We start from the raw sequence: 41,386 nt of genomic DNA, 5'->3' as shown, positions 1-41,386 counted from the left end.
ACGCGCTGTTCAAGATCGAGATTCCGGACGAGGTGCAGCTCAAGGTCATCCACCGCGGCGTCGGTGCGATCACCGAGAGCGACGTCAACCTGGCGTCGGCGTCCTCGGACCAGACCGCCACGATCATCGGCTTCAATGTCCGGGCCAGCAACAAGGTCAAGGAGATGGCCGACCGCGCCGGCGTGGAGATCCGCTACTACAGCGTCATCTACCAGGCCATCGAGGAGATCGAGGCAGCCCTCAAGGGCCTGCTCAAGCCGGAGTTCGAGGAGGTCGAGCAGGGCACGGCGGAGATCCGCGAGGTGTTCCGCTCGTCCAAGATCGGTCTCATCGCCGGCTGTATGGTCCGCTCGGGCCTCATCCGCCGCAACGCCAAGGCGCGCATCCTGCGCGAGGGCACCGTGGTGGCGGACAACGTCACGATCAGCTCGCTGAAGCGGTTCAAGGACGACGCCACCGAGGTCCGCGAGGGCTTCGAGTGTGGTCTGACCTTGAGCGGTTTCGGGTCGCCGCAGCCGGGCGACGTGATCGAGACGTTCGAGATGCGTGAGAAGCCGCGGGCGTAACAACAACCCCGGCAGACGGCCCCCGGCGCTTCGGCGCCGGGGGCCGTCGTCTTTCCCGCCGGACCCGGCTGGGAGGATGACGACCATGTCCCGGTACGCCCTGCTCCTCGCGCCCTCCGCCAACCGCGTCTACGCCGACCAGGCCGGCCGCCTCTCCCGGGCGGAGCTGGCTGCCTTCCGGCCTGTGCTCTCGTCCGAGGTGGCGGAGATCGACGCCACCCGGATCGGCGGCGTGGAGTATCTGACCTTCACCGCGGACCTCCAGCCCCGGGACGTCGCCTACCTGTCGAACATGTCGGCGGCCTACGCCCTGTTCGAGCGGGCCGGTGACGACCTGCTGCGGCCGCTGGAGATGACCCCGCTGGCCCGGTACGACAGCGACCTGATCACCATCCCGAAGTACGCCGGCAAGACCAACGAGCAGTTCACCAAGCTCCTGCTCAACCTCACCCTGCTGGGGTCCGCCTCGGCCCGCCGGATGCTCGACGGCCACCTGATCGTCGGCGACTTCCTGGCCGGCCGTGGCACCACCCTCAACCAGGCGCTGATGTACGGCTACGACGCCGTCGGCGTGGAGCTCGACGGCAAGGACGTCGAGGCGTACAAGCTGTTCCTGCAGACCTGGCTCAAGCGCAAGCGCCTCAAGCACACCGCCGAGCTGAACCCGGTCCGCCGGCAGGGCCGCAAGGCCGCCCGCCGGATGGAGATCACGATGGCGGCGAGCAAGGAGGACCACAAGGCCGGCGCTGTGCAGAAGGTCACGATGCTCAACGCCGACACCACCCAGCTCGACGGCCTGCTCCGGGCCAACTGCGTGGACGTGCTGGTCGTCGACCTGCCGTACGGGGTCGCGCACGCCAGCTACGAGGACGAGGGCGGCATGTCCCGGCGCCCGCTGGACCTGCTGGAGCGCGCGGTGCCGCAGTGGGTCAACCTGCTGCGCCCCGGTGGCGCCATCGGCCTGTCCTGGAACTCCAAGGTCGCCCGGCGTGAGCTGGCCGAGGACATCCTGGTCGCCAACGGTCTGGCGCTGGTCCCGTACGAGGAGCTGAGCCACCGGGTCGACCAGGGCATCGAGCGTGACGTCGTGGTGGCCCGGAAATCCGGCTGAGCTTCGCGGGCGGCGCGAGTATCCTCGCTCGTTGATGTATATCGAGACTGCACTCTTCGACCTGCTGCTGCCCGGCGACTCGCGTTCGCTCAAGCACAAACGTTCCTACCTGCGGCCGATCATCGCGATGCTGCGCAAATACGAGGTCAGCGTCGCCGAGGTCGGCGACCACGACCTGCACGGGCGGGCCCAGATCGGGGTCGCCGTGGTGGCCGCCGAGCCGGCCCAGGCGCGCGCGGTGATCGACACGTGCGAGCACCAGATGGCCGGCCGGCCCGAGATCGAACTGCTCTCGGTGAGGCGCCGGCTACACGGCGACGAGGACTGAGCCCGCATGATCGGTCCTGTTCGCGGCCCGGCTGGGTGACGGACCGACGGGGCGTTCGGGCCACAGCGGTCATGGGTAGGCTTCAGACGTTGGGCGGGGCTGCTTCGCCCCGGAGGCACGGTTGTCGGAGGTGGGCGATATGTCGGACCCGGCCAAGACGCGTCGGCACGCGGAGCGGATCCGCGAGCTGGTGGCATCGCTGGTGCGAGAGATCAAGGATCCCCGGCTCGGCATGGTGACGGTGACGGACGCCCGGATCACGGGTGATCTGCGCGACGCCCACGTCTACTACACCGTGCTCGGTGATCAGACCGAACAGGCCGCGACCGCTGCGGCGCTGGACAGCGCCAAGGGCATGCTGCGCACCAGGGTCGGTCACGCCCTGGGCCTGCGGCACTCGCCGAGCCTGACGTTCGTCCTGGACAACGTCCTGGACAACGTCAAGGAGATCGACGATCTGCTGGAGGCGGCCCGGCACCGCGACGCCGAGGTGCAGCGGCTGGCCGCCGGCAAGCAATATGCCGGCGACCCGGACCCGTACAAGGCCGACGACGATGACGACGACGGCGACGAAGCCGACGAGCGGGTCGGTGCCCGCGAGGACCAGGGGTGACCGAGGCGGTCACCGTCTCGGAGGGAGTGCCCGCGACAGCCGGCCTCGCGGCGGCCGCTGCGACGATTCGTGCGCTCGCGACCGGCCGGGTGCTGTTGATCTGTCACGTCAACCCGGACGGCGACGCGCTGGGCAGCATGCTCGGCTTCGGGCTGGGACTGCGCCGGCTCGGCGTGGCCGGGCTGCAGGCCACGTTCCCCGGCCCGTTCGAGATCCCCGAGCCGTTCGCCGAGCTGCCCGGCCTCGACCTGCTGGTCGCCGAGGAGCAGGCGGAGGCGGACCCGGATCTGGTGATCGTCTTCGACGTGGCCGCCGTGTCCCGGCTCGGGGAGCTGGCCGACCGGCTGTCCCGGGCCCGGGCCACGATCGCCCTGGACCACCACGCGTCCAACACCGGCTTCGCGGGCATCAACCTGGTCGACGCCGGCGCGGCCGCCACCTCGGTGGTCGCCGAGGAGCTGCTGCGCGAGCTCGGCGTGCCGCTGGACGCGGAGATCGCCGAGTGCCTGTACGTGGCGCTGGCCACGGACACCGGCTCGTTCCGCTTCGACATGACCACGCCGCGGGTGCACGAGATGGCCGCCCGGCTGATCGCCACCGGCCTGCGCCCGGGGGAGATCTCCCGGCGGGTCTTCGACAGCCGCCCGTTCGGCGCCATGAAGCTCTCCGCCGACGTGCTGAGCCGGGCGCAGCTCGATCCCACGGCGGCGGCCGGGCACGGCATGGTGTGGACCTACGCGACGCTCGACGACCTGGAGCGGCACGGGCAGCGGCCGTACGTCCTGGACGCGCTCATCGACCCGGTCCGGTGCGTGGCCGAGGTGGACGTCTCCGTGGTGGTCAAGCAGCTCGCCGAGCGCGAGTGGGCGGTGTCGCTGCGCAGCAAGGGCGCGGTCGACATGAGCGCGGTCGCGGTCGCCCTGGGCGGCGGCGGGCACCGGCTGGCCGCGGGATTCACCGGCTACGGCACCCCCGGGGAGGTCGTCTCGGCGGTCCGCGACGAGCTGGAGAATCACCTTATTCCCTAGTAACTGCTGCAAAAGGCCGGCCTGCGGGCCGGCCTTTTGTCGTTGATCCGCGTCCCGCTCTGCGGGATCCGAGGGGCATCCAGCGAGACTGAACGATAGTTTGAGTTAACGGTGATTTGGTTTCTGCACGGGCGCTACCACCGACCGCCGCAGCAGCCTCGAGCCACCCGGGTCCACCATCCCGGGCTGTGTCGCCCCGCCACCCGTCCGGCGATCCCGGACCGGCCCTCTGCGACACGCCGCTCGATCGATCAGTGGGTGCCGCTGCACCCGTCCCGCCGTGGAAGGACCACGATCATGGCTGCCAAGCCCAAGCCCCAGCCGTCCGACGACGCCCGCGAGCAGGCCCGCCGCGCGCTGCAGACGTCGATGGACACGCGCCAGTAAGTAAGTAGTCCGGGCGCATTGCGCCCCTTACGGCTCGGCGGGCATCATGACCACCTATGAGCCTGCCCGCAGCCCGCTGACCAAGGCACCCTCACGCGCCGCATCGCCGCCCTGGCCCTGCCCGCGCTGGTCGTCCTGGCCGCCGAGCCGTTGTACGTCCTGGTCGACACCGCGGTGGTGGGCCACCTCGGCCAGGTGCCGCTCGCGGCGGTCGCCGTCGGCGGCACGGTGATGTCGGTGGCCGTCTGGTTCGGCACGCTGATGGCGTACGGCACAACCGGCCGGGCGGCCCGCCGCTTCGGCGCGGGTGACCGCGCCGCGGCCGTCGCCGAGGGCGTCCAGGCAACCTGGCTGGCGCTGGCCACCGGCGCGCTGCTGGTCGTGCTCGCCCAGCTCTTCGCCACGCCGCTCACCCGCGCCCTCGCCGCCGACCCGGCAGCCGCCGAGGCCGCCGCGGGCTGGCTGCGCATCGCCTCCCTCGGCATCCCCGGCCTGCTGCTCGCCGCGGCCGGCAACGGCTGGATGCGCGGGGTGCAGGAGACCCGGCGCCCGCTGTGCTACGTCCTCGGCGCGAACGTGCTCTCCGCGGTGCTGTGCCCGCTGCTCGTCTACCCGGCCGGCTGGGGCCTGACCGGCTCGGCGGTGGCCAACGTCATCGCCCAGTCGCTGTCCGGCGGCCTCTTCCTCTGGGCGGTGATCCGCGAACGGGCACCGCTGCGCCCCAGCCCGGCGGTCATCGCCGACCAGCTCTTCCTCGGCCGTGACCTGCTGATCCGTGGCGCGGCGTTCCAGGCCTGCTGGCTCTCGGCGACCGCGGTGGCGGCCCGGTTCGGGGTCGCGGCGGTCGGCGCCCACCAGATCGGCCTGCAACTCTGGTTCTTTTGCGCGCTGGCCCTGGACGCGGTGGCGATCGCGGCCCAGTCACTGGTCGGCGCGGCCCTGGGCGCCGGCGACGCCACCGCGGCACGCGAGGTGGCCCGACGGGTCACGGCGGTCGGCGCGGTGGCCGGGGTGGGCTTCGCGGCCCTGGCGGCGGCGGGCGCCGGGGTGGTGCCAGGCTGGTTCACAAGCGACCAGGCGGTCCACGAGCAGGCGGCGATCGTCTGGCCGTGGTTCGTGGGCATGCTGCCGTTCGCCGGAGTGGTCTACGCCCTGGACGGCGTCCTGATCGGCGCGGGCGATGTCGGCTACTTGCGCACGATGACGCTGGCCGCGGCGCTGCTCGGCTTCCTCCCGGCGATCTGGCTGGCGTACGGGTTGGGTTGGGGTTTGTCGGGGGTGTGGTTCGGCCTGGCCTTGTTCACGTTGATTCGGCTGGTGTTCCTGCTGGTGCGGTGGCGCGGGGCGGGCTGGGCCGTGCTCGGCGCGACCCGGTAGACCGGTTCTTGCCGCTGCTCCTGCTTGCCGCTGCTCCTGCTTGTGCCGTGGCACATCACCGGCCCACGCCGGGCGGCCGAGACTCAGCCGGAGCATCCTTGTCCGAAATGCCCGGCATAACGCCCACGACCCGGGCGTTTGGCGGCGCAGCACGTAAGGACTTGCGGAAGTTTCATCGGCGCCCTTGCCTGCCAAGATTCAGCAAACCGCGTCATGGGGGCTGGAAACAGCCTGTTGCGCGCAGACGGTCCTGGCCGACCTTGAAGCGCTGGGGTGAGTCAGTCGGGTTGGCTGGTCAAGGCCCCGAGCGACGTGGTGAAGGACGTGAGTAGCCGGGCGAAGGCCGCGGTGTCCTCGGCCGGCCAGTTCGCCATCGCGCGGGCGAAGACCTGCTGCCGGGAGTGATGTGCGGCGGCGAGGTGGGCCTGGCCCTCGCCGGTGAGGGCGAGCAGCGTGCGCCTGCCGTCGCTCTGGTCGGCCTGCCGGACCACGAGGCCCTGGTCGACCGCCCGTCCGACGAGCCGGCTGGCCCGCGGCTGGTCGACACCCGTAGCGGCGCCCACCTCGCCGACCGTCGCGGGGCGGCCGATTTCCTCCAGCGCGTCCAGCACGCCGAAGACCGTCTGATCGCCCGGTGGGGTGAGCCGGCTCAACGCCCGGCGGCTCTGGCTGCGCCGGATGGTGATCATCGCTCGCTCGATCGCGGCCAGGGGTTCGTTCCACTCCATGCATGTTAATGTACAACTAGATGTAATTTGACATGCGATGGAGGTGGGTCATGCGCCCGATGGGCTTCTGGATCAAAGAGATCGACCGCCGCATCGAGGCTGACTTCGGCCGGCTCCTCGCCGACGAGGGGCTGACCAGGCGGCACTGGCAGATCCTGACCACCCTGGCCCGGGGAGCCACCACACGCGCGGACCTCGACGCGGCGCTCGCCCCTTTCGACACGACGGTCCGCCCGCAGCTCGACGAAGTGATCCGTCGCGGCTGGGCGGCCGAGCTCCCCGATGAGCCGGCCGTGGTGGCGGTCCGGCTCACCGCGGATGGACGCGTCGCGCACGATCGGGTCGCCGGGCGCGTGCGTGCCTTCCGCGCCCGGGTCACCGACGGCCTGTCCGAGCAGGACTACGTCACCCTGGTAACGCTGCTGCAGCGGGTGGCCGGCAACCTAACCCCGGCCTGATCCCGGCCTGGCCACGTGGGCTGATCCCGGGTTGGTCGCGTGCGCTGACTCCGGGTTGGCCGTGCGGGTTGATCCCGGCCTGGCCGCGCGGGTTGATCCCGGCGTGACCGCGGGTCGTCCCGGGGCGGGCCCGCGGGGAGCTCGCCTGGGCCGGTCTGGTTGGGTGAGCACGTGAACGTGGATGGGCTCATCGTTGTGGACAAGCCGGCCGGGATGACCTCCCACGACGTGGTCGCCCGGATCAGGAGGCTGGCCAAGACCCGCCGGGTCGGCCATGGTGGCACCCTCGATCCGATGGCCACCGGCGTGCTCATCATCGGGGTCAACCGTGCCACCCGGCTGCTCACCTACGTGATCGGGTCCGGCAAGAGCTACACCGCGACCATCCGGCTGGGGCAGACCACCATCACCGACGACGCCGAGGGTGAGGTTACCGCCACCGTTTCCACCGGTGGCGTCACCGATGATGCGGTTCGGGCCGGGCTCGCCGCCCAGACGGGTGAGATCGAGCAGGTGCCGAGCGCCGTCAGTGCCATCAAGGTCGACGGCCAGCGTGCCTACAAGCGGGTTCGTGACGGCGAGGAGGTCGAGCTCGCCGCCCGCAAGGTCACCGTCTCGCGCCTCGAGGTGCTCGCCGTCCGGCGGCCGGCCGATGCCGACTTCGTCGATGTGGACATCGACGTCACCTGCTCCAGCGGCACCTACATCCGGGCCATCGCGCGGGACCTGGGCCGTACCCTCGGTGTCGGCGGGCATCTGACCGCGCTGCGCCGGACCGCGGTCGGTGAGCTCACCCTGGCCGAGGCCGCCACGCTCGCGGAGCTGGAGGAACGCGCGCCCGACGTGATCTCGCTGCCGATGGCCGCGGCCGCTCGGCGGGCCTTCCCGCAGCGCGAGGCCGACGCCGAGGAGACCCGGGTGCTCAGCCACGGCGGGCCGCTCGCGCCGGTCGGCATCGAGGGCCCGTACGCGGTCTTCAACGCCGACGGTGACGTGCTCGCTATCGTCTCCGAGCGGGACGGCAAGGCTCGCGCCGAGATCGTCCTGGCGCCCGCCTGACGGCTGCTATCGGCGCCGGGCCAGGTGGTCCGCGACCGTGGCGACCAGGTCCGCCGCCGCGTACGGCTTGTCCAGGAAGCCGTCGCAGCCCGCCTCCAGCGCCGCCGCGCGGTCCTCGGGGAGCACGCTCGCGGTCACCGCGATGACCGACGGGCGGTAGCGGCCCGGGGTGACCGTGCCCGCCGCCAGGTCGCTCGCCAGGCTGAGCCCGTTGCCGTCCGGCAGGTTCATGTCGAGCAGGACGAGGTCGATGTCCTCGCTGCCCAGCCGTTCGCGCGCGGTCGCCAGGGTCGACGCGTCCACCACCTCGGCCTCGCGGACGGTCGCGATCTGGGCGCGGGCGAGCACCGCCTTGACCAGGGTCCGGTTCAGCTCCTCGTCCTCGACCAGCAGGATGCGTGGGTTCTCGGCCGTCACGGCTACTCCTTATTGTCCTTCGCAGCGGTTCCGGACCCGCCGAGCAGCGGTGCCAGGGTCTCCCAGCCGGCCCCGCCGGCCATCGCGGTCGCGACCACGCCGCCGGCCATCGCCGTGGCGACCAGCGGGGCGGCGTCGCCGGGCTGGCGTTTCACCCCGGCCGCCGTGGTCAGGCCCAGGACCGGGGTGTGCCGGGTGGCCGGGTCCTGCTCGATGGCGGCCAGCAGGCTGAAGCCGTCTACTTCCGGCGACTGCATGTCGCAGACGATCAGGTCGAAGTGGCTCTCGCGGCTCAGGGTCAGGCCGTCGCGGCCGTCGGCGCAGGCCACCACGTCGGCGCCGCCCGCGCGCAGGCCGTCCTCGATCGCCTGCCGGATCTCGTCGTCGTGGTCGACGACCAGCACCCGGGGCACGGGCCGGTGTGCGATCTTGCGGGCCAGCGCACCGACCAGCGCGGCCTGGTCGACCGGCTTGACGAAGTAGTCGTCCGCGCCCAGCGCCAGGCCGGCCTGGCGTTCGTCGATGATCGTGGCGAAGAAGACCGGGATGTCGGCGAGCCGGCGATCGGCCTTGAGCCGGCGGATGACCTCGAAGCCGTCGATGCCGGGCAGGGCGACGTCGAGCACGATCGCGTCGGGCGGGTAGGCGCCGGCCGCGGTCAGGCCCGCCTCGCCGGTTCCGGCCACGTCGACGTGGTAACCCGCGCCGATGAGCTGGGTGGTGAGCAACTCCGCGGACTGCGGGTCGTCCTCGATCAGCAGCACCCGGGCGCCCGCGGCGGGCCCCTGGTCGAGCTGCAGGAGCGGCGCGGCCGGCAGCCGTACGGTGAAGGCACTGCCCTTGCCCAGGGTCGAGACCAGGGCGATCTCGCCGCCGTGCGCCTCGACCAGCCGCTTGGTCAGCGCGAGCCCGAGGCCGGTGCCCGCCCGGTGCCGGTCCGGGTCGCCGACCTGCTGGAACTCTTCGAAGACCCGTTCCAGGTCCGCCTCGGCGATCCCCACGCCGGTGTCGGCGACGGTCAGCTCGACGACGTCGTCGGCCGGGATGGCCGAGACGGCGATCTCGCCGCCCTCGGGGGTGAACTTGATCGCGTTGGAGAGCAGGTTCTCCACGATCTGCCGGAACCGGACCCGGTCGGCCAGCGCGGTCGTCTCCGGCAGCGCCGTCGTGACGGTGAGGTGCTTGGTGGTCAGCAGCGGCGACAGGCCGGTCAGCAGCTCGGTCACCGCGGTGTCGACCCGCAGCGGCGCGAGCCGCAGGTCCAGCCGGCCGGCCTCGACCTTGGCCAGGTCGAGGATGTCGTTGATCAGGCCGAGCAGGTGCCGGCCGCTGGTGTGGATGTGGTCGACCCATTCGGCGGGGACCCGGCGCCGGTCGCCGTCGGGGTCCTCCAGCCGCATCAGGTCGCTGAAGCCGATGATCGCGTTGAGCGGCGTGCGCAGCTCGTGGCTCATGTTCGCCAGGAACGAGCTCTTCGCCTGGCTGGCCCGGGTCAGCGCCTCGACGGAGGTGCTGAGCTCGGCGGCCATCCGGCGGTGCGCGGAGGTGACCGCCTGGCGTTCGGCCAGGATGCCGGCCTGGCCGCCGAGCGCGGCCAGCAGCCGCAGGTCGTCGTCGCTGAACAGGCTGCGGTGGCGGTTGAACAGCAGCACCGCGCCCTCGGCGTCCGGCGGCACCGGCATGCTCAGCACGGTCACGAAGTCGTCGCCGAGGTCGTCGCCGTAGTGCACGACCAGCGCCGTGTCGCTGTCGCGCAGCCGGGCGGGCTGGCCGGCCCGGATCAGCGCGGTGACGTCGGCGAAGCCGAGCTCGTCGGGGATCCGCACCGGGGGACCGGCGTAGGCGGCCGGGGCCAGCATGCCGTCGGCACACGGCATGAGCACCGTGACCGCGTCGGTGCCGGTCTGCACCCGCATGATGTCGGCGTAGATCTGCCAGACCTGCTCGGCGGACTCGGCCGGCGCGCGCAGCAGCCGCTCGGTGACGGACTGGGCGGCCGAGGCGGAGAAGATCCGGCGCAGCGCGCGGGGCGGCACGAAGGCGACCAGGTAGCCGAACCCGCTGACCAGCGCCAGCACCCGGTTCGCGGTGTCGAACGCGGGGCTGGTGTCCGGCATCGAGCCGATGCCGATCAGCACGATCATCAGGCCGAAGGCGACGGTGGCGCCGGACGCGATCATCAGCCGGGCGCGGTTCGCGCCGGTCCGGGTGCGGGCCTTGCCGAACAGCAGCGCCGCGGCGATGAGCTCGGTGGCCAGGAAGGCGGTCACCGCGGTGAGCAACTGGGCCGGGAGCAGCGGGCGCGGCGCGAAGGCGAGCCAGCCGGCGACCGCGGTGAGCACGAGCAGGACCGTCCGCTGCAGCCAGGCCGGCACCGAGCGCAGCCGGGCGGCGAGCCGGACGGTGAGATACGGCTGGGCGAGCAACGCCGTCAACGAGACCACGCTGACCCACCCGGGCAGGGACTCACCGTTGATCCGCCGGGTGATGTCGACGCAGAACAGCACGGTGCAGGGCGCGAACACCAGCGTGACGTCGCGCTGCAACGGGTCGCGGCGGCGCAGGAAGCCGAGGAGGGCGCGGAGGAAGAGCACGGCGAAGGTGAACTCGGCCGCGAGGAGGACGAGAGGGCTCCAGTCAGCGCGCATATCGGGACTAACTGTAGCGTTTCAGGCAGTCGTGCAGACCGATACGCTTAGCCCGGGACTCTCAGAGAGGTAAGTGGGATGCAGCGGTGGCGCGGGTACGAGTCCGTACCGGGCGGGTTCGGCCGGTCGGTGGTGACCATCGGTGTCTTCGACGGCGTGCACCGCGGCCACCAGGCGATCATCGGGCACACGGTGAAGCGCGCCCGCGATCTCGGGCTGCAGTCGGTCGTCGTGACCTTCGACCCGCATCCCGCCGAGGTGGTCCGGCCCGGCTCGCACCCGGCCGTGCTGAGCGAGCCGGTGCGCAAGGCCGAGCTGATCGAGCAACTCGGCGTCGACGCCCTCTGCGTGGTGCCGTTCACGCCGGCGTTCTCCCAGCTCAGCGCGGAGGCCTTCGTGCACGACGTGCTGGTCGACGCGCTGCACGCCGCGGTCGTCGTGGAGGGGGACAACTTCCGCTTCGGCCACCGGGCGGCCGGCGACCTGGCCATGCTCACCCGGCTGGGGCGCGCCTTCGGCTTCACGGTCGAGGAGGCGCCGCTGGTGGCGGAGGAGGGGCTGGTCTTCTCGTCCACATACATTCGCAGTTGTGTCGACGCCGGGGACGTCTCGGCCGCGGCCGCCGCTCTCGGCCGGCCGCACCGGCTGGCCGGCGTGGTCGTCCGCGGCGACCAGCGCGGCCGGGAGTTGGGCTTCCCCACCGCCAACCTGATGTGCCACCGGTATGCGGCCATCCCGGCCGACGGTGTCTACGCGGCGTGGCTGGTGCGGGGCGGCAAGCACGGCGGTCCGCGGCCGGCCGCGGTGTCGGTCGGCACCAACCCCACCTTCTCCGGCCGCGAGCGCCGCGTCGAGGCCTACGTGCTGGACTTCGCCGGCGACCTGTACGGCGAGCGGGTCAGCCTGGACTTCGTCGCCCACCTGCGCGAACAGCGCGTCTATACCGGGATCGAGCCGCTCGTCGCGCAGATCCGCGAGGACGTCGAGCAGACCCGGAGCGTGCTCGGCCAGCCCTCGACCTGACGGAGCCTTCAGTCCGGTCAAGGGCGGTGGCGGGGCGGTTGGACCGGGGGCTGATAAGCTTGCCGTGACGTCGGCTATTCCGACGACCGGACTCGCCTGCCTGCCCGACGCCGCGGGCCGCGAGCTCGCCCCCTTCCGGGTGAGACACCGTATGAAATCGGCAACACAGAATCACGGAGAACATGGCGCTCGACCAAGAGACCAAGACCAAGATCATGACCGAGTACGCGACCCTCGAGGGTGACACCGGGTCGCCCGAGGTGCAGGTCGCGATGCTCACCAAGCGGATCGCCGACCTGACCGAGCACCTGAAGGTGCACAAGCACGACCACCACAGCCGTCGTGGTCTGCTGCTGCTGGTCGGCCGTCGCCGCCGCCTGCTGAACTACGTCCACAAGAAGGACATCGCGCGCTACCGGACGCTGATCGAGCGTCTCGGCCTGCGCCGCTGACTTGATGGGGGAGCGGCCGCCTTGGTCGCTCCCCCGAGCTTTACCCCACGGACCCGCGCGGCACCAGGCCACCGGCCCCGGTCCTCGGTAGTGGTTCCCGAGCAGATGATCTCGGGCACTTCGATCGAAGACCGGCCAGCCTCTTCCGCGCTGTGTGAACCCGCCGGGTCCTCGACGAAGGAGTACCGCACTACATGTCTGAGCAGAAAGCTCTCGGCACCGAATCTCGTACCGCCGTCATCGACAACGGATCCTTCGGGACCCGCGAGGTGACCTTCTCCACCGGCAAGCTGGCCCGCCAGGCCGCCGGCTCGGTCATCGTCCAGCTGGGCGAGACCACCGTGCTCTCCGCGACCACCGCCGGCAAGACGCCGAAGGAGCACTTCGACTTCTTCCCGCTGACGGTCGACGTCGAGGAGCGGATGTACGCCGTGGGCCGCATCCCCGGCTCGTTCTTCCGGCGGGAGGGCCGTCCCAGCGAGGACGCCATCCTCACCTGCCGCCTGATCGACCGGCCGCTGCGCCCGTCGTTCACCAAGGGCCTGCGCAACGAGGTCCAGGTCGTCGAGACCATCCTCGCGCTCGACCCGCAGCACCCGTACGACGTCGTCGCCATGAACGGCGCCTCGATGTCCACCAAGCTCTCCGGCCTGCCGTTCAGCGGCCCGGTCGGCTCCACCCGCGTCGCGCACGTCGAGGGCCAGTGGGTCGCGTTCCCGACCCTGGAGGAGCTCGAGCGGGCCACCTTCGACATGGTCGTCGCCGGCCGCGTGCTCGCCGACGGTGACGTCGCGATCATGATGGTCGAGGCCGAGGCCACCCCGCACGCGATCAAGCTGATCCAGGCCGGCGCCGTCGCGCCGACCGAGGAGGTCGTCGCCAGCGGCCTCGAGGCCGCCAAGCCGGCCATCCGCGAGCTGTGCCGCGCGCAGAGCGAGCTGGCCGAGGTCGCCGCCAAGCCGGTGCAGGAGTTCCCGGTCTTCCTGGACTACCAGGACGACGTCTACGCGGCCGTCTCCACCGCCGCCAGCGGTGAGCTCGCCGAGGCGCTGAAGATCGTCCAGAAGGCGGACCGCGAGGAGGCCCTGGACCGCGTCAAGGCCAAGGTGCTCGAGGCCGTCGGCCCGCAGTTCGAGGGCCGCGAAAAGGAGCTCAGCGCCGCGTTCCGCTCGGTCACCAAGTCCGAGGTGCGCAACCGCGTGCTGCGGGACCAGGTCCGGATGGACGGCCGCGGCCCGCGCGACATCCGGCCGCTGTCCGCCGAGGTCGGCATCCTGCCCCGGGTGCACGGCTCGGCGCTGTTCGAGCGCGGCGAGACCCAGATCCTGGGCGTCACCACGCTGAACATGCTCCGCCTCGAGCAGTCGCTGGACACCCTCGCTCCCGAGAAGTCCAAGCGCTACATGCACAACTACAACTTCCCGCCGTACTCGACAGGTGAGACCGGCCGGGTGGGTTCGCCGAAGCGTCGCGAGATCGGTCACGGCGCGCTCGCCGAGCGGGCCCTGGTGCCGGTGCTGCCGACGCGCGAGGAGTTCCCGTACGCGATCCGCCAGGTCTCCGAGGCGCTGAGCTCCAACGGCTCCACCTCGATGGGCTCGGTCTGCGCCTCGACGCTGGCCCTGCTCAGCGCCGGTGTGCCGCTGAAGGCGCACGTGGCCGGCATCGCCATGGGCCTCATCTCCGACGAGGTCGACGGCAAGACCCAGTACGTGACGCTGACCGACATCCTCGGCGCCGAGGACGCGTTCGGTGACATGGACTTCAAGGTCGCCGGCACGCCGGAGTTCGTCACCGCGCTGCAGCTCGACACCAAGCTCGACGGCATCCCGTCGGACGTGCTGGCCGCCGCCCTGCAGCAGGCGCACGACGCCCGCGCGACGATCCTCGCGGTCATGGACGAGGCCATCAACAGCCCGGCCGAGATGAGCGAGTACGCCCCGCGCGTCACCAGCGTCAAGATCCCGGTCGACAAGATCGGCATGGTCATCGGCCCGAAGGGCCAGACGATCAACGCGATCCAGGACGAGACCGGCGCCGACATCTCCATCGAGGACGACGGCACGATCTACGTCGGCGCGACCAACGGCCCGGCGGCCGAGGCCGCGGTGGAGCGGATCAACGCCATCGCCAACCCGACGATGCCGAAGGCCGGCGACAAGTTCCTCGGCACGGTGGTGAAGACGGCCGCGTTCGGCGCGTTCATCTCGCTGCTGCCCGGCCGCGACGGCCTGCTGCACATCTCCAAGGTGGGCGACGGCAAGCGCGTCGACAAGGTCGAGGACTTCCTCAACGTCGGCGACAAGGTCGAGGTCTCGATCGCGGACATCGACAACCGGGGCAAGATCTACCTCGACAAGGTCCGCCCCGAGGGTGCCGAGGCTCCCGCGGAGGCGCCCGCCGCCGGTGGCGAGGGCTCCGAGGGCCGCCCGCCGCGCGAGGACCGTGGTCCCCGTGGCGAGGGTGGCGGCGAGCCCCGTCGGCGTCGCCAGCGCCCCAGCGGCGACCGCAACTGATCCACGCATGACAGCGAGCAACCGCGGGCCGGCCGAGAGGCCGGCCCGCGTTGTCACCCGGACCCTGCAGGACGGCGTACGCAAAACCGTCCTGCCCAGCGGTCTGCGCATCATCACCGAGGCGATCCCCACCACCCGCAGCGCCGCTCTCGGCGTCTGGGTGGGGGTCGGCTCCCGTGACGAGACCCCGGCGATGTCGGGCGCCTCGCACTTCCTTGAGCACCTGCTCTTCAAGGGCACCGAGAAGCGGACCGCGCTGGAGATCTCCGCGCAGATCGAGGCGGTCGGCGGCGAGACCAACGCCTTCACCACGAAGGAATACACCTGCTACTACGCGCGGGTGCTGGACGCCGACCTGCCGCTCGCCGTCGACGTGCTCTGTGACGCGGTCGCGGGCTCGATCCTCGACCCGGCGGACGTGGAGACCGAGCGTGGCGTGATCCTCGAAGAGATCGCCATGCACGACGACGAGCCCGGCGACGAGGTGCACGACGTCTTCACCGAGGCGATCTTCGGCGACCGGTCGCCGCTGGGCCGGCTGATCTCGGGCACCGAGGAGACCATCTCCCCGATGACCCGGACCCAGATCAACCGTTTCTACCGCACCCGGTACAAGGCTCCGCACATCGTCGTCACGGCGGCCGGCAACCTGGAGCACGCCACGGTCGTCAAGCTGGTCCGTGCCGCGCTGGCCGGCAGCCCGCTCGACGGCGACCAGGCGGCGCCCGCAGCGAAGCGCGGCTCGACCGGCGGCAGCCGGCCGCGCAAGCCGGTGACGCTGATCCGGCACCGCGACACCGAGCAGGCGCACATCGTGCTCGGCTGCGCGGGCATCAACCGGGCCGACGAGCGCCGGTTCGCGCTCGGCGTGCTCAACAACGTGCTCGGCGGCGGCATGTCCAGCCGGCTCTTCCAGGAGATCCGGGAGAAGCGCGGGCTGGCCTACTCGGTCTACTCGTACGGCAGCCAGTACGCCGACGCCGGCCTCTTCGGGGTCTACGCCGGCTGCGCGCCGGGCAAGGCCGAGGAGGTGCTCGCCCTGATCCGGGCGGAGCTCGCCGCGGTCGCCGCCGACGGCATCACCGTCGAGGAGCTGGCCCGCGGCAAGGGCATGGTCAAGGGCGCGTACGTGCTCGGCCTGGAGGACACCGGCTCGCGGATGAGCCGGCTGGCCAAATCCGAGCTGCTGCACGGCGACCTGCTGGCCGTCGACGAGTTGCTGGCCGAGGTCGACGCCGTCACCCTCGACCAGGTGAACGCGATCGCCGCCGAGTTGCTGTCGAAGCCGATGTCACTCGCGGTGGTCGGGCCCTTCGACGAGTCCGCGTTTTCCGTGCCCCGCTAACCTGGGACCCCGTGACCATCCTCAGCCCTCCGCCCGTACAAGAAGAAGCGACGACGGACCGGCGCAAGCGCCGGATCGTCGGCATGCTGATCTGGGGGGTGCTGTTCGCTGTCGGCACGTACTTCATCGGCGTGCCGACCAGCGACCCGCTGATCGCCTTCGGCTGGCTCTGGCTGGCCACCATCGCCTGGCGCAGCTACCTGCCCTGGCGGCAGCACCTGCTGTTCCTGCGCGACTGGCTGCCGATCGCGCTGCTGCTGGTGGTCTACAACATCTCCCGCGGGTATGCCGACGACCTGTTCGACCCGCACGTCACCGAGCTGATCCACGCCGACGAGTGGATGTTCGGCTGGTTCACCGGCGGCGAGGTCCCGACCACCTGGCTGCAGCAGCACCTTTACCAGCCGGGCGTGGTGCAGTGGTGGGAGGTCGTGGTCACCCTGGTCTATGTCTCCCACTTCCTGACCGTGCCGACGGTCGCGGTGATCCTCTGGGTCCGGTCCCGCGCGCAGTGGGCCCGGTTCATCCGGCGCTGGTTCACGCTGTGCGTGTTCGGCCTGATCACGTACTTCGTCTACCCGGCCGCCCCGCCGTGGTGGGCCTACCAGCACGGCTTCCTGTCCGAGCACGTGGAGCGCATTTCCACGAACGGGTGGGATGCGATCGGCCTGCACGGCGCCGGCAACACCCTGAACGCGCTGCAGGTCGAGGCGTCCAACCCGGTGGCCGCGATGCCGTCGCTGCACACCGCCTGGGCCATGATGGCCGTCGCGTTCTTCTTGCCGGTGGTCCGCCGCCGCTGGTGGCCGCTGCTGCTCGCGTATCCGCTGGCGATGACGTTCACGCTGGTCTACACCGGCGAGCACTACGTCATCGACGTGCTGGTCGGCTGGGCGTACGTGGCCGCGGTGTTCCTGGTCGTGGGGCTCGGCGAACGCTGGTGGAGCAACCGGGTTAAATTGTCGGCGTGACAAACGAGCAGGAACCGATCCGCGTCGGCGTTCTCGGTGCCCGGGGACGCATGGGCCTCGAGGTGTGCAAGGCGGTCGACGCCGCCGCCGACCTCGAACTCGTGGCGATGGTCGACCAGGGCGACTGGTTGTTCAACGCCGCCGACGCGGGCGCCCAGGTGCTCGTCGACTTCACCACCCCCGACGTGGTGATGGACAACCTGCACTGGGCCGTCGACCAGGGGATCAACGTGGTCGTCGGCACGAGCGGCTTCACCGAGCAGCGCCTCGACCGGGTGCGCGGCTGGCTGTCGCACAAGCCCGAGGTCGGCGTGCTGATCGCCCCGAACTTCGGCATCGGCGCGGTGATGATGATGCAGTTCGCGGCGCGGGCGGCCCGCTACTTCGAGTCCGCCGAGATCATCGAGCAGCACCACCCGCGCAAGCTGGACGCCCCGAGCGGCACGGCCACCCACACGGCGAAGCTGATCGCCGCGGCGCGCGCCGAGGCCGGCCTCGGCGCGATGCCGGACGCGACCAAGGAAGAGGTCGGCGGCGCGCGCGGCGCGGACATCGACGGCGTGCGGGTGCACGCGGTGCGGGCCGCGGGCCTGGTCGCCCACCAGGAGGTCCTTTTCGGTACGCACGGCGAGACGCTGACGATCAGGCATGACAGCCTGGACCGCGCGTCCTTCATGCCGGGTGTGCTGCTGGGGGTCCGCTCGATCGTGACCCGCCCGGGCCTCACGATCGGCCTCGACCCGCTCCTCGACTGACAGGCCCAGGCCCGGCTTCGTCCCGGGCCTGGGTTTCGCGGCTAGCCCGCCGTGGGCGGTTGCGGGTCGATGGCGACGTGCAGGCGGAGCTGGGGGACCAGCATGTCGTCGACGTCCAGGGCGCGGCCGGCGCCGTCGGGCTCCCAACCGGTCGACACCAGGAATTTCTTCATCGCCTCGTCCGCGTCGTAGGCCCACGCCACGGCCGCCTTGAACGCGTCCTCGCGCCACAGGTCGACGGTCGCCGCGAGCAACCGGCTGCCGTGCCCGCGCCGGCCCCAGCGCGGCTCGACCAGCAGGTCGGTGACCGCCGCGACATCGTCGGGCAGCGGCGGCTCCTCGGGCGCCAGCGCCTGCTCGTCGGCCGGCCCGGAGGCGGCGAAGCCGACCACATGGGACGCCGACTCGGCCTGTTCGACGGCGATCAGGACGCGGTGCCGCGCCGACGGGGCGGAGCCGATCGCCTCGGACCAGCCGCGGGCCAGGTAGGCCTCGTCGAGGTTCGCGAGGACGTGCGCCGGGAACATCCGCCGATATGCGGTCCGCCAGGTCGTCAGCTGGATGCGGGCGATCTCGCCGGCGTCCTCGGGACGGGCCGGACGGACGAAGCCGAGTGCCATGTCCGGCAGCTTACAGACGCGTCATGTAGCGCACTTCGGGCAGTTCCACCGTGCTGCCGTGCGGACTGAAGAGATGACGTTCGCCGTCGGGCCGAAGTCCGGAACGCTCGTAGAAACGACGGGACCGGAGGTTGTCCTCCAGCACCCAGAGCCGCATCGCCGGGTAGCCGGCCGCCGTCAGCCCGGCCCGCGCGGCGGCGAACAGCTTGCGGCCGGTCCCGGCACCCCACCGATCCGGATCGACATAGATCGCATAGAGCTCGCCGATCCCCGGGTTGTGCCCCGCGCCACGGTCCACCCGGTACGGCCCGAAGGATGCGAAGCCGACGATCACGTCGCCGTCCGCCGCCACCAGCGTCTGCGACCCGGGCGGGCCGGTCCGGTCGCGCCGGCGCCGCGCGAAGTCGGCCGGATCGAGCCCGGCCAGGTAGTCGGCCGCGATGATGCCGGCATAGCCGGCCTGCCAGGCACGCACCTGGACGGCGGCCACCGCGTCGATGTCGGTGTCGTTGAGCGGGCGGATGTCGACCATGGGGCGACTTTGTCATACCCCTCGTCTAGCGTCCTGATCTGTGGCCGTCCCTGATTCCCTCTCCGTCGCCCAGGCGCGGCGCATCACGCTCGCCGCGCAGGGCTTCACCGACCCGCGGCCGGGCGGCGCCACAGACATGCGGCACCTGCGCCGCGTGCTGCGCCGCCTGCACCTGATCCAGATGGATTCGGTAAACGTCCTGCAGCGGGCCCACTTCATGCCGCTCTACAGCCGGCTCGGCCCCTATCCGACCGCGCTGCTCGGCCGGGCCGCTTACCGCAAGCCCCGGCTGCTGTTCGAGTTCTGGGGTCACGAGGCGTCGCTGATCGACGTCGAGCTCCAGCCGCTGTTCCGCTGGCGGATGGCCCGCGCCCAGGATTACGCCTGGGGTGGCATGCGGCGCATCGTGGCCGAGCAGCCCGAGCTGGTCGCCTGGGTGCTCGACGAGGTCCGCGACCGCGGCCCGCTCACCGCCGCCGAGATCGAGCACGACGTCCCGCGCCGCAAGGACCACTGGGGGTGGAACTGGTCCGTGGTCAAGCAGGCCCTCGAGTGGCTGTTCTACAGCGGCGAGGTGACCGCCGCCGAGCGCACGACCTCCTTCGCCCGGCGTTACGACCTGCCCGAGCGCGTCCTGCCGCGGCAGGTGATCGAGGCGCCGACCCCGTCGCCGCAGGATTCCTTCCGGGCGCTGGTCGAGCTGTCCGCCCGCACGCTGGGCGTGGCGGCCGAGCCGGAGCTGCGCGACTATTTCCGGCTGCCGGTGGCCGGCTTCAAGCAGGCCCTGGCCGAGCTGATCGAGGACAAGGTCCTGCTCCCGGTCACCGTGCGCGGCTGGAAGGGCCCGACCTACCTGCACCATCAGGCCCGGCTGCCGCGCCGGGTGCAGGCCGCGACGCTGGTCAGCCCGTTCGATCCGCTGATCTGGGAGCGGGCCCGCACCGAGCGGCTCTTCGACCTCAACTACCGGATCGAGATCTACGTCCCCGCGGCCCAGCGGCTTTATGGCTACTACGTGCTGCCGTTCCTGCTCGGTGACCGGTTCGCGGCCCGGCTCGACCTCAAGGCCGACCGCAAGACCGGGGTGCTGCAGATCCCGGCCGCCTGGATCGAGCCGGCCGCGGACGAGGAGGAGACGGCGGCCGCGCTGGTCCCCGAGCTGCACCGGCTGGCGGGCTGGCTGGGCCTGCACACGGTCGCGGCGCCGCAGGGCGGAGACCTGGCGGGCCCCCTCACGGCCGCGCTGAAGCTTGCCTCCGCAGGTGTACCGTGACGGCCATGAGCAGCGCGACCGACCCCGTCGCGGTCCACCCGCACCCCGACGGCCCGCCGGTCCCCGGCCAGCCGCAGTCCGGCCGGCCCAGGCCCGACGGCCAGCCGCAGTCCGGCCAGCCGGGGTATGGGCCGCCGCAGTACGGCTCGCCGCACTACGAGCCGCCCCAGCCGGACAGGGTGACGCGGTTCATCCAGCGCAAGTGGCGCGAGTCGCCGATCTGGGTGGCCCCCGCCGCGATGCTGGTCTGCATGGCCGGCGCGGTCGGCTACACGCTGGCGACCAGCCCCACCGAGGCGAACGCGGGCGCGGCGCCGAGCTGCCTGCTCAAATACACCACCGGCTTCATCTGCCCAGGCTGCGGCGGCACCCGCGCGGCGTGGTATCTGCTGCACGGCGACATCCCGGCGGCGGCCCGTCACCATGCGCTGTTCGTCTTCGTCGTCCCGTTCCTGCTCTACATGTACTTCGCCTGGGCCGGCCGCCGGCTCTTCGGCTGGCGGCTTCCGCAGCTCGACCTGAGCCCGGGTGTGATCGGCGGCTTCATCGCCGCCTGGGGCGTCTTCAGCCTGCTGCGCAACCTGCCGTGGGCGCCGTTCACCGCCTTCTACGTCTAGGAACACCCCCTGGCCGGGAGCCCGGGCCCACCGGCGACGGGGAATCCTCTCCGGCCGTCCGATAAGTTGTCGGTATGACGCACGACCACCCGCGGCCCTTCGGCCGGCTGCTCTCGGCCATGGCGACCCCGTTCACCTCGGACGGCTCGCTCGATGTCGACGGCGCGGCCAGGCTCGCCGCGTGGCTGGTGGACGAGCAGGGGCACGACGGCCTGGTGATCAGCGGCACCGGCGGTGAGTCGCCGACCACCACCGACGCGGAGAAGGACGCCCTGCTCCGCGCCGTGGTCGAGGCGGTGGGCGACCGGGCCAGGATCGTCGCGGGCGTGGGCACCAACAACACGGCCCACACGGTGGAGTTGTCCCGGGCGGCGGAGAAGGCGGGCGCACATGGCCTGCTGGTCGTGACGCCGTATTACAACAAGCCGCCGCAGGCGGGCCTGGTCAGGCACTTCACCGCGGTCGCCGACGCCGTCGGCCTGCCGGTGATGCTCTACGACATCCCGCACCGCGCCGGCGTGCCGATCGCCACCGAGACCCTGGTGCGCCTCGCCGAGCATCAGAACATCGTCGCCGTCAAGGACGCCAAGGGCGACTTCGCCGGGAGCGCCGACGTGCTGCGCCGCACCGGCCTCGCCTACTACTCCGGTGAGGACGCCGCCATCCTGCCGCTGCTGTCGATCGGCGCGGTCGGCGTGGTCGGCACCTCCACCCACTTCATCGGCCCGCAGACCAAGGCCATGATCGAGGCGTACGAGCGCGGCGACACCGCCGGGGCGCTCGCGCTGCATCGCCAGTTGCTGCCGTTGTTCACCGGCATCTTCCGGACCCAGGGCACCATCCTCGTGAAGGCCGGCCTGCGCGCCCTCGGGCTGCCCGCCGGGCCCGTGCGTTCGCCGCTGGTCGATGCCACCGAGGCCGAAACGAACCAACTGCTAGAGGACGCCGCCGCGGCGGGACAGCACCTCGGCACCAATTAGAGAGGCCTCGCATTTGAGCCAGGCACACGTCGAACTGGAACCACCACCCCCGCTGCCGGAGGGCGCCCTGCGCGTCATCCCGCTCGGAGGTCTCGGGGCCATCGGCCGCAACATGACGATTTTCGAGTTCGACGGCAAGTTGCTGGTCGTCGACTGCGGAGTGCTCTTCCCGGACGTCGAGCAACCCGGCGTCGACCTGATCCTGCCCGACTTCGACCCGATCCGGGACCGGCTGGAGGACGTCCAGGCGATCGTGCTCACCCACGGTCACGAGGACCACATCGGCGCGGTGCCGTACCTGCTCGCGCTCAAGCCGGACATTCCGCTCGTCGGCTCCGAGTTCACCCTGGCGCTGGTCGAGGCGAAGCTGGCCGAGCGCCGGCTGGACCCGTACACGCTGACGGTGCGTGAGGGGCAGACGGAGCGGCTGGGGCCGTTCGAGTGCGAGTTCTTCGCCGTCAACCACTCGATCCCGGACGCGCTGGCCGTGGCCGTGCGGACGCCGGCCGGGCTGGTGCTGCACACCGGCGACTTCAAGATGGACCAGGTCCCGCTGGACGGGCGCATCACCGACCTGGCCGGTTTCGCCCGGCTCGGCGCCGAGGGTGTCGACCTGCTGCTGTCGGACTCGACGAACGCCGAGGTCCCCGGCTTCGTCACCCCGGAACGCGACATCGGCCCGGTGCTCGGCGCGCTCTTCGGCAAGGCCCGCGGCCGGATCATCGTGGCGAGCTTCGCCTCCCACGTGCACCGCGTCCAGCAGGTGATGGACGCCGCCTACGAATACGAGCGCAAAGTCGCGCTGATCGGGCGGTCCATGGTGCGGAACATGGGCATCGCCCGCGATCTCGGGCTGCTGCGCATCCCGGACGGGCTGCTGGTGAGCCTGGACGAGGCGGCCCAGATGCCGCACGACGAGATCGTCTTCATGTCCACCGGCTCGCAGGGCGAGCCGATGAGCGCGCTGGGCCGGATGTCCACCGGTGACCACCGGCACATCACCATCAAGTCCGGCGACACCGTCGTGCTGGCCAGCTCGCTGGTGCCCGGCAACGAGACCTCGGTCTACCGGGTGATCAACCAGCTGGCCCGGGCGGGCGCCACGGTCGTGCACAAGGACACCGCCAAGGTGCACGTCTCCGGGCACGCCCCGGCCGGTGAGCTGCTCTTCCTGCTCAACGTCGTACGCCCGAGCAACCTGATGCCGGTGCACGGCGAGTGGCGGCACCTGCGCGCCCACGCCCAGCTCGGGATCGAGTCCGGGGTCGCGCCGGACCGGGTCGTGCTCTGCGAGGACGGCGACGTGGTCGACCTGGTCGAGGGGCACGCCCGGCACGTGGGCCGGGTCAAGAACCGCTACGTGTACGTCGACGGCCTGGCCGTGGGTGACGTCAGCGAGTCGCTGCTGACCGAGCGGCGCATCCTCGGCGACGGCGGCTTCATCTCCGCCACCGTGGTGATCGATTCGGTGACCGGCAAGGTGGTCGGCGAGCCCAGCATCTCCGCGAAGGGCTTCTCCGAGGACCCGGAGGCGTTCAACCCGGTCATCCCGCTGCTGACCGCCGCCCTGCACCGTTCGGCGGAGGACGGCATCACCGACACCCACCAGCTCCAACAGGTGGTCCGGCGCACCGTCGGACGATGGGTGAACGACGCCTACCGCCGCCGGCCGATGATCGTGCCGACCGTCGTCGAGGTGTGATCGACAAGCATAGTTTTCCGTGATTACCGGATTAATTGATCCGGCCGCGACCCCTTTGCGTATCTGAGGGCACGGTGCCGCCCCCACGGCACTCGATGCGAGGGGAGTTACGGATGCAGCGGAGAACGGTCGTCGCGCTTGCGGCGACGGTGACGGCAGCGGGAGCGGCGGTAGCGTTCACGCTGCCGTCCATGGCGGGCACGAACGCCAACCGCGGCCCTGCGTCGCAGTCGACCGGTGGAGTGGCCCCTCAGCTGCTCGCCGCGATGCAACGAGACCTCGGTGTCAGCGCCGACCAGGCCACTGCCCGCGTCGAGCGGGCCGAGTGGGCCAGCGGCGTCGCGGCGCAGCTGCGCAGTGCCTCCGGTGACTCATACGCGGGCGCTTGGCTCGGCAAGGACGGCACGACGCTGAACATCGCGATCACCGACGCCGGCCTGGCCGGTCAGGTGCGCGCGGCGGGCGCCACCCCGAAGGTGGTCGAGCGCAGCGTGGCCGAGCTGGACAGCGCGAAGAAGGCGCTGGACGCCGAGGCCACCAAGGCCGACCGGAAGCTGCCCGGCTGGTACGTCGATGTCGCGGCCAACCAGGTCGTGGTGCAGGCACTGCCCGGCGACACCGAGCGGGCCGAGGACCTCGCCGAGGACGCCGGCATCCCCGACGAGGCGGTGCGGGTGGTCGTCACCAAGGCCGCCCCGAAGACGCTCGCGGACGTCATCGGCGCCGAGCCGTACTTCGTCAACATCGGCGGCGAGCAGGCTCGCTGCTCGATCGGTTTCGCGGTCGAGGGTGGCTTCGTCACCGCCGGGCACTGCGGCGCGGTGGGCACCGAGACCCTGGACCGGGAGAACCTGGACCAGGGCGAGGTCGTGGCGTCGGTCTTCCCCGGCACCGCCGACATGGGCGTGGTGCAGACCAACGCCGACGTGCAGGAGCAGCCGTTCGTCAACGACTTCGACGGCAACGCGCTGCCGGTCGGCGGCAGCACGGAGGCGCCGGTGGGCGCCGCGGTCTGCCGCTCCGGTTCCACCACGGGCACGTTCTGCGGCACCATCCTGGCGAAGAACCAGACGGTGAACTACCCGGAGGGCGCGGTCACCGGCCTGACCCGGACGGACGTCTGCGCCGAGGGCGGTGACTCCGGCGGCCCGTGGCTCTCGGGTGACCAGGCCCAGGGCGTGACCTCCGGCGGCTCCGGCGACTGCACCGTCGGCGGGGAGACGTTCTTCCAGCCCCTCACCGAGATTCTCGAGGAGAACAACGTCACGCTGCTCACCACCGGTAACGGCGGCGGGGCGGGCGGCAACTCGGACAACTCGGACGAGCAGTCGCAGAACAACGGCGAGAACAACGAGCGCGGCAGCCTCCTGGATCGCGTGAACGGCAACTGACGCTCCACCCGTAGAAGACGTGCTGCCCGCGCGGGTCATCCTCCGTCCCGCGCGGGCAGCGCTGCGTCGCCCGCCGGGCCGGCCCGCTACCGTCGACGGATGGGCTACCGGATTCTGATCGCCGCGGCCGTGGGCGCGCACTTCGCGTTCCTGGCCTTCGGCATCTTCGGCGGCTTCCTCGCCTGGCGGTGGCGGTGGCGGTGGCTGATCTGGCTGCACGTCATCAGCGCCGGCTGGCTGCTGGTGATCGTGGCGGCGGGGCTGTCCTGCCCGCTGACCTGGCTGGAGGATCGGGGCCGGGTCGGTGTCGGGCTGGCCCCGCTGAACGGGGGCTTCCTGGACAACCACGTCGCGGGCGTCTTCTACCCGCACGGCTACGAGTGGGCGGCCCAGATCGTGGTCGCCGTCATCGTCGGAGTCTCGTGGATCGGTTTCGCGGTGCGCTCAAAGCTCCGCGACCGCGTCGGCTAGCTCGCAGCCCGTCGCGATTCCGCAGATCATCACCTGGTCGAGCTGCTCCGGCGTGACGCCCTGCTCCCAGTCGCCGACGACCTCGCCGACCACCCGCACCACGCCGTCGTCGGCCGTGTGCACATACGCCTTCGGCCAGAGCCGGTCGTGGTTCCAGGCGTTGCAGAAGGCGTACAGCCGGGGGACGTCGTCGGTGCTGAAGTCCGTCCGGGTGAGCGTGCGGACCTGCAGCACCTCCTCTTCCTTGCCGAGCCGGAAGAAGTAGATGAGGCAGCCCTGCCAGTTGCCGCCGATGTCACCGTCGTCGTCGACGAAGTGGGCGAACTCCCGGGCGTTCAGCGCGGCGATGATCATGTCGTGGCTGAGCGGTTGCGGCGAATCGGACATGCTCTTGATCCTAAACGGCGGAAAAAGCGAAACCTGGTCACGGTGCGGCGCGCGGACTCGCGAGAGTGACCCCGTTACGGTAGTGCTCATGGCGGGCCGCACTCCTCCGGCGAGCCGGGGCCGCGCCGCGTCCACCACGCGCGGTGCCGCGTCGGCGCGCGCCCGGCAACCGGCGGCGCGTCAGCCCGCCCGCAAGACGGCGGCGAAGAAGGCCGCCGCCCGCCCGGCTGCCCGTACCCGGGCGAAGAGCGCCACCCGCGCCCGGCCCGGGGTCGGCTCGGTCCTCGCGACCGGCATCACCCGCGGCGTCGGCGCCCTCTGGATGGGCCTCGCGCACAGCGTCGGCTGGGCCGCCCGCGGGGTCGGCCGGCAGGCCGCGACCGCCAAGGAGATCGATCCGGAGCACCGCCGCGACGGCGCCGGGCTGCTCATGCTGGGCCTGGCCATCCTCGTCGGGGTCGCGGTCTGGGCCGGCTCGGCCGGTCCGGTGGGCGCCCGGCTGGCCGACGCCATGCGGCTCTTCTTCGGGGGCCTGGCGCTGCTCCTGCCGCTGCTGTTGCTCTATGGCGCGATCCGTTTCATGCGCAAGCCCGCCGACCCGGAGCACCGTGGCCGGTCGGTGGTCGGCTGGAGCGCCCTGGTCGTCTCCACGGCCAGCCTGCTGCACGTGTCCCAGCGTCCCGTCGACGACATCGAGATGAACAGCTCCGGCGGGCTCATCGGCTACGGCGTCGGCTCCCTGCTGGAGAACGCCGTCACGGCCTGGGTGGCCGTACCCCTCTTGGTGTTGTTGTTGATCTTCGGTTTGCTGGTCATCACCGCGACGCCGATCAACAAGATCCCCGAGCGGCTGATGCTGCTCGCCGACGTGCTGCTCGGCCGCTCGTCGGCCCGGGCGCCGCTGCCCGACCCCGACCTGCCCGACCTCGACGAGCCCGGAGACGCCGAGCCCAAGCGGCGGTCGCCGGCCCGCCGCCGGCAGGGCTCGCTGGCCGACATCGGGCTGGGCCCGGAGGCCGAGGAGGCGGTCGACCTCACCGACGACGACCCGATCGTGCACGACACCGTGCTGGTGCCGCGCGGCAAGAAGGTGCCGGCCAGCCGCAAGGCGACCGAGCCGCCGGAGCACTCGCCGCTGCCCACCCGGGCCGAGCAACTCGACATCTCCGCGGTCGAGGGCGACTACCGGCTGCCGCCGCCGAATCTGCTCGGCAAGGGCTCGGCGCCGAAGTCCCGCAGCAAGGCCAACGACGAGATCATGGCGGCGCTGACCGGCGTGTTCGAGCAGTTCAACCTCGACGTGGCCGTCACCGGCTTCACCCGCGGCCCGACGGTCACCCGCTACGAGGTCGAGGTCGGCCACGGCGTCAAGGTCGAGCGGATCACCCAGCTCTCGCGCAACATCGCGTACGCGGTGAAGTCGCCCGACGTGCGCATCCTCAGCCCGATCCCGGGCAAGAGCGCGGTCGGCGTGGAGATCCCCAACACCGATCCCGAGAACGTGTCGCTGGGCGACGTGCTGCGCTCGCACGCGGCCACGGCCGACCACCACCCGATGCTGGTGGCGCTCGGCAAGGACATCGAGGGCCGCTTCGTGGTGGCCAACCTGGCGAAGATGCCGCACATCCTGATCGCGGGCGCGACCGGCGCGGGCAAGAGCTCCTGCCTGAACTCGCTGCTCGTGTCGATCCTCACCCGGGCCACCCCGGACGAGGTGCGGCTGCTGCTGATCGACCCGAAGCGGGTCGAGATGACCGGGTACGAGGGCATCCCGCACCTGGTCACGCCGATCGTCACCAACGCCAAGAAGGCCGCGGACGCGCTGGAGTGGGTCGTCCGCGAGATGGACATGCGGTACGACGACCTCGCCGCCAACGGGGTACGCCACGTCGACGACTTCAACCGCAAGGTGCGCAGCGGCGAGATCGTCGCACCGCCCGGCGTCGACCGGGTGATGAAGCCGTACCCGTACCTGCTGGTGATCGTCGACGAACTGGCAGACCTGATGATGGTCGCCCCGCGCGACGTCGAGGACTCGGTCGTGCGGATCACCCAGCTCGCCCGCGCCGCCGGCATCCACCTGGTGCTGGCCACCCAGCGCCCGTCGGTCGACGTGGTCACCGGCCTGATCAAGGCCAACGTCCCGTCCCGGCTGGCGTTCGCCACCAGCTCGCTGGCCGACTCGCGGGTCATCCTCGACCAGCCCGGCGCGGAAAAGCTGCTCGGCCGCGGTGACGGCCTGTTCCTGCCGATGGGCGCCTCCAAGCCGGCCCGCTTCCAGGGCGCCTGGGTGGACGAGTCGGAGATCGCCGACGTCGTCAAGTTCTGCAAGGACCAGCGCGAGCCGGAGTTCCGGCCGGACGTGACGGCGCCGCCGGAGAACAAGAAGAAGCAGATCGACGAGGAGGTCGGCGACGACCTGGAGGTGCTGATCCAGGCGATCGAGCTCGTGGTCACCTCGCAGTTCGGCTCGACCTCGATGCTGCAGCGCAAGCTGCGGGTCGGCTTCGCCAAGGCCGGCCGGCTGATGGACCTGATGGAGACCCGCGGCATCGTGGGCCCGTCCGAGGGTTCCAAGGCCCGGGATGTGCTGATCAAGCCCGACGAGCTGGAAGAGACCCTGGCGACCCTGCGGGTCGACTAGACACCCCTGGACGGCCGAAGGCAGGACTACCGGCGCCCGGTAGCCTTGTCGGAGTGTCAGTAACCCCTGCCCCCCGCCGTGTCGCCCTGCTCACCCTGGGCTGCGCCCGTAACGAGGTCGACTCCGAGGAGCTGGCCGCCCGTCTCGACGCCGGCGGCTGGCAGGTCAGCACGGACGCCGACGGCGCCGACGTGGTCCTCGTCAACACCTGCGGCTTCGTCGAGAAGGCCAAGCAGGACTCCATCGAGACGCTGCTGGCCGCCGCGGAGACCGGCGCGAAGGTGGTCGCCGCCGGCTGCATGGCCGAGCGGTACGGCAAGGAGCTCGCCGAGAGCCTGCCCGAGGCGCAGGCCGTGCTCGGCTTCGACGACTACACCGACATCTCCGCCCGCCTCGACGGCGTGCTGGCCGGGGAGCGGTTCGACGCGCACACCCCGCGCGACCGCCGCGAGCTGCTGCCGCTGACCCCGGTCGCCCGGCAGGCCGCCAAGGTGGTCGTTCCCGGGCACGCCACGGTCGACGAGCACACCCCGGCGCACCTGCGGCAGGTGCTGCGCCGCCGGCTCGACAGCGGCCCGGTCGCCAGCCTCAAACTGGCCAGCGGCTGCGACCGGCGATGCTCGTTCTGCGCGATCCCCGCCTTCCGTGGCGCCTTCGTCTCCCGGGAGCCGCAGGAGCTGCTGGCCGAGGCCGAGTGGCTGGCCGCCACGGGCGTCCGGGAGCTGGTGCTGGTCAGCGAGAACAGCACCTCCTACGGCAAGGACCTCGGCGACCCGCGCGCGCTGGAGAAGCTGCTGCCGCAGCTCGCCGCCGTGCCCGGCATCGTCCGGGTCCGGGCCAGCTACCTGCAGCCCGCCGAGACCCGCCCCGGCCTGGTCGAGGCCATCGCCACCACCCCGGGCGTCGCGGCCTACTACGACCTGTCCTTCCAGCACTCCAGCGAGCCGGTGCTGCGCCGGATGCGCCGTTTCGGCTCCACCGACCGGTTCCTGGAGCTGCTCGCCTCGGCCCGCGCGCTGGCTCCCGAGGCGGGCGCGCGCAGCAACTTCATCGTCGGCTTCCCCGGCGAGACCCGGCAGGACGTGGACGAGCTGGTCCGGTTCCTGACCGAGGCCCGGCTCGACGCCATCGGCGTCTTCGACTACAGCGACGAGGACGGCACCGAGGCCGCCGGACTGCCCGGCAAGGTCCGCGAGGACACGATCAAGCGCCGGTACGGCCGGATCAGCGACCTTGCCGACGAGCTGTGCGCCCAGCGTGCCGAGGACCGGCTCGACTCCGTCGTCGAGGTGCTGGTCGACACCGTGGCCGACGGCGAGATCGAGGGCCGCGCCGCGCACCAGGCGCCCGAGGTCGACGGCTCCACCACGCTGGTCGCCGGCGCCGAGGGCGTCGACCTGGCGGCGCTGCGCCCCGGCGATTTCGTCCGCGCCCGGGTCACCGGCACCGAGGGTGTCGACCTGATCGCCGTACCCGTCGCCATGATCTCCGCGGCGCCGGCAGCGGCAGCGTCGTGACCGACGAGCCGGTGCCGGTGGCTGCCCCGCGGCCGGTCTCGCTCTACAACCCGGCCAACATGCTGACGGCCGCCCGCATCGTGCTCGTGCCCGTGTTCGTGGTCTTCGTGATCGCCTCCGAGATGGCCGAGTCCGGCTGGCGGATCCTGGCCTGCCTGACCTTCTGCGTGGCGTCGGCCACCGACTTCGCGGACGGCTGGATCGCCCGGCGCTTCGAGCTGGTGACCTCGTTCGGCAAGGTGGCGGACCCGATCGCGGACAAGGCGCTGACCGGCAGCGCGCTGGTGCTGCTGTCGGCCTACGACCGGTTGTCGTGGTGGGTGACCGGCCTGATCCTGCTCCGCGAGTGGGGCGTCACGGCGCTGCGCTTCTGGGTGATCCGGTACGGCGTCATCGCGGCCAGCCGCGGCGGCAAGCTCAAGACGGCCCTGCAGATCGCCGCGATCGCCTGGTTCCTGTGGCCGGTGCCGGAGCCGTTCGACCTGGTCGGCACGGGCCTGATGATCGCGGCGCTGATCGTGACCGTGGTGACGGGCGCGGACTACGTGCTGCAGGCCCTGCGCCTGCGCCGCCGGGCCGAGCGGGCCTGAGCGCCGTGGCTGCCGGGGGCGCCGCCGCCGAGGCGGTGCGAGCGCTGGTCGACCGGCGCCAGACCCTGTCGGTCGCGGAGTCGCTGACCGGAGGGCTGGTCGCCGCCACGATCGTGGAGATCGCCGGCGTCAGCGCGGTGTTCCGGGGTGGCCTGGTGGTCTATGCCACCGACCTCAAGCACAGCCTGGCCGGCGTGCCGCGGCAGCTGCTGGACGCACGCGGACCGGTCGATCCCGATGTCGCCCTGGCCCTGGCCGAGGGGGTGCGGGAGCGCTGCGGCTCCGACTGGGGGCTGGCCACCACCGGGGTCGCCGGGCCGGAACCGCAGGACGGCAAGCCGGTCGGGATGGTCTTCGTCGCGGTCGCCGGGCCGGCCGGGGCCGCCGTCCGGGAGCTGAGCCTGCCGGGTTCCCGGGCGGAGATCCGGACGGCCAGTGTGACCTGCGCCCTGTCGCTGCTCGTCGCCGAGCTGCGCGGCTCAACCCCGGGAATCACGGGCTGACCTGCCTTGTTGTCTCGTACGGGTGAGTGGGCCCAGCCTGCCCACCGCCCGTATCAGCAGCCCCGCGGGCAGCTAGGCCTTCCCGGCAGTCCCGGATTTCGGCGGGGCGGGATGTCGGTGTAGCCGGCAGCGGGTACGGTTGCGGGAAGCCTCCGGCGGTTGCCGGCGGCCCCGCCGCAGGAGGAGGTGCCATGGTCCTGCTACGCCGGGTTATCGGTGACGCACTTCGGGCGCGCAGGCAGGGTCAGCATCGCACGCTGCGTGAGGTGTCGACCGCCGCCAACGTCAGCCTGGGTTATCTCTCCGAGATCGAACGTGGCCAGAAGGAAGCGTCCAGCGAGCTGCTCTCCGCGATCTGCGAGGCTCTGGGTGCGCGCCTGTCCGAGGTCCTCGGTGAGGTGAGCGGCACGCTCGCGCTCGCCGAAGGCATGGACGGCATGCTCGTCCCGCTCGAGCCCAATCCGATCGAGACCGGTGGCACGGGCGTCAAGCCCGCCCCGATGAAGGCCGCTCCGGTCAAGACGGCCGGCCAGGTCAAGACCAACGAGGCCCCGGCCGTGCGCCAGGTCACCTCCGACGGGACGGTCTCCGTCTCCGTCCGCCAGGACTCGCCACTCAAGGCGACCCTGCACGCGACTCGCAAGCGCGACCGTGACGTCGTCTACGCCGCCTGAGTCCCCCCAGATCTCCACCACCGCTCACTCGCGTTCCGGCGTCGCCGGAACGCGTCTCGGCGCGTAGCCTCGTTCTCGGGGGAACCCTAGCTAGACCCTGAGATCCCCCCGAGGTCACGTGACGCCGGTGGCGTGGGGCTGACACGATGGACTCCGCGCCATCGTGAAGACCCCTCGGTCCCGCGTCGGTGGCGCGTCCGACTGAGCGACATTGAGGGGATACCGCGGATATGGCGAACCCGTTCGTCAAGGGCTGGCGTTACATGATGGCGCTCTTCGGTGCGAAGATCGACGAGTATGCCGACCCCAAGGTGCAGATCCAGCAGGCCATCGAGGATGCGCAGCGGCAACACCAGGCGCTCGTGCAGCAGGCCGCGGCCGTGATCGGCAACCAGCGGCAGCTCGAAATGAAGCTGTCCCGGCAGATGTCCGAGGTCGAGAAGCTGCAGGGCATGGCCCGCCAGGCCCTGGTGCTGGCCGACCGGGCCCGGTCCGGCGGCGACGAGGCCGAGGCGCAGAAATACGAGTCGACCGCGCAGACGCTCGCCACCCAGCTGGTTTCCGGCGAGCAGTCGATGGAAGACCTGAAGACGCTGCACGACCAGGCGCTGTCGGCGGCCGGCCAGGCCCGCAAGGCGGTGGAGAACAACGCGATGGTGCTGCAGCAGCGCATCGCCGAGCGCTCTCGCCTGCTGAGCCAGCTCGAGCAGGCCAAGATGCAGGAGACGGTCGCCAAGTCGCTGGAGTCGATGTCGTCGCTCTCCGCGCCCGGCAACACCCCGTCCCTGGACGAGGTCCGCGACAAGATCGAGCAGCGGTATGCCAACGCGATGGGCCGCGCCGAGCTGGCGTCGAATTCCGTCGAGGGCCGCATGCTCGAAGTGCAGAAGTCGAGCCTCGACCTGGCCGGCACGTCGCGGCTGGAGCAGATCCGGGCCAGCATGGCCGGCGAGCAGCTCGGCGGCACCGCTGCCAAGCCGGCGGTGGAGGCGGGCGGCGGCAACGCCACCCCCGCGGCCGACCCGGCCAGCGTGGCACGCCTCGACGAGATCAGGGCCAGCATGAACGCCAAGCGCGGGGACACCTCAGCCGCGGGCTGAGCACCGCGCCTCGGGGAGGAGTGAACGGTGGACGAGCGGAGCAGGTACTTCCGGCGGCTCAAGAGACTGCGCGGTTCGGCGCGGCGATGGAGCGTCGTCGGTGGTGGCCTGACCGCGGCCGCCGCCGTTCTCACCCCCTACGCGGGCATCGGGCTCGCCGACGCGGCCTGGGCGGCGTCGGCGGGCGCATCCGTGGCGCTGGCCTGGTGGCGCTGGAGCGACCACCGGGCGCTGGCCGCGCTCCCGGCCCCGCCCGCACCGCCGCCGGCCATCCCCGGCCAGAAGCTGGTCGCGGCCGTCGAGCGGTTCCCGGCGGGCCGGCAGGTCCTGCAGGAGGTGCGCCGGCACAAGGAGCGCTATGCCTTGCGCGGTTCCGCGGTCGCCCAGGCCTGGGACAGGCTGGACCGCGCCGCGATGACGCTCACCGGGCTGGCCGGCCGGCTGACCGGGCCCGGCGAGGCCGCCATGCTGGAGGCGGCGGTGGCCGAGCAGTGGCTGCGCGACCTCGGGCAGCGGGTGGCCAGCGTCGAGCGGGCGATCCCGCTCAGCCCGCCCGACCAGCGCGCCGGGATCGAGCAGGCGCACGAGAGCCTGGCCAAACAGTTCACCGAGGGCGTCACCGCCTACGAACGGCTGGTCGCGGCAGCGGCGAGCTACGTCGCCGAGGAAGGCCAGCCGGCCTCGGCGCAGCACCCGGCGCTGAGCGGCCTGGTCGAGGCGACCGACCGGCTGCGCGGCATCGCCGAGGGCCTGTCGGAGCTGCGCCGGCCCGCCACCCCGGCCGCCTAGCCCGCCGCTCGGCCTAGGGTCGCCTAGCCCGCCGCTCGGCTAGGGTCGCCTAGCCCGCCGCTCGGCTAGGGGCGCCTAGCCCGCCGCTCGGCTAGGGCCGCCTAGTCCGCCGCTCGGCCTAGGGGCGGCTAGCCCGCCGCTCGGGCTAGGGCGCCGGCGGGACCGGTTTCGGCTGGCAGCGCGGGCACCAGTAGGTGACCCGCTCCTCCTGATCCTCCTTCTGGATCGCCGAGCCGCAGCGCCGGCACGGCTGGGCCCGCCGCCCGTAGACATAGCTGGTCTGGCCTCGGCGCAGCGACCCGGTGGTGGTCTGCGTCCAACGCCCGCGGTTCGACGCCACCAGCTGTTGCGCCAGCCGCACCGTGCCGGCCAGGTCCGGCACGGCGGAGACCGGCGTCCACGGCCAGAGGCCGCGCAGAAACAGCGTCTCGGCCTTGTAGAGGTTGCCCACTCCGGCGAGGTTGCGCTGGTCCAGCAGCGCTTCTCCGATCGGGACGTCCGGCGCGGACGCGATCCGGCGAACCGCCTCGGCCGGATCCCAGTCGGCGCCCAGCAGGTCCGGGCCCAGGTGGTCCAGGAGCGTGCCCTCCTCGGCGGTGGGCAGCAGCGCCACCTCGTGCAGGTGGTAGCCGACCGCCACCGAGCGCGCGGTGCGCAGCACCACCCGGATCAGGTGCGCGGGCCGGCCGGTCCAGCGCTCACCCGGCGCGTACGCCCGCCAGGCGCCGTCCATCCGCAGATGTGAGTGCAGGGTCATGGCCCGGTCGCCGTTCCGCAGCCGCAGCAGCAGATGCTTGCCCCGGCTCGCCGACTCGGCCACCGTCCAGCCGGTCAGGTTCGACGTCGCGAGCCGCGGCACCCGGAAGTCCGAGCCGGTGAGCACGTCGCCCCGCAGCGCGCGTTCCAGGACGCGCGCGGTGTTCCACACGGTGTCACCCTCGGGCATGGTTCTGATCCTGCCCGGAGGGCAGCAGGGCAATCATCGCGGCCTCGTCGAGATCGGCACCCTTTGCCTCGGCGGCGGCCCTGGCCACCGGATCGAGTGCCTCGTCGAGGGCGGCGCCCAGGGCAGCGGTGGTGGCCGGGTCGGTGGCGTCGGGCCGCAGCCCGCGCCGGGCACCGTGACGGCGTACGGCGGCCAGCAACGCCGCACCCAGCGCCGGCCGGCCGCTCAGCGTGACGGCGTACGCGCCGGTGTGCAGGCAGGACAGCACGTTGCTGACGTCGTCCTCCTCGCGGAAGCGGGCCAGCGCGGCACCGAGCACGCCCAGCGCCGCCGCCGGATCGGGGTCGGCCGGGACCAGCCAGGCCCGGGCGAGCAGCAGTTCACTCATCGCGGCGATCCAGTTCTGCCGCAGCGCGCCGGCGTGCGCGGCCGCCGCCCGGAGCACGCGGCGGCCCTCGGCCAGGTCGCCGAGCCCGGTCAGCGCCCCGCCCAGCGCCATCTCGCCGGCGGCGGTGGCCCACTTCTCGCCGGCCCGCACGCTCACCGCGATGGACTCCCGGGCCCGGCCGGCGGCGGTGCCGAAGTCGCCGTACACGGTCCACATCAGGGCCTCGTAGTACAGGATCTGGCTGAACAACCGCCGACCGTCCGGGCTGTCCGGCTCGGCGAGCAGGTCCTTCGCCTGCCGCAGGAAGCCGGCGGCGCCGTCCAGGTCGCCGCCGATGAACCGCAGGGTTCCGCAGGCGGCCAGCGCGAGCGCCCGGTCGACGGCGGGCGCGTCCGGGGCCCCGGCCAGGGCAGTGGTCAGCAGCCGCAGCCCTTCGGACACGTGCCCGCCGCGGTACCAGAACCATTCCAGCAGGCCCGCGGTCCGCAGCGCCGCCGCCGGGTCGGCGGTCAGGTCGTGGGCGAGGGCGGCGTGCAGGTTGGGCACCTCCCGGTTGAGCACCCGGATGGCGTGCGCGGACCGTTCCCCGCGCAGCTCGGGCGCGGCCCGCGCGACCAGCGCGCGGACCCAGGCGGCGTGCGCGGCCCGGCTGGCGCCCGGATCGGGGTCGTGTTCCCGGCAGTACGCCCGGATGATCCCCAGCAGCCGGTAGCGGGTCGGCGCGACGGTCGTGTCCGCGGCCACCACCGACCGGGTGACCAGCGACGACAACGCTTCGAGGTCGGAGCCGACCGCCGCCGCGGCCGCCAGGGTGAACCCGCCCTCGAACGGCCACAGCCGCAGCAGCAGCGCCCGGTCGCGGGCCGGCAGCAGATCGACACTCCACGCCACCGCCGCCTCCAGCGTGGCGTGCGGGGCGAGCGCCCCGCGCGGCACCCGGCCCAACGCCGGAAACCGCTCACCGAGCAGCGCGACCAGCTCGCCGAGCCCGAGCACCCGGGCCCGCGCGGCGGCCAGCTCCAACGCCAGCGGTATCCCGTCCAGTGTCTCCGCCAGCCGGCCCAGGTGCACGTGCTCGCCGGGATCAGGTCGCCAGCCGGGCCGGACCGCGCCGATCCGGTCGACCAGCAGCGCCACGGCGTCGGCGGGCGGCAGCGGCGCCACCGGCAGCAGCCGCTCGCCGTCGACCCCGAGCGGTTCGCGGCTGGTCGCCAGGACGCGCAGCCGGGGGCAGCGGGCCAGCAGCACCACCACGAGGTCGGCGACAGCCGCGACGAGGTGCTCGCAGTTGTCGAGGATCAGCAGGGCTTCCCGCTCCGCCAGGGCCGCCACCAGACCGTCCCGGCCGGTTACGGCCGGCTGGTGCACGCCGCCCGCCGCCGGGCCGTCCGGGCCGGCTGCGGCGGGTTGGTGCACGCCGCCCGCCGCCGGGCCGTCCGGGCCGGCTGCGGCGGGTTGGTGCACGCCGCCCGCCGCCGGGCCGTCCGGGCTGGTTACGGCCGGTTGGTGCACGTCGGCCGCCGCCGGGCCGGTTACAGCCGGTTGGTGCACGCCAGCAGCCGCTGCGACGGTCGGGATCAGCAGGTCCGGGCCGGTCACGTCGGCCAACCGGGCCAGCCACGGGCCGTCGCCGTCCATCCGCGCGGCGGCGTACTCGACCGCCAGCCGGGTCTTGCCCGCGCCACCCGGCCCGACCAGGGTGAGCAGTCGCACCGCCGGCAGGCTGCCGGTGAGCGTGGCCAGTTCCGCTTCGCGGCCGACGAAAGTGGACAGTGGCCGCGGCACCGCCGGCGCCCAGCCGCCGGACCGTGGTGCCGCTGCGGGGCCGGCGGGCAGGAGCAACCCCGGATCCTGGGCCAGCAGGCGGCGCTCCAGGGACTGCAGGGCAGGCCCGGGATCCACCCCGAGATCATCGGCGAGCAACGCCCGGACCCGGCGCAGCGCGGACAGCGCCTCGGCCTGGCGGGCACTGCGGTAGAGACCGAGGATGAGCAGCTCCCACCGCCGCTCCCGGTACGGCTCGGCGCGTACCGCCGGGGTCAGCTCGGCCACCGCCCCGGGTGCGTCGCCCACGGCCAGGCGTGCCGCCAGCCGCTCCTCGACCGCGACCAGGCGCAGCTCCTCCAGCCGCGCCCGGGCCGCCTCGGCCGCGCCGCCCAGGTCCGCGTACGCCTCGCCGCGCCACAGCCGCAACGCGGCGTCGAAGGCCCGGACGGCCTCGGCCGGCCGCTGCTCGCCCAGCAGCCCCCGCCCCCGGGCGGCCTCCGCCTCGAACGCCGCCACATCCGTCGCCGCCCCGACCAGCCGGTAGCCGTCGCCGATCCGCTGCAACGCGTCCCGGTGTGCCGGCCCGAACGCGCGCCGCAACCGTGACACGTACGCCTGCAGCGACACCTCCGGGCTGGCCGGCGGTTCGTCGCCCCACACCGCCAGGGCGAGCGCGTCGCCGCCGACCGGCCGGCCGGCGGCCGCGATCAGCGCGGTGAGCAGCCGGCGCGGCAGCGGACCGCCCAGGTCGAGAAGTTCGCGGCCCGCGCCCACCTCGGTCGGTCCGAGAACGCGGCAGCTCAGCACGGGGGAGCATAAGGCGCAGGCCGGTTGCAGGCAGTCTGCAAGCCGACCCCGGCACCCTCGGGGAATGACGACCACGACCGCACGCGTCGACACCTGGGAGATGGTGCTCGTGCACCGGGTGTTCCGGCGCGAGTTCCGCATCCTGCCCGCCCTGATCCGGGCGGTGCCGCCCGGCGACACCGCCCGCGCCGAGACCGTCGGCTCCCATCTGGCCAATGTGGCGGGAGCGCTGCATCATCACCACGAGGCCGAGGACGAGCTGCTCTGGCCGGTCATGCTCGACCGCGTCGGGCTGCGCGCCGGCCTGGTGCACCGGATGGAGGCCCAGCACGAGCGCCTGGCCGGCCTGCTGAGCCGCATCGACGATCTGACCGCCCGGTGGCGGGCGCACGCCGCCGCCGCGACTCGCGACGAGCTCGCCGACGTGCTGGCCCAGGCCTCCGGCGCGCTCGACGAGCACCTCGCCGACGAGGAACGTGAGCTGCTCCCGCTGGTCTCGGAACACGTGACCCCGGCCGAGTGGAACGCGCTCAACGAGCGGGCCCGGGAAGCGATCCCGAAGAACAAGCTGGCGCTGGTCTTCGTCGGCGCGATCCTGGAGGAGGCGAGCCCGCACGAGACGAAGATGTTCCTGGCTCAGCTGCCCGCGCCGGCCCGGCTGCTGTGGCGCGTGCTCGGGCCGCGAACCTACGCAAAATCGCGGGACAGCATCCGCCGCGGGTGACATCGTCGGCGGATGCACCTCGACATCGCCACCGCGGCGGAGCGCCCGGACCGGCGCCCGCTCTGGTCCGGCCTCGCCGGGCTGTGGCCGCCGTTCATGACCCAGGACGAGACCGGCGACTTCTTCTACGGTTACGAATTCGACAGCTACCCTGAGTTCCAGCTGCTCGCCGTCGACACCGACACGGGTGAGGCGGTGGCCAAGGCGTGCTCGGTGCCGCTGAGCTTCACCGGCACGATCGCCGACGGGCTGCCGGAGGACGGCTGGGACTGGGCCGTCCGGCAGTCCACCCACGACCGGCTGCGCGGCACCGCGCCGACGATCGTCTCCGCCCTGGAGATCATGGTGCGGCCCGACCTGCGCGGGCGGGGCCTGTCGGCCCGGATGCTGGCGGCCCTGCGGGCCAACACGGCGGCGCGGGGCTTCGCGGACCTGATCGCGCCGGTCCGGCCGACCGGCGCCCAATTCAAGACCATTGACACGTACGCGTACGAGCGGCGCCTGGACGGCCTCCCCGTGGACCCGTGGCTGCGCGTGCACGTCCGGGCCGGCGGGCAGATCGTGAACGTGGCGCACGCCAGCATGGTGATGGTGGGCACCCTGACGGACTGGCGCCGCTGGACAGACCTGCCGTTCGACACCTCGGGACCGGTCACCGTCCCCCATGCGCTGGGGCCGGTGCACTGCGACGTGGCCGGCGACCGGGCCGTCTACGTGGAACCCAACGTCTGGGTCCACCACCGACTCTGAGCCGCCAGGGACGCTGCGGGGCGTTCGCCTCTTGGGCGGGCCGGCTCAGCGTTCGGTGACCCGGACCATGTCGCCGGGGCGGACCGACAGCAGGACGACGGCGCGGCCGCCGTTCACCGCGATCGCCACCCGGCCGGCCGAGTCCTCGTACACGATCATCTCGCCCTGCTGGGCCTCGGCGAAGGTCTGGGCCCGCCGGGCCTTGATCCCGCCGATCACCAGCTCCGGGCTCAGCCCGGAGAGCATGCCGCCGCCGGCGGCGAGCTGCACGTTGCCGAACCTGTCCACCGTGATGACCTCGGATTCGAGCCAGCCGTCGCCGACCGAGACGACCGGATCGGGCAGCCGCACCAGGGTGTCCGGGGCGATGGCCGGCCCGGCGTCACTCAGCGGCGCGCCCAGCGCGAGGCGGGCCGCGGCGGGCGAGAACACGTCCCGGCCGTGGAACGTCCGCGAGACGTCGCCGAGCAGCCAGTCCTTGTTGGTCAGCTCGACCACCGTGTCGATGCCGCCCAGCGCTTCGGCCGCCCAGATCAGCAGGCCGTTGTCCGGGCCGACCAGGATGCCCTCCGGGGTGCCGATCGCGATGCCGCGGCGGTCCGAGCCCACGCCGGGATCCACCACCGCGACGTGCACCGACGGCGGCAGGTGCGGCGCGGTCTGCGCCAGCACCGCGGCGCCCCGAGACACATCCGCGGGCGGTACGTGGTGAGTGATGTCGTTGATGCGCACGTCGGGAGCGATGCGCGCGATCACCCCGCGGCACGCGGCGGCGAAACCGTCGAACGTGCCGTAATCGGTCGTGAGGCTGATCCATCCATAGCCGCCCATGGTGGTAGACGTTACTGCCCCGGCACGCTCTGTGTCCGGCAGGTCGGCGGGCGCGTCGCGAGACGTCTGGCACTGTTGATCTATGCGTCTTGTCATCTTCACCGAACCCCAGCAGGGTGCCTCCCACGACGACCTGCGGCGCGTGGCCCAGCTCGCGGAGCAGACCGGGTACGACGGCTTCTTCCGCTCCGACCACTATGTCGCGATGGGCGGAGACGGGCTGCCCGGCCCGACCGACGCCTGGCTGTCCCTGGCCGCGCTGGCCGTGCAGACCTCCCGGATCCGGCTCGGCACCCTGGTCACCTCGGCGACCTTCCGGCTGCCGGGCCCGCTGGCGATCGGCGTGGCCCAGGTCGACGCGATGAGCGGCGGCCGGGTGGAGCTGGGCCTGGGCGGCGGCTGGTTCGAGCGGGAACACACCGCGTACGGCATCCCGTTCCCGCCGCTGGGCGAGCGCTTCGACCGGCTGACCGAGCAGCTGGAGATCATCGATGGCCTGTGGACCACGCCGGCGGGGGAGCAATACACCTTCGAGGGCAAGCACTACCAGGTCGTGGACTCCCCGGCCCTGCCGAAGCCGGTCCAGTCACCACGCCCGCCGATCATCGTGGGCGGCGGCGGCAAGAAGCGCACCCCGGCGCTGGCCGCCCGGTACGCCGACGAGTTCAACGCCCCGTTCGCACAGGTGGCGGACCTGCCGGCGATGTTCGACCGGGTCCGCGCCGCGAGCGAGCAGATCGGCCGGGCGCGGCCACCGGCAATGTCGGCCGTGGCGGTGCTCTGCGTGGGCCGCGACGACGTCGAGGTGAAGCGCCGGGCGGCGGCGATCGGCCGGGACGTGGCGGAGATGCGCGACAACGGCGGCGTGGTCGGAACGCCGGACCAGGCGGTGGAGATCATCGGACGGTACGCGGAGACGGGCGTGTCCCGGCTGTACCTGCAGACGCTGGACTTGAGTGATCTGCACCACGTGGAACTGGTCGCGACGGCGGTGGCGCCGCAGCTGACCTGACCGTCAACTGTGGCATCGCGGGCGATTTCCCCCTGGTAGGGCCGTCTTGATGGTGCCGGGCCCGAGGTGTCCGGGCTCTGCGCCTAAAGTCTGTTGCGTGGAGATTGTCACCGCGCGACTGGCTTTGCGGCGCCCAGGGCCCGCCGACCTCGAAACCATCCTCGCGATCCACCGCGACCCCGAGGCCTGCCGGCACAACCCCTCGGACATGCTCACCACCGTCGCGGACGGAGAGCATCTCTACGCCCGCTGGGACGACCACTGGCGCCGGCACGGCTTCGGCTACTGGGTCGTCGAGCAACGCGAATCCCGGAAGATCCTCGGCTTCGCGGGGGTGAAGGTGATCCGCTTCCACGAGCGCGAGATGCTGAACCTCTTCTACCGCCTCGACCCGGCGGCCTGGGGCGATGGAGTGGCCACGGAAGCGGCCACGGCCGTGGTGTCCTGGGCCGGCTGCCACCTGCCGGAATGGCCGATCATCGCGCGGGTCCGCCCGGACAACGTCGCCTCCCAGAAGGTGGCGCTCCGGGCGGGCCTCACCCGCGCCGAGCACCTGGACGACCAGGGCGAGGACGGCCTCGACTGGCTC

Annotated in this window: 39 protein-coding genes and 1 pseudogene; 31 read left to right on the top strand and 9 right to left on the bottom strand. The window is 72.2% G+C overall.

Going from position 1 to position 41,386, the window contains the following annotated elements; genetic code table 11:
• The 6 genes and pseudogenes from DMB66_RS28005 to DMB66_RS27980 form a co-directional block, all read left to right on the top strand.
• A pseudogene (locus DMB66_RS28005) lies at positions 1 to 566 on the top strand (translation initiation factor IF-2); the annotation flags it as partial.
• 85 nt (positions 567 to 651) lie between these two features.
• Complete coding sequence (locus DMB66_RS28000; protein WP_125807107.1) at positions 652 to 1,677, top strand: SAM-dependent methyltransferase; 1,026 nt, start codon at positions 652 to 654, stop codon at positions 1,675 to 1,677.
• A 34-nt stretch (positions 1,678 to 1,711) separates the two neighbouring features.
• Complete coding sequence (locus tag DMB66_RS27995; RefSeq protein WP_125807106.1) at positions 1,712 to 2,005, top strand: DUF503 domain-containing protein; 294 nt, start codon at positions 1,712 to 1,714, stop codon at positions 2,003 to 2,005.
• Between the two features lie 139 nt (positions 2,006 to 2,144).
• The gene (gene rbfA / locus DMB66_RS27990; RefSeq protein WP_125807105.1) at positions 2,145 to 2,618 is read left to right on the top strand and encodes a 30S ribosome-binding factor RbfA; all 474 of its coding nucleotides are present in this window, start codon (positions 2,145 to 2,147) and stop codon (positions 2,616 to 2,618) included.
• Positions 2,615 to 3,646 carry a bifunctional oligoribonuclease/PAP phosphatase NrnA gene (locus DMB66_RS27985; RefSeq protein WP_125807104.1) on the top strand — a complete coding sequence of 344 codons (1,032 nt, stop codon included), beginning with the start codon at positions 2,615 to 2,617 and terminating at the stop codon, positions 3,644 to 3,646. Before rbfA ends, DMB66_RS27985 begins: the two co-directional genes overlap by 4 nt.
• Positions 3,647 to 4,135: 489 nt before the next feature.
• Positions 4,136 to 5,410 (top strand): MATE family efflux transporter, encoded by a 1,275-nt coding sequence (locus DMB66_RS27980; RefSeq protein WP_125807103.1) that lies wholly within the window; start codon positions 4,136 to 4,138, stop codon positions 5,408 to 5,410.
• Positions 5,411 to 5,688: 278 nt separating this feature from the next.
• Here the strand turns inward: DMB66_RS27980 and DMB66_RS27975 are convergent, their stop codons facing one another.
• Positions 5,689 to 6,138, bottom strand: a complete 450-nt coding sequence (locus DMB66_RS27975; RefSeq protein WP_125807102.1) for a MarR family winged helix-turn-helix transcriptional regulator — start codon at positions 6,136 to 6,138, stop codon at positions 5,689 to 5,691.
• A gap of 50 nt (positions 6,139 to 6,188) precedes the next feature.
• Between DMB66_RS27975 and DMB66_RS27970 the strand changes: the two genes are divergently transcribed.
• Together DMB66_RS27970 and truB are read left to right on the top strand one after the other, a co-directional pair.
• Complete coding sequence (locus DMB66_RS27970; protein WP_125807101.1) at positions 6,189 to 6,596, top strand: MarR family winged helix-turn-helix transcriptional regulator; 408 nt, start codon at positions 6,189 to 6,191, stop codon at positions 6,594 to 6,596.
• Positions 6,597 to 6,767: 171 nt separating this feature from the next.
• Entirely contained in the window at positions 6,768 to 7,655 is an 888-nt protein-coding gene (gene truB, locus DMB66_RS27965; RefSeq protein WP_125807100.1) for a tRNA pseudouridine(55) synthase TruB, read from the top strand.
• Between the two features lie 6 nt (positions 7,656 to 7,661).
• Here the strand turns inward: truB and DMB66_RS27960 are convergent, their stop codons facing one another.
• Positions 7,662 to 8,072 (bottom strand): response regulator, encoded by a 411-nt coding sequence (locus DMB66_RS27960; RefSeq protein ID WP_125807099.1) that lies wholly within the window; start codon positions 8,070 to 8,072, stop codon positions 7,662 to 7,664.
• Between the two features lie 2 nt (positions 8,073 to 8,074).
• Entirely contained in the window at positions 8,075 to 10,720 is a 2,646-nt protein-coding gene (locus tag DMB66_RS27955) for a response regulator (protein ID WP_125807098.1), read from the bottom strand.
• 78 nt (positions 10,721 to 10,798) lie between these two features.
• On the opposite strand from DMB66_RS27955, the gene DMB66_RS27950 reads away from it, so the two are divergent.
• The 6 genes from DMB66_RS27950 to dapB all read left to right on the top strand — a co-directional run bounded on the left by DMB66_RS27950 (position 10,799) and on the right by dapB (position 17,782).
• Positions 10,799 to 11,743: a bifunctional riboflavin kinase/FAD synthetase gene (locus tag DMB66_RS27950; protein ID WP_125807097.1), complete on the top strand. Its 945-nt coding sequence runs from the start codon at positions 10,799 to 10,801 to the stop codon at positions 11,741 to 11,743.
• A gap of 182 nt (positions 11,744 to 11,925) precedes the next feature.
• Positions 11,926 to 12,195: a 30S ribosomal protein S15 gene (rpsO, locus tag DMB66_RS27945; protein WP_125807096.1), complete on the top strand. Its 270-nt coding sequence runs from the start codon at positions 11,926 to 11,928 to the stop codon at positions 12,193 to 12,195.
• A gap of 194 nt (positions 12,196 to 12,389) precedes the next feature.
• Entirely contained in the window at positions 12,390 to 14,711 is a 2,322-nt protein-coding gene (locus tag DMB66_RS27940) for a polyribonucleotide nucleotidyltransferase (protein ID WP_125807095.1), read from the top strand.
• A gap of 7 nt (positions 14,712 to 14,718) precedes the next feature.
• Complete coding sequence (locus DMB66_RS27935; protein WP_125807094.1) at positions 14,719 to 16,056, top strand: pitrilysin family protein; 1,338 nt, start codon at positions 14,719 to 14,721, stop codon at positions 16,054 to 16,056.
• Between the two features lie 83 nt (positions 16,057 to 16,139).
• Positions 16,140 to 17,027, top strand: a complete 888-nt coding sequence (locus DMB66_RS27930; RefSeq protein WP_125807110.1) for a phosphatase PAP2 family protein — start codon at positions 16,140 to 16,142, stop codon at positions 17,025 to 17,027.
• On the top strand, positions 17,015 to 17,782 hold the full coding sequence (dapB, locus tag DMB66_RS27925; protein WP_370319327.1) for a 4-hydroxy-tetrahydrodipicolinate reductase: 768 nt from the start codon (positions 17,015 to 17,017) through the stop codon (positions 17,780 to 17,782). The genes DMB66_RS27930 and dapB overlap by 13 nt, the downstream gene beginning before the upstream one ends.
• 41 nt (positions 17,783 to 17,823) lie before the next feature.
• Here the strand turns inward: dapB and DMB66_RS27920 are convergent, their stop codons facing one another.
• Together DMB66_RS27920 and DMB66_RS27915 are read right to left on the bottom strand one after the other, a co-directional pair.
• A complete protein-coding gene (locus DMB66_RS27920) occupies positions 17,824 to 18,402 on the bottom strand; it encodes a GNAT family N-acetyltransferase (RefSeq protein WP_125807092.1) in 579 nt (192 codons plus the stop codon).
• Positions 18,403 to 18,412: 10 nt separating this feature from the next.
• Positions 18,413 to 18,934 (bottom strand): GNAT family N-acetyltransferase, encoded by a 522-nt coding sequence (locus tag DMB66_RS27915; RefSeq protein ID WP_125807091.1) that lies wholly within the window; start codon positions 18,932 to 18,934, stop codon positions 18,413 to 18,415.
• A 40-nt stretch (positions 18,935 to 18,974) separates the two neighbouring features.
• On the opposite strand from DMB66_RS27915, the gene DMB66_RS27910 reads away from it, so the two are divergent.
• From DMB66_RS27910 to DMB66_RS27885, 6 genes are all read left to right on the top strand, one after another.
• Positions 18,975 to 20,207 carry a winged helix-turn-helix domain-containing protein gene (locus DMB66_RS27910; protein WP_125807090.1) on the top strand — a complete coding sequence of 411 codons (1,233 nt, stop codon included), beginning with the start codon at positions 18,975 to 18,977 and terminating at the stop codon, positions 20,205 to 20,207.
• Positions 20,208 to 20,212: 5 nt separating this feature from the next.
• Positions 20,213 to 20,824, top strand: coding sequence for a DUF2752 domain-containing protein (locus tag DMB66_RS27905; RefSeq protein ID WP_125807089.1), 612 nt, complete (start codon positions 20,213 to 20,215; stop codon positions 20,822 to 20,824).
• A 74-nt stretch (positions 20,825 to 20,898) separates the two neighbouring features.
• Positions 20,899 to 21,804 carry a 4-hydroxy-tetrahydrodipicolinate synthase gene (gene dapA / locus DMB66_RS27900; RefSeq protein ID WP_125807088.1) on the top strand — a complete coding sequence of 302 codons (906 nt, stop codon included), beginning with the start codon at positions 20,899 to 20,901 and terminating at the stop codon, positions 21,802 to 21,804.
• Positions 21,805 to 21,817: 13 nt separating this feature from the next.
• The gene (locus tag DMB66_RS27895; RefSeq protein WP_125807087.1) at positions 21,818 to 23,506 is read left to right on the top strand and encodes a ribonuclease J; all 1,689 of its coding nucleotides are present in this window, start codon (positions 21,818 to 21,820) and stop codon (positions 23,504 to 23,506) included.
• Between the two features lie 113 nt (positions 23,507 to 23,619).
• Positions 23,620 to 24,897 (top strand): S1 family peptidase, encoded by a 1,278-nt coding sequence (locus tag DMB66_RS27890; protein ID WP_125807086.1) that lies wholly within the window; start codon positions 23,620 to 23,622, stop codon positions 24,895 to 24,897.
• 99 nt (positions 24,898 to 24,996) lie between these two features.
• Complete coding sequence (locus DMB66_RS27885; protein WP_125807085.1) at positions 24,997 to 25,368, top strand: DUF2784 domain-containing protein; 372 nt, start codon at positions 24,997 to 24,999, stop codon at positions 25,366 to 25,368.
• Here DMB66_RS27885 and DMB66_RS27880 read toward each other — a convergent pair.
• Entirely contained in the window at positions 25,342 to 25,755 is a 414-nt protein-coding gene (locus tag DMB66_RS27880) for a YbjN domain-containing protein (protein WP_125807084.1), read from the bottom strand. The genes DMB66_RS27885 and DMB66_RS27880 overlap by 27 nt on opposite strands.
• Positions 25,756 to 25,843: 88 nt before the next feature.
• On the opposite strand from DMB66_RS27880, the gene DMB66_RS27875 reads away from it, so the two are divergent.
• From DMB66_RS27875 to DMB66_RS27845, 7 genes are all read left to right on the top strand, one after another.
• Complete coding sequence (locus DMB66_RS27875; RefSeq protein ID WP_125807083.1) at positions 25,844 to 28,399, top strand: DNA translocase FtsK; 2,556 nt, start codon at positions 25,844 to 25,846, stop codon at positions 28,397 to 28,399.
• Between the two features lie 53 nt (positions 28,400 to 28,452).
• A complete protein-coding gene (gene rimO / locus DMB66_RS27870; protein WP_125807082.1) occupies positions 28,453 to 29,916 on the top strand; it encodes a 30S ribosomal protein S12 methylthiotransferase RimO in 1,464 nt (487 codons plus the stop codon).
• Entirely contained in the window at positions 29,913 to 30,506 is a 594-nt protein-coding gene (gene pgsA, locus DMB66_RS27865; protein ID WP_233624878.1) for a CDP-diacylglycerol--glycerol-3-phosphate 3-phosphatidyltransferase, read from the top strand. Before rimO ends, pgsA begins: the two co-directional genes overlap by 4 nt.
• A gap of 5 nt (positions 30,507 to 30,511) precedes the next feature.
• Positions 30,512 to 31,009, top strand: coding sequence for a CinA family protein (locus DMB66_RS27860; RefSeq protein ID WP_233624877.1), 498 nt, complete (start codon positions 30,512 to 30,514; stop codon positions 31,007 to 31,009).
• A 191-nt stretch (positions 31,010 to 31,200) separates the two neighbouring features.
• The gene (locus DMB66_RS27855) at positions 31,201 to 31,683 is read left to right on the top strand and encodes a helix-turn-helix domain-containing protein (protein WP_125807081.1); all 483 of its coding nucleotides are present in this window, start codon (positions 31,201 to 31,203) and stop codon (positions 31,681 to 31,683) included.
• Positions 31,684 to 31,913: 230 nt separating this feature from the next.
• Positions 31,914 to 32,783: a PspA/IM30 family protein gene (locus DMB66_RS27850; RefSeq protein ID WP_125807080.1), complete on the top strand. Its 870-nt coding sequence runs from the start codon at positions 31,914 to 31,916 to the stop codon at positions 32,781 to 32,783.
• A 27-nt stretch (positions 32,784 to 32,810) separates the two neighbouring features.
• Positions 32,811 to 33,572: a hypothetical protein gene (locus DMB66_RS27845; RefSeq protein ID WP_125807079.1), complete on the top strand. Its 762-nt coding sequence runs from the start codon at positions 32,811 to 32,813 to the stop codon at positions 33,570 to 33,572.
• Positions 33,573 to 33,717: 145 nt separating this feature from the next.
• On the opposite strand, the gene DMB66_RS27840 is transcribed toward DMB66_RS27845, so the two are convergent.
• Both DMB66_RS27840 and DMB66_RS27835 read right to left on the bottom strand, forming a co-directional pair.
• The gene (locus DMB66_RS27840) at positions 33,718 to 34,518 is read right to left on the bottom strand and encodes a DNA-formamidopyrimidine glycosylase family protein (protein ID WP_125807078.1); all 801 of its coding nucleotides are present in this window, start codon (positions 34,516 to 34,518) and stop codon (positions 33,718 to 33,720) included.
• Entirely contained in the window at positions 34,505 to 37,480 is a 2,976-nt protein-coding gene (locus DMB66_RS27835; protein ID WP_158647386.1) for a BTAD domain-containing putative transcriptional regulator, read from the bottom strand. Before DMB66_RS27835 ends, DMB66_RS27840 begins: the two co-directional genes overlap by 14 nt.
• Positions 37,481 to 37,544: 64 nt before the next feature.
• Here DMB66_RS27835 and DMB66_RS27830 point away from each other — a divergent pair, with 64 nt between their 5' ends.
• Positions 37,545 to 38,204: a hemerythrin domain-containing protein gene (locus DMB66_RS27830; RefSeq protein WP_125807076.1), complete on the top strand. Its 660-nt coding sequence runs from the start codon at positions 37,545 to 37,547 to the stop codon at positions 38,202 to 38,204.
• Positions 38,205 to 38,216: 12 nt separating this feature from the next.
• Positions 38,217 to 38,954: an N-acetyltransferase gene (locus tag DMB66_RS27825; protein ID WP_125807075.1), complete on the top strand. Its 738-nt coding sequence runs from the start codon at positions 38,217 to 38,219 to the stop codon at positions 38,952 to 38,954.
• A 45-nt stretch (positions 38,955 to 38,999) separates the two neighbouring features.
• Here DMB66_RS27825 and DMB66_RS27820 read toward each other — a convergent pair whose 3' ends face one another.
• The gene (locus tag DMB66_RS27820) at positions 39,000 to 39,785 is read right to left on the bottom strand and encodes an S-adenosyl-l-methionine hydroxide adenosyltransferase family protein (protein WP_125807074.1); all 786 of its coding nucleotides are present in this window, start codon (positions 39,783 to 39,785) and stop codon (positions 39,000 to 39,002) included.
• A gap of 82 nt (positions 39,786 to 39,867) precedes the next feature.
• Here DMB66_RS27820 and DMB66_RS27815 point away from each other — a divergent pair, with 82 nt between their 5' ends.
• Both DMB66_RS27815 and DMB66_RS27810 read left to right on the top strand, forming a co-directional pair.
• A complete protein-coding gene (locus DMB66_RS27815) occupies positions 39,868 to 40,797 on the top strand; it encodes an LLM class F420-dependent oxidoreductase (protein ID WP_125807073.1) in 930 nt (309 codons plus the stop codon).
• A gap of 97 nt (positions 40,798 to 40,894) precedes the next feature.
• Positions 40,895 to 41,386: GNAT family N-acetyltransferase (locus DMB66_RS27810; protein ID WP_233624876.1), on the top strand; the 492-nt coding region annotated here is incomplete at its 3' end.

The organism is Actinoplanes sp. ATCC 53533 (assembly GCF_003947245.1).
Note: the sequence above shows the minus strand (reverse complement) of the source record. Positions and strands in the feature narration are given on the sequence as shown.

Bases quoted from the DNA above. Each gene is read 5' to 3' on its own strand.
- DMB66_RS27880 (WP_125807084.1), bottom strand. From the start codon at position 25,755: ATGTCCGATTCGCCGCAACCGCTCAGCCACGACATGATCATCGCCGCG.
- DMB66_RS27875 (WP_125807083.1), top strand. From the start codon at position 25,844: ATGGCGGGCCGCACTCCTCCGGCGAGCCGGGGCCGCGCCGCGTCCACC.
- rpsO (WP_125807096.1), top strand. From the start codon at position 11,926: ATGGCGCTCGACCAAGAGACCAAGACCAAGATCATGACCGAGTACGCG.
- DMB66_RS27955 (WP_125807098.1), bottom strand. From the start codon at position 10,720: ATGCGCGCTGACTGGAGCCCTCTCGTCCTCCTCGCGGCCGAGTTCACC.
- DMB66_RS27930 (WP_125807110.1), top strand. From the start codon at position 16,140: ATGCTGATCTGGGGGGTGCTGTTCGCTGTCGGCACGTACTTCATCGGC.
- DMB66_RS27885 (WP_125807085.1), top strand. From the start codon at position 24,997: ATGGGCTACCGGATTCTGATCGCCGCGGCCGTGGGCGCGCACTTCGCG.
- DMB66_RS27935 (WP_125807094.1), top strand. From the start codon at position 14,719: ATGACAGCGAGCAACCGCGGGCCGGCCGAGAGGCCGGCCCGCGTTGTC.
- DMB66_RS27890 (WP_125807086.1), top strand. From the start codon at position 23,620: ATGCAGCGGAGAACGGTCGTCGCGCTTGCGGCGACGGTGACGGCAGCG.
- DMB66_RS27820 (WP_125807074.1), bottom strand. From the start codon at position 39,785: ATGGGCGGCTATGGATGGATCAGCCTCACGACCGATTACGGCACGTTC.
- DMB66_RS27840 (WP_125807078.1), bottom strand. From the start codon at position 34,518: ATGCCCGAGGGTGACACCGTGTGGAACACCGCGCGCGTCCTGGAACGC.
- DMB66_RS27850 (WP_125807080.1), top strand. From the start codon at position 31,914: ATGGCGAACCCGTTCGTCAAGGGCTGGCGTTACATGATGGCGCTCTTC.
- DMB66_RS27915 (WP_125807091.1), bottom strand. From the start codon at position 18,934: ATGGTCGACATCCGCCCGCTCAACGACACCGACATCGACGCGGTGGCC.
- DMB66_RS27830 (WP_125807076.1), top strand. From the start codon at position 37,545: ATGACGACCACGACCGCACGCGTCGACACCTGGGAGATGGTGCTCGTG.
- DMB66_RS27950 (WP_125807097.1), top strand. From the start codon at position 10,799: ATGCAGCGGTGGCGCGGGTACGAGTCCGTACCGGGCGGGTTCGGCCGG.
- DMB66_RS27825 (WP_125807075.1), top strand. From the start codon at position 38,217: ATGCACCTCGACATCGCCACCGCGGCGGAGCGCCCGGACCGGCGCCCG.
- DMB66_RS27920 (WP_125807092.1), bottom strand. From the start codon at position 18,402: ATGGCACTCGGCTTCGTCCGTCCGGCCCGTCCCGAGGACGCCGGCGAG.
- DMB66_RS27975 (WP_125807102.1), bottom strand. From the start codon at position 6,138: ATGGAGTGGAACGAACCCCTGGCCGCGATCGAGCGAGCGATGATCACC.
- DMB66_RS27905 (WP_125807089.1), top strand. From the start codon at position 20,213: ATGAGCAGCGCGACCGACCCCGTCGCGGTCCACCCGCACCCCGACGGC.
- DMB66_RS27970 (WP_125807101.1), top strand. From the start codon at position 6,189: ATGCGCCCGATGGGCTTCTGGATCAAAGAGATCGACCGCCGCATCGAG.
- DMB66_RS27995 (WP_125807106.1), top strand. From the start codon at position 1,712: ATGTATATCGAGACTGCACTCTTCGACCTGCTGCTGCCCGGCGACTCG.
- DMB66_RS27940 (WP_125807095.1), top strand. From the start codon at position 12,390: ATGTCTGAGCAGAAAGCTCTCGGCACCGAATCTCGTACCGCCGTCATC.
- dapA (WP_125807088.1), top strand. From the start codon at position 20,899: ATGACGCACGACCACCCGCGGCCCTTCGGCCGGCTGCTCTCGGCCATG.
- rbfA (WP_125807105.1), top strand. From the start codon at position 2,145: ATGTCGGACCCGGCCAAGACGCGTCGGCACGCGGAGCGGATCCGCGAG.
- DMB66_RS27855 (WP_125807081.1), top strand. From the start codon at position 31,201: ATGGTCCTGCTACGCCGGGTTATCGGTGACGCACTTCGGGCGCGCAGG.
- DMB66_RS27815 (WP_125807073.1), top strand. From the start codon at position 39,868: ATGCGTCTTGTCATCTTCACCGAACCCCAGCAGGGTGCCTCCCACGAC.
- DMB66_RS28000 (WP_125807107.1), top strand. From the start codon at position 652: ATGTCCCGGTACGCCCTGCTCCTCGCGCCCTCCGCCAACCGCGTCTAC.